Consider the following 57671-nt stretch of genomic DNA (forward strand, 5'->3'; position numbering starts at 1 on the left):
CCAGATACGTATCAAGTTGAAGTGGTTTCAGATAGAGGTTGTACAGATCGTTCTGGCAATATCTTAATCAATGAACCAACACTATTGGAGGTAAATGCCATCAATACGGAGTTTAGTTGTAACCCTTCCAGCAATCAATTTAGTACTGCTACCATTACCATTTTTACCGATACTAACGGAGATGGTACAGGAACCGCAACAGGAACAGGTCCGTATACCTATAGTATGAATGATGGTACTCCACAGTTTGATGGTACCAACTTCCAAACTAGCAATACTTTTGAAGTTATTGATAACGGTTCCAATCAAAGTATCATTCTAACCGCACGAGATCAGAATGGTTGTGAAGAGACATCCACAGTAAATATAAATACACCTACAGATATTACCTTTAGCTATAGTGTTAGTCAAATAACCTGTGATGCTTCAGGTGCAGGAGTAAGTCCTGGTTCTATATCAATTATTGTAAACGAAGGTGCCGGAAACTACGAGGTAGAGATTTTACCTTTAGGTTCAGAACCGGCTAGAAATTCTGGTGGTACCGATCGCGTGGTTTGGCCAATTTCAACGCCTGGTGATTACATCTTTGCGGTTACCGATGTTGGTAATGGAGGCTGTTCGTATCTGACCGCAACGGTCAATATGCCCGAATACAATACTATTGAAGCTGTAATTGCTGAGGTAAGACCTGTCACCTGTTTTAATGGTAATGATGGGGAAATCAGCTTGGCGATTAATAATTATAGTGGAATGTACAATTATGAAGTGTTCTCAAGGGACAATTTGGGTGCTGAAACCACAACAGGTGTAACAGGAAGTTTTGATACCAACGCACCAATTAATAGCCCAGAAATTATTACAGGACTTCCAGCAGGGAACCTAATTGTTTATGTTGAAGCTTTAGATACACCTTTCTGTGATGTGGCAAGTAATGTTGTTACGGTAAGATCTCCAGATAGGGCCTTATCGGTTGCCGCAATTCAAACTTCAGAAGTCACCTGTAATGTACCCGGTCTTGGTGAGATTACAGCCACAGGAGATGGTGGTTGGGGAACTTATGAATACCAGTTGATTGCACCAGATGGCACTACAGTTTTGGTGGATTACCCCAATACAAATCCAATATTTCAAGATTTGTCCACAGGAAATTATACTGTGAATATTAGAGATTTTAGAGGTTGTGAAGAAACTACTTCTATAAACCTTCCCCCGCCCACGCCTATAACTGCTGACATTCGAGTAGTAAGTCCGTTGGCATGTAATAATGATAATGATGGTATTATAGAGGCGCACAATATGGCAGGAGGTCAAGGACCTGGAAATTATCTGTATCAATTGAATCGAATCACAGATGGTACGAATAGTGGACTTCAAACCACCCCGACATTTGCAAATTTGTCGGCAGGACAATATACCATTACCATTTTTGATGGATGGAACTGTAGTTTTACAACAATTCCAATTACGATTCAAGATCCTGAAATAATAATTGCAGAATTGGTAGAGCTTCAACCTCCAGGTTGTGGAGATTTAGGACGAATGGGACTTACCGTTACGAATCCAGAAGTAGGAGTGGACTATTTTTATCGAAGAGCTGGAAGCGCAGGCCCATTCACGCCATTTGGAGCTGGTTTATCCAGTATAGAAATCACTGTCGATATCACAGTAGATGCGGGACCATTCCAGTATGAAGTTCAAAACTCAAATGGATGTCCGTTTGAGAGTTCCAACCAGATTTCACTAGATCCAGCAGCACCTTTGGTAATAGCATTGGACTTAACAAATGCAACCATCAATTGTGCAGGAGAGGCAACAGGAATTATTCGTTCCGAGGCATTTGGAGGAATAGGCAGTTACGTATATACCTTGTTAGATTCCAATACACCGCCTAATCCTACTGCGACCAATACGGTAAGACCTGCACAGAGTTCAGGTATCTTTAGAAACCTGAATCCGGGAACCTACTTTGTTTATGCACAGAGTGGAGGTTGTGAGGCAATATCTACCCCAATTGTTATCGAGCCAAAACCACCATTGGTTCTGGAGTATTTGGAAGCAGTTCCGGTTATTTGTTATGGTGACACCAATGGACAGATCATTATTGAAGCCAGCGGTGGTACAGGAGATATTAGATATTCAATATCCGATACTTTAAGTGAGTTCTTTGAAGGTGATGATCCGGCAAATCCAAACAGAAAAACGTTTAATGATTTATCGCCAAGGACGTATGATGTCATTATTCAGGATGATTTAGGATGTACCATTACAAGAACTGTGGAAATAACCCAGCCTTTAGAATTATTGGCAGGGATAGCCTCAACCACTCCAGAAACGTGTTTGGGAGATGAAGATGGAACACTCACATTATCGGTTACAGGAGGTACGGCACCATACTTTACAAGTGTGAACTCAGCTGATGATGCGGATTTTGTGCAGAATGATTCCTTGTTTTTTGATAATCTGCAAGGAGGAGAAACCTATGCAGTTTTTATTAGGGATTCCAATGGTTGCCAGACAAGCGTTATCGCTGATATAGGAGTCGGAATAGAATTGATGGCAGAACCCATAGTGGAGTATGGTTGTGACGGTATTTTCCCCAATAGTACTGCAACTGTATCAATCGCGGACGGCTCGTTATTGCCCAATCTCCTTTTTTCTTTGGATGTAGATGATGTATTATCAGCTACTGAACAAAGAACGTTCGGAGACTTGCCTCCTGGGGAGCATACCGTTTATATTTATCATCAGAATGGATGTGTAACTTTTGTGGAGTTTAAAATTGATGCTTATGAACCTTTGACGTTGCAAGCAGAAAAAATTAGCGCGAACCAAATTAAGGCAATCGCCACAGGTGGATTTGGAGGATATGAGTACTTCTTCCAAGGAGAATCCTTTGGTGAAACCAATATCTTTACGACGAATCAAGATGCAAACGTTACTATTATGGTACGAGATCAAAATGGTTGTGTTGCCAATTTGGTAATGCCATTTGATTTTGATGGAATGCCAGATATTCCAAATTTCTTTACTCCAGATGGAGACAATTTGAATGATTATTGGAGAATTGGTAATAGTAGCTTCTTTCCAGATTTAGAAGTGAAAATCTATGATCGTTACGGTAGAGTTGTGGCTATATTAGATCAAGTTAAAGGTTGGGACGGTACATACGAAGGAAGCGAACTGCCGACAGGGGATTATTGGTATGTTGTAAATGCCAACGACAGAGATAAGCAACAATATGTAGGACATTTTACACTATACAGATAGGAATAAACGTTTTTTGAGTATATTTACAAGTATAACTTTGTACTGTAATTTTATTATTTGAATTGGAACAACCTGACCATTGATTCGGATTCTTATATGGAAATATAGTTCAATTATAGAAATGGGAAACCCGCCATTTTGGAGATATCAGGCTACTTTTAATTGCTTTGAGGATTCTAATGGTAGCAAAATATAAACCCATTCTTAAACGAACTAACATAATGAATAAGAATATACCTATTTCAATTCCATCCTTCTTAACAAACGAATCCGAAAATCTTGAATACTCTATCTTCCAACTAAATCTTTATCTAAACGGTTACAGTGAGTTGGAAAAGCCATACAAAATAGACTACAATACCTTGTTGATGAGCTATCATTTATGCAAGGGCAAGGATATTGAGGAATTTTGCTTAGATCAAACTTTAGGTTATTTTCTTTTAAATCCAGCAAATGATTCCGCAGAAGCTAGGGAGGCTTTTTGCATAGAAATACGAGAGTTTTTATTGGGTATTTAGATGATTTGTTTTGGGCGTTATTTCTTTTATTGAATTTCTAAAACTTCAGGTAGTAGTATCATTAAAATTTATATTTTTGCAATCCATTTTCGGGATGTGGCGCAGTCCGGTTAGCGTACACGGCTGGGGGCCGTGTGGTCGCAGGTTCAAATCCTGTCATCCCGACGAACCACTTTTCAGTGGATATCAGAGCACTGTCAACTGACTGATTGACAGTGCTTTTCATTTTTATTGTATTCACCTGATATCATCTAAAACCATATAAAAGGTGTAGAGTTCGGTGAATGAATTGGTACGTTCCTTGTGCATAATTTTGATAGCATATAAGGCTATTTAGGGTCGTCTTTGCAAACAACTAATGTTTCATTTAAAAGACCTGTATCATGCGGAACAACAGTACATTAAAGGTTCTCATTTTTACCAGAGACCACACAAACAATCCAGAAAGGCTTACCATTTATGCGCGGATAACCGTTGACGGGAAGAGGGCAGAGATCAGTTTGAAACGCTACATTTCGGTGAATGATTGGGACGAAACACGGGGTAGGGTCATTGGCTTCTCACAGAAAGCACGACTCCTGAACAGTTATCTGGACGAAGTCTACATACAGATCATGGATGCCCATAAACAGCTCTTGGGGGAGGGAAAAGTAATAACCGCACAAGCTATCAAGGCCCGTTTTTTAGGGCAAGACGACCAAAACAAAACTTTAAAGGAACTTATAGAGTACCATAACAGGACGCAGGTATTGGTGCTTCGACCGGGTACCATGAAGAACTACTATTCAACGGAAAGATATCTGGATAAGTTCTTGGACGAGAAATTGAAGCTCCCCGACATCTATTTGAAACAGTTGAGCTATAGGTTCATCTTGGATTTTGAGCAATATCTCAGGACTTATCAACCTAAAAAAGCAAGAAAGACCTGTTCAAATAATGGGGCCATGAAACATTTGGAAAGGCTCATGAAGATGGTAAACCTTGCGGTAAGACTGGAATGGTTGGCAAAAGACCCGTTTCGGAATTACAAGCTCAATTTTCATAAAACAGAACGAAGCTACCTTACCGAAAGGGAACTTCGACTTATTGAGGAAACGAGCTTTAGGGGTGCCGGCTATGAAAAAGTAAAGGATGTATTTCTGTTTTCATGCTATACGGGACTCTCCTATATCGATGTCAAGGAATTGAAATCACATCAATTAGTGCTGGGTATCGATGGAAACCTTTGGATACATACCAAACGGGAAAAGACCAATGAAACTGTAAAGATTCCATTATTGCCGAAAGCAAAAATGATACTGGAGAAATATAAGAGTGGAGAGGAAAAAGATGTTCTTGGTAAGGTCTTGCCCGTATTTAGCAACCAGAAAATGAACAGTTATCTAAAGTTTATTGTCAAAGCATGTGGCATACACAAACATGTGACCTTTCATACAGCACGGCACACTTTCGCGACCACAGTCACATTGTCAAACGGTGTCCCGATAGAAACGGTCTCGAAGATGCTTGGACATACCAAGCTTACCACTACCCAGATTTATGCAAGGGTTTTGGAGAGAAAAGTAGGAGAGGACATGCAGCACCTTATTGCAAAAATGGAAACCAAAAACAGTACTGAAGAAATACGATATCTGGAAAAATGAAAAGGCATTTGATGTTTTCTGGATTTGATAGTGGAACGGTCAAATTCGGAAAAGCAAGAGGGTAACGCGCTAAAGCGACGTTACGTTATCAAAATTGATGTTAAAATGTTGAAAATCAATATTTTAAAAACAGATTAAAAGGGGTTTGAAATATTGAATTGTAACAATTCGACCCAAGACCTTTATAAATAGGGCTTTAGATTGTCACAATTGGATGAGAAAAATAAGAAAATGGACAGGTTTGGAACCATACGGCTACACCATAGAACCATTAAAAGGTTCAGGCGATTTTCAAGGAAGATGACAAAATCATATTCTGAGACCTTGGAATCGATTATGGACTTTTTTGAATGGCATGGAATCTCTTCTGAAAGCAGGTTTCCAAAGAGGGTGGATGAAGATGGGGAGAAGACACGCAAAAGAATAAATGCTCTTATTGCTATTGTAAGGGACATAGAAAAGACTCAGACATTGCCTACGAACGAAATGCTATTGGCCCTCTTTGGACATCATGAAATCGTTAAAAAAAGCAAAGAACCCATTAGGGAAGAAACCAAGTTCAAAAAATTAACAAGGGAAGAATGGAATAAATTGGAAAAAAAAGTGTCCAAAATTGAATATGAGTTTTTGGAACAGGATTATAAAACGGCTACAAGAACTGCATTGCATTTTTTGGAAAGGGTGGAGTGGGTCAAGCCACGTTTCGGGAGTCCATACTATAAAGTTGATACGGACGCAGGCGAACTGCACGTTCTTAAAAAGAGATTTAGAGATGGATTTTAAAAGAGCCTCGCTCAGCAGTATTAGTCCTGGTAAGATTTGGGAAGCTTGCAGCGCAAAACTTTGTTTCGCTCGCTTTTGATTACCAAAAAATTGTACATTGTATGAGTAGAACCAAAATCATGCCTTTTACCAAAATCAATCTTTTTTACGTATTGTTCCTAGGTGCATGGATGGCCGCAATAGCTCAAGAAGGAAGATTTGGACAGGAATTATATGCATTAAGTGGGGAAAAGTACTTTAGTACGGCCAATGCGCTAATAGAGGATAATTTGGACAATTCCTTAAAAGATGGTAATGCCTTGGTAGTGGAAATTCTCGCGAACCCTGCCATATCCAATTATCCTGCAGAACATGCCACGGCCTATTACCTAAGGGGTAAAATCTTATACATTCAAGGGAGTTATGATGAAGCGTATGATCCTTTGGATAAGGCCATTACCCTTTATGGGGAAAATAACGATGAAGCCGGACTGGCGAAATCTTATCTGGCCAAAGGGGTGGCCTATACCTATCAAGGCCAAAAAGATAATGCCAAAATCACTTTAGATAAAAGTTTAGAACTATATACCGACGTGGACGATGAATCTGGAGTCGGCCAAACTTTGCATGAACTTGGTCATTTTTACTACATATTTGCTGATGATACCAAGGCTTTGGAGTATTATGAAAAAGCATTGGATGTTCAAAAAAAAATAGATGACAAAAAAGGTATTTCCCAAAGTTATTTTAGAATGGGATTGGCGTACCTTTCAAGTGATAAGGGAGAGTCATTAAGACTCTTAGACCAAAGTAAAAGGCTTAAAGAAGAAATTGGTGATTTAAGAGGATTGGCAAAAGTTGGAATTTCTTTGGGCGTACTTCATGAAGAGAATGGAAACTATCAAAATGCTCTGGATTATTATAAGCAAAGTTTAGAAGCAAATGAAAAATTTGATGATAAGCGAGTCGCTTCCATTATCTATAACAATTTGGGAATTGTCTATTTGGATTTAATGGAACTTGATAGTGCTATTGTGTACCATAACAAAGCCTTAGAGTTTAGAAAGATATTGGGAAATGAGCGCGGTGTCGTACAATCACTTCTCAATATTGGTGAGGTATATCAAAAAAAGAAAGATTTTTATAGAGGATTGACTTTTTTCCATAAAGCAAAAGCAATTAGTGAAGCGAGTAGCAGAAAACCGTTCATGCCCAATATTGTTGAAAAATTGGGAGAGGTCCATTTAAGCCTAAACGCATTGGATAGTGCAGATATATATTTTACTATGGCATTGATCCAAAAACAAGAAGCTGGTAATTTTAATAGTTTAAGTAGCACTTACAGGAATTTATCCAAATTATTCGAAAAGCGAAGGGATTATAAAAAATCTCTAGAATACTTTAAACAGTTTAAAACGGTTCAGGATAGTGTCACTATTAATAAGAAGAACCGTGAACTTGCCGAAGTTCAAGCTAAATACGATACCGCAAAGCAAGAAAGGGAAATCAATGAACTGCAACAAGAAAATAAATCCAGAAAACTGTGGCAAAATATTTATGCAGTTGGGGGCTTATTGGCATTAATATTAACAGTTATACTTTTTCAATTCTTTAGATTCCGAAATAAAAAGAATCAAGAGCTATTGGCCATAAAGGAATCACAAAGACAACAATTAGAAGAGGTCAACCAATTAAAAACACGATTTTTCCATAACATCTCACACGAATTCAGAACACCTCTTACCCTTATCTTGGGGCCATTAGAGCAACTAAAAAGTACAGTTGATTCAAGCATACAACCAACGTTGGATATGATTGAAAGAAATGGAAAACGTTTGCTGAAGCTTATCAATCAACTACTCGATTTATCAAAGATTGAAGAAGGGAAAATTAGCCTAAAAGCATCTCATATTGATATTGTGCCACTAATAAAAGGTTGGGCAACCTCCTTTCAATCCATGGCAGAAATAAAAGGGGTAGGCCTATCCCTTAACTTAAAAAAAGAATCCCATTTTCTTTATGTGGATAAGGAAAAATTAGAAGAGATTATTATCAATTTATTATCAAATGCCCTTAAATATACGCCTTCGGGCGGGAGTGTCTCTTTAGATGTGGATGAAAGCGAAAATCAGTTATATATTACGGTTTCAGATACTGGCGATGGTATTCCAAAAGAAGAGCTTGAGTATATCTTTAACCGATTTTATCAAGCATCCAATGCAAATACGGAGAGCCAGATTGGAACGGGTATTGGGCTGGCATTGGTGAAGGAACTGGTAGAATTACATAAAGGAACTATAACAGTCGATAGTGAAGTTGATAAAGGGAGTGTCTTTAAAGTAGCGTTGCCATTGGGAAAAGAACATTTATCTCCAAATGAAATTGTAACAATCTCTTCAACTATTGCAACTACGATTGAAAGGCAGCAGTCGGACCTTCCAACTGAGTGTGAAACGATAGGAAGTGAAAATGAGGAATTACCAATATTATTATTGATTGAAGACAATGCTGATTTAAGAACATACATAAAAAGTGTATTAAAGAACCATTACTGCATCAGGGAAGCATTTGATGGGGAAGAAGGCATATCGCAAGCCGTTGAATTAATACCGGACATTATTATTAGCGATTTAATGATGCCCAAAGTGGATGGCTTAGAGGTCTGTAAAACATTGAAAGAAGATGTGCGTACCAGCCATATTCCTATTATCCTACTTACTGCTCGCTCATCCAAAGAAGACAAGATAGAAGGCTTGAAAAGTTTAGCCGATGATTACTTGACCAAACCCTTTAACAATGAAGAGCTGTTGGTAAGAATAGAAAATCTGGTGGAAGTGAGAAGCAAAATGCAACAGCACTTTTCAACTGGTGAGATATTAAAGCCAAAGAAAGTAACCCTCAATTCAATTGACCAGGACTTTATCAAAAAAGTTACTGATGTGTTGGAAGTTGAAATTGCCAATGAGAATTTTGGTGTTGTAGAATTGGCCGATGCCGTTGCGTTGAGCAGGTCGCAGCTGTTCAGAAAAATTAAGGCCATTACCAATCTTACCCCAAACGAATTTATTAGGTCATTTCGTTTGCATCGTGCCATGGATATGCTCAAACAGCAAAGTGGTACCATAGCAGAAATTGCATATAGTGTTGGATTCCAAAATCCATCCTATTTTTCAAAGTGTTTCCATGAACAATTTGGAGAATTGCCCAGCGATATTTCGCAAACCAATTAATATTTCTTAAAACCTTGGAATAGGCCAAATGCAACATGCTTTGTATGTATTGCAACATCTTTTGCATTCCATATACATTTCTAAAAAACAATAAGTTACCATGCAACAAATCTGCGCTATAATGACACTTTTCAGGTTGAAGCTATAGGCGGTCCGGTAATATGTTTGCGGTGTTAATCTTAAAAACAAATTATTATGATAACGCCATTAGAAATTTTATCAGATCCAGTATCTATTACTGTATTGGCAATGTATGCTTTATTAATGTTTTGGGAAGCCGTTTACCCGGCACAAGTGTTGCCAAAAGTCAAATTTTGGAAATTAAGAGGATTATCGGCATTTGCATTTTTCTTCTTTTTATCATCTTATTTACCATTGTTTATAGACCCTTATTTAGAACCCTATCGTTTATTGGACCTTACTAATTTAACAACAGTTATTGGTGGATTGGTAGGTGTGTTTTTATATGAGTTTGGCGTGTATGTGTGGCATCGTTCATTACATAAATCTAACTTCTTATGGAGAACATTCCATCAAATGCACCACAGTGCAGAAAGATTAGACACATTCGGGGCATTTTATTTCAGTCCATTAGATATGATAGGATGGACGGTTTTAGGAAGCGTTTGTTTTACCTTATTAATAGGCTTGTCACCACAAGCAATAACGGTCATGCTTTTAGTAACAAACTTTTTGGGCATGTTTCAGCACGCCAATATCAAAACAGCACCATGGTTGGGTTACATTATTCAACGACCAGAAAGTCATACAGTTCATCACGCAAAAGGAATCCACAAACATAACTATTCCGATTTACCAATTTTCGATATCCTTTTTGGCACATTTAAAAACCCTAAAACGTATGAGCATGAAACGGGGTTTTTCCATGGTGCTTCAGCAAAAGTTTTACAAATGCTAATGTTTAAGGATTTGAATAAAATTAATGGGAAAAAAAGTAAAACTGCCAAAACAATTGCCAAAGCAACGGTTGTTTTAATTATAACATTTATGGTATTTAGTTGCAGTAACGACGATTCAGAATCTATAATTGAAACACCAGAACCAATCCAAATAGTAACCGTAAGTACGCTTGCTGGCAATGGAGAAGATGGTTTAGTTAACGGAACGGTTAACGAGGCACAATTTGACTACCCCCAAGATATTGCTATTGATAATGAAGGAACTATTTACGTTGCAGATAGTCGTAATCACGTCATTAGAAAAATAACTCAAGATGGTATGGTATCTACTTATGCAGGTAGTATGCAAGGTGATGGAGACGGTACACTATTAAATGCCAAATTCAATATTCCTAGAGGAGTTGCGGTTGATAACTCTGGTAATGTATATGTTGCCGATACTAATAATAACAAAATCAAAAAAATCACACCTATGGGTGTTGTGGTTACTCTTGCTGGTAAAAGTGAAGATGGATATGAAGATGGTCCAGGTAGCGAGGCTCAATTTAATTATCCAAGTGATATCGACATAGATAGTGAGGGAAATCTATTTGTTGCCGATTATTATAACCATAAAATCCGCAAAATAACACCAGAAGGCATTGTAAGTACAGTAGCTGGTGGTGATATAGGTTTTGCAGATGGCCCTGCGATGAGCGCTCAATTTGACCATCCTACAAGTGTAACTGTAGATGCTTTGGGTAACCTATTTGTTGCTGATAATGAAAACCACAAAATTCGTAAAATAAGTACAGATGGCATGGTAAGCACTCTAGCTGGAAGTATTGATGGATATGCAGATGGTAATGGTGCTAATGCAAAATTTAATTATCCAGAATATGTTGCTGTAGATGGAAATGGGTATCTGTATGTCACAGATACCTATAATTATCGAGTTAGAAAAATAAGCCCTAATGGAGATGTTACCACATTAGCGGGAAGCACAGAAGGATTTTCTGATGGAATAGGTAATATCGCCCAATTTAATCAGCCTAGAGGCATAGCAATAGGCGCAGATAATATTATTTATGCTGCCGATGAAAGAAACCATAGCATCAGAAAAATAACTATTGAGGAATCAAATTAAAAACCATGAAACATATAATAAAAATAAGTTTACTACTAGCATTAACATTAGTAATAATTGGCTGTAGCAAAGACAATTCAGAGCCTATAATCGAAACTCCTGAACCAACACCAACTCAAATTATAACAGTAAGTACAATTGCGGGTAATGGGGATATTGGCTCTAATAATGGTTCAGCTAACATAGCAACTTTCAGTTTGCCTACAGGTATAGTAAGAGATGCGTATGGAAATATATATGTAGCTGATACCGATAGTCATAGAATAAGAAAAATAGATTTGAACGGAACTGTTAGCACTTTTTCAGGAAGCGATAAAGGCTTTGCAGATGGTTCATTGACAGAAGCAAAGTTTAATAAACCAACGGGATTGGTCATTGATTCTAATGGCAATATATATGTAACCGATAAAGATAATAACAGAATAAGAATAATTACTCTAGATGGAAAAGTGAACACTTTGGCAGGTGCATCCAGAGGAGATAAGGATGGTTTAGGTGCTGATGCAAACTTTAATTCACCTACAGGAATTGATGTTGATGTTGATGGTAACCTTATTGTTAGTGATAATGGTAACCATAAAATAAAGATGGTGACTCCATTTGGTATGGTAACCACAATTGCTGGAAGCGATGAAGGGTTTGCAGATGGTATCGGAAATGAAGCCCAATTCAATTTTCCTTTTAATCTGGCTGTCAATAAAGATGGAAATATCTATGTAACTGACGCTAAAAACCACCGTATTAGAAAAGTTACTCCAGAAGGCAATGTAACAACCTTAACGGGAAGTAGAGAAGGTTTAAATAATGGAGTATTGTCTGAAGCACTTTTTAGCCATCCTTTGTCAATTGCATCTGATGATTTAGGAAACTTATATGTGGCAGGAAGTAATTACCAAATAAGAAAGATATCATCTGAAGGTGTAGTGAGCACTATCGCAGGAAGTACTTCAGGATATGATGATGGTTTAGGCATTGTGGCAAAATTTGAAAGAATCCATGACATATGTATAGATGAAAGTAATAATCTACTTATGGCTGATTCCGAGAATTATAGAATCAGAAAAATCACCATAGAAGAGTCAAATTAAATAAGAAGGGACTAAAGTTTCAGAAACATCAATAAAAAATATAGACAATGAAAAATTCAATAATAAAAATAAGTTCGCTACTACTTATGGTAATAGTAATGTATAGTTGTAGCAAAGACAGTGATTCAGAAATTGAGGCCATAGAACCTCCCATAGAAGTATCTACAGACCCCAGTTTAGGAGTGATATCACCCTTAACAGGGCCACAGAAAACAGAAGTAACTATCAATGGTTCCAATTTTGGTACAGATATATCAAAAGTGACTGTATTTTTTAATGAAAAGGAAGCTATTGTTGAAAGTGTTACAGATACAAAAATTGTAACAGAAGTACCTACAAGAGCTTTTACAGGAACTATCAAAGTATTTATAGATGATACAGAATTAATAGGTCCAGAATTCACCTATGTCATTTCTGGCAGAAGGGTAAGCACATTTGCTGGTGGCCTTGAAGGAATGAATGATGGTGTAGGATTAAGCGCAAAATTCAGACGCCCAAAGCATGGTGTTTTTGATGATGAGGGCAACCTATATGTCACCGATAGTGAAAATTACAGAATAAGAAAAATTACCCCTCACAAAGTGGTAAGTACATTTTCTGGTGGTACTAGAGGTTTTGAAGACGGTGATGCCACTACTGCAAAATATGAGTACCCAACAGGGATTACCATAGATAATGATGGCAACTTATACGTAACAGATGCATCTAAACATGCCATACGTAAAATTACCCCAGAAGGTATAGTTACAACTTTGGCTGGAAATGGTTCTGAAGGAGATGCAGACGGTACAGGTGAAGATGCCCAATTTTATTGGCCTCAAGATATTGCATTTAGAAATGGACTTTTATATGTGGCAGATATGAATAATAACAGTATAAGAAAGGTAACTCTTAATGGAGAGGTTACTACCCTTGCGGGTGGAAATCAAGGGGATTCAGACGGTCAAGGAATAAATGCCCAGTTTAAGGTTCCTCATGGTATAGCTACAGATGCTCAAGGAAATATTTATGTTGCCGATACAGGTAACGATAAAATAAAAAAGGTTACCCCACAAGGTTTGGTAACCACAATTGCAGGAACTATTGCGGGCTATGAAGATGGAGTGTCAACACAAGCAAGATTTAATAATCCAACAGATATAATCATTGACGACATGGGCACATTATTTATAGTGGATAGGTATAACTACAAAATTCGAAGTATGTCTTCAGATGGTACAGTTACTACAATTGCAGGTTTAGGTATAGGAGACGTAGATGGTTTGACAACTCAAGCAAAATTTAGATATCCAAACGGGATAGTTCAAGACACAGAAGGAATAATATATGTAATGGATTCTGAAAATCATAAGATAAAAACCATAAAGGAAGAATAAAACTTGAAAAGATAAAACAATGAAAAAGTTAATTATAAAATTGAATATGCTATTCCTAGTATTACTATCAATAAGCAGCTGTAGTAGCGACAATGATACTGTAGCAACGCCAATGGCAACACTATCATCCATAAGTCCAACAAGTGGACCTAAAGATACAGTAGTTACTATTATTGGAGATAACTTTGGAGCAGACTTAAATAAAATTCAAGTATTTTTTAATGATGTTGAAGCAGAGGTGCAATCGGTAGCCAATACAAAAATAGTCACAAAAGTTCCAGTTAGAGCCTATTCTGGTACTGTTAAAATAATAGTTAGAGATGCCGAATTAGGGGGTTCTGAATTCACATACTTACTTAGTGAAACTGTTGTTACAACTTTTGCTGGTGACATTCAAGGAGATACTGATGGCACGTTAGAAAATGCCCAATTTTCAGGACCGGTTGACGGTGTTTTTGATTCTAATGGAAATTTATTTGTTGTAGACAATAGTACTCATAAAGTTAGAAAAATAACACCAGATGGTGTGGTTTCAACTTTTGCAGGTAGTACTATAGGTTATGAAGATGGAATTGGTACAGAAGCTAAATTTAGAACACCATTTGGTATTGCAATAGATGCCAATAGCAATATCTATGTAGCAGATGCAGGTAATAGTAGAATAAGAAAAATTACCCCAGAAGGTGCGGTAAGTACATTTGCAGGAGGCGATTCTGGAAATGAAGATGGAAACGCATTGGATGCTAAGTTTAGCACGCCTCACGCAATAGATACAGACGGACAAGGGAATCTTTATGTGACTGATGTTCTAAACCATAGTATTAGAAAAATCACCCCAGATGGAACGGTTAGCACCTTTGCGGGTAGCACTGTTGGAGATGAAGATGGAATTGGAAGCAATGCTAAATTAAACAGACCTAGAGGGCTTAAAGTGGATGCACAGGGCAATATTTTTATCACCGATTCTTTTAACAATAAAATTAAAAAAATAACACCTCAAGCACAAGTTACCACAATTGCAGGAGACGTAGGTGGCAATAGAGATGGTAATGGCACTTTTGCGCTATTCAATATTTCATTAGGGATTGATGTAGATACAGAAGGCATTTTATACGTTGCAGACACCAATAACCATAGTATTAGAAAAATTAATACGAGTGGTGATGTAATTACTTATGCAGGTAATGGTGATGGCTATGAAGATGGAATTGGTGCGGAAGCAAAATTCGACAGACCCTTCAACATAATTCTTGAAGATGAGTACACATCATACGTAATGGATTTAAACAATAACCGAATCCGAAAAATCACTCAAGAGTAATAGTTAATTAATAGCAGTTTCCCATATCAGTAAAGCTGTTTGCCATAAGCAAGCTTTAATGACAGTAAAAACCTGCCTTTAGGTTGGCAGGTTTATGGGAACATCACAAATCGAAATATTAAAAAAAAAAGTAATCATGAAATCAATTTATAAAACAGTTTTAGTAGCACTATGCATTTTGGTATTTAGTTGTAGCAAAAATGATGATGCTAATATAATAGTTGAAACACCTATTCCAATAGTATCAGCAATAGGTCCCGAGAGTGGAACAAAAAATACAGTTGTAACCATTAATGGTAACAATTTTGGCACAGATGCCAGTAAGGTACAAGTGTTTTTTAACGGCAAAGAAGCAAATGTTAGCCAAGTTAGAAATACTAAAATCGGCACTATCGTTCCGGCAGGAGCATATACGGGAGAAGTAAAAGTAATAATTGATGGTACCGTGTTAATAGGTCCCGAGTTTGAGTATATCCTATCTGGGGCAGTTGTAACCACTTTGGCAGGATCAAGAGAGGGGTTTGTAGATGGTAATGGTATAGATGCCAGGTTTAACAGGCCTACAGGGTTGGCTGTAGATTCAAATGGTAACATATTTGTTGCAGACCCTGGAAACCATCGCATTAGAAAAATTACTCCAGATGGCATGGTAACAACCTTTTCTGGAGGAGAGAAAGGCGATAGAGATGGATTTGGTTCAGCCGCCCAATTTAATGCTCCCTGGGATGTTGATATTGATGCAGATGGCAATGTATATGTAGCTGATTCAGGAAATCATAGAATTCGTAAAATAGCCCCAAATGGAAATGTAATAACCCTGGCAGGGCTCACTCAAGGAAACGCTGATGGAAGAGGGACGGACGCACAGTTTGATACACCAACAGGAATTGCAGTTACGCCAGCTGGAATAGTATACGTAGCGGACTCTAGAAGTGGAATGATTCGAAAAATAGACCTAGAAGGTAATGTAACTTCATTTTCTAGCGGTTTTGGAGTTGTAGTAGGAATTACTATAGATGAAGAAGAGAATGTATTCTTTACGGAGCCTAATGGACATTATATTTGGAAAATTAATTTTGAAAATAATGAGATAGCACTTATCGCGGGTGATGGAGAAGGTGATGTTGATGGACACATTGAAGGAGCACAGTTTCGATATCCAAGAGGTCTAGATATAGATGCGGAGGGTAATATCTATGTGGTCGACGAGCAGAATCAAAAAATTAAAAAGATTAGTGGTGACCAGGTAATCACTTATGCAGGTAGTATTGAAGGAGAGGCGGATGGGTCTGGACTAGATGCTCAATTTAACCATCCGTTTGGGGTGACAGTAGACACCAGCGGTAATGTATATGTTGCCGATACTTCCAATCATAGAATTCGTAAAATAATCCAAGAATAATATGGAACGTTTTAGATTGCAGAATACATTCACGCTTTTATGCATAATTTTTATTGATATCGTAGCTTATTTGTTAATGGCTTTTTTAGTCATGGATGATGACTGGCAATTTGCCAATTCTAAAACCTTCTTATCCATGACCATATATCTTTGGTATGGAGTGAATTCCATTTTTATTGGATACTTACTCTTTTTAGGGATCAAGATTCTCAAAAAAGAAAGAGTAGATCTTAAAGTGGGCAAAGGCAATTAAAAATGATTTATCTATTAATAGGACAAAAAGGAAGTGGTAAAACATTCATAGGTGAATTGTTTGAAAAGCATTTCAACATCAAATTTGTTCGTGTTGAAGATTGGGCCAAACCAATAAAAAAAGACAGAAAGGTAGATGATGAAAACTATCTAAAAGAAGTGTTTGCCGCAGTTGAGAACGGAATTAGAGGCTCATTGCAAAAACGCGAATCATTGGTTTTTGAATCTACCGGACTGACAAAATACTTTGATGCCATGTTGCTCAATCTTCAGTCGGATTTTAAAGTGGTTACCATTGGTGTTAAAGCCACGTCAGAACTGTGTTTGGATAGAGTAAAGTCCAGAGACCAATCCATTCATATCAACGTGTCCGATGAGCAAGTAAACAAAATAAATGATGCTGTAATTAAGCGTAACAGGCAAACAGATTTTGTCATTAACAACAATAACAAAAGTGAACCAAGTTTAGTAGATGAAATAGCCAATATCATCAATAAAAATGTTCAACTAAAAAATAGAAAAACATGAAAAAAATAAATAATATAATATTAACGGACGGAGGTTTAGAAACTGATTTAATCTTTAACCATAATATAGAACTAGAACATTTTGCAGCGTTTCCTTTGGTAGAAGATCATATCCACAAAAACACCCTAAAAAATTACTACAAGGATTATCTTGAAGTTGCAAAGGATAGCAAGACTGGTTTTATATTAGAGAGCCCAACCTGGAGAGCAAATTTAGATTGGGGTTTAAAATTAGGGTACACAAAAGAACGGCTAATAGCAGTAAATAAATTGGCTATAGCGCAACTTGCTGATTTAAGGGAAACATACAGCAAGGATATTCAAAATATCTTTGTAAGCGGCCAAATTGGCCCAAGAGGAGATGGTTATCAAGTAAATACAAGTATGTCCTATTTAGAAGCTTCTGATTATCATAATCTGCAGGTTCAGGCATTTAAAGAAGCTAATGTTGATTTGGTTACTGCAATTACCATGACTTATTCAGAGGAAGCTTTGGGTATTGTGAAATCTACTGAATATCATAATATTCCAGTGGTCATTTCATTTACGGTAGAATTGGATGGTAAACTACCCAGCGGTGAAAGCTTAAAAGAAGCTATTAAAAAAATAGATAACGAGACAGGAGAATATCCATTGTACTATATGATTAACTGTGCACACCCTACACATTTCATAGCTGAGTTGGAGACTGATGAAGCTTGGAAAAATAGAATTCAAGGAATCAGGGCAAACGCATCCTGTAAAAGTCATGCCGAGCTGGATGAAGCCCTTGAATTGGATAAAGGAGATAAAGGTGAACTGGGAGTATTACATAAAAAACTGCAGCTACTACTGCCCGAGTTAAAAGTGTACGGGGGCTGCTGTGGAACGGATGTATCCCATGTAACGACAATTTGTAATGCAATAAGAATGGATAGTGAATCTCTTTTTACAGAATCCGAAGTTCTAGTTCCAATAAACGACACTTTAATTGTTCAGTCGGAGATGGACCCAAAAAGTAATAAGGAGGGATTACTAATTTTAACAAAGAATCTATTAACATCGAATTAATTCGTATTTTCATGGTGCGAAACACCCATAAATTTTGTACAAAAATGTACTGATTTGAACACAGTTTAGAGTTCGGTGAATCAGTTTAGGGAATCAGTGTAAGATATTGATATATAGGATATTGTGATGACTATTTTGATTCAGTCATCCCGACCTTTATCTCGAAACCCTTATTAGTAGGGATCACTTGGAAGTTATCTACTACGGATTTTCTGTATTTCAATACAAAATACTGGTCGAATTTTTTGTCATTGTCGGCATCCACTGCAATCAGTTTAGTGACCTTGGCTGCCGTGGTTTCCCTGTCTTGATTGACGTCTCCCTCATCTTTACTGTCAAACTGCATGGGATAGTCCCGATGTTCCAAGACCTTTATGTTACATGTGGTCTCGGTTCCATCTACATCAATAGTAAAGGTTTTATAAAGTGTTGCATTTAGGGTTCCCGAATTTTGATTCTAGGCCTGCATGCCGAATAAGGTGATTAGGGATAGACTTAATATGTTGAAAATATTTTTCATGTGCATAATTTTTAAGGATTAACAATTTTTTGAAAATGGGGCTCAACATTATTTGAGGTAGGAGGTGAACATCCAATTTCTTTTTTCCAATGCCCTTAAGAAGTCTGTGAGTATCTGTTCGGTGGCAATGTCTCCGATGTCAAGGGATGCTCCAAGAGCGGACATCATGTTTTCATGAAGAATTTCAAAATCCTTTAATATTTCCCTTACCATTTCAATAGCTGATACATTTCGTTCTGTTTCCTTAATTTCGGAAAGTTCCAAAGTCTTTTTTAAGGTAAAGTTGGGCTTGATTCCGAAAACCCGAATGCGCTCGGCGACTATATCGATATTCTCTTTTACCGTGTTGTATTCGTTCTCAAACTCTTCGTGTAGTTCAAAAAACTCTGGACCTTCGACGTTCCAGTGAAAATTTCTGAGCTTATTGTAATGCACCTGATAGTTGGCCAATAAGGTGTTTAGGTGTACCACAATTTCTGCAGTTTCCAAATAGGTAAATCCCAATTTCTTGAATTCTTTGTTTTTTTTGATTTTATCTTGTGTTTTTATAGTTTCCATTTTTATGTATTTAGATTAATAATTCATTGTTGTGTAATCAAAATATATTTGCAACCCAATAGAATTGTATATTGTTTTTGATTAAAAAGATAATTCCGAATAACGTGCGGGATTGAAACTCCCTGTGAAGAATAAATAGTCGATCACTCGACTTAAAACACTAAAGACTTATAAAGTGATTGTGAATGATTCATGTACTTAATATACAGTTATACATGAAAATTTCAAGTATTTAACAGGGTTTAACACAATTAACAAACCTTTAAGGTTCTGTTTTAAAAGCTTTCCAGATGAGATTATATAAATCATAACAAATGTAAATGGCTGACGAATTTATAGGCTCTACTTCCTTTTACAGTGGACTCCTCACAAGTATATCGGGGTTATCAAATACAGAAGCTTTTCAATATTCTTAAAAAACCCTCCAAAAATGACTTGGTCCTTATTAAAGTAGGGTAGTTTATTGTGGGATTAGAATCGAGGTTAATTGTTCCCGATTAATACCCAATTAAATTATCAAGAGTAATTATTATTCCGTTTTACTGCGTTCAAGTAAGCTTTAAAACAGTGATTGCCAATAGAATCACAAAAGCAATCCAGACCAAGGTTTTCACTAAAACAAAGGACTTTGATGTTCCTGTCCTTTTTTTATTTTTTCATTATCCCAGAAATACACAAATGCAAGTGCAATAGAGGCCATTAAATATAACAATATGAGCTTGCCTATTATTATAAAAGCAAGGTATGAAATAACGTGGTACTTTGGTTCACTTGGGCTATTCAGGGCTGTAAAGATTCAATAGTATTACTATTATATTATGAAAGTTTAACTATTAATTATAAATAGTAATAGTATTAATATAGATATTACCATCTATATTTGAACTGAATTTTAAAACTATCAATATGAAAAAGCAGTTTATCACTATCGCAGGCCTATGTTTACTATCGTTTACCATGACTGGTCAAAAATCCGAAAGCGTTACCATTGAAATCGATAAGAGTCAAATTCTTGTGGAGTCCGTCTTGACCAAAGAAGAACAAGAGGCACTTACCCCTAACAAAGTGTTTGAAATTCTAAGGGCTGGCAACGAACGGTTTGTACGTAGTGATCTTACGGCTAGAGACCATTCAGTACAGATTCGAGAAAGTGTCAGGGCACAATATCCAAAGGCAATAGTATTGTCTTGCGTAGATAGCAGGGTTCCGGTAGAAGATGTCTTCGATAAGGGTATTGGTGATATTTTTGTTGCTAGGGTAGCAGGGAATTTCATCAACGATGATATCTTAGGTAGTATGGAATTCGCGACCAAGGTGGCAGGGGCCAAGTTGATTCTGGTAATGGGACATGAGAACTGTGGTGCTATTCATGCTGCAATAGACGGTGCACAATTGGGCAATATAACAGATATGCTCGATAACATAAAGCCCGCTGTGGCCATGTCAACTGTCGCGGAAGGCCCTAGAACATCAGGCAATAGGCTTTTTGTGCACGAGGTCAGTGAGAACAATGTGCGCAATGCACTTAAAAAAATTGTAACGGACAGCCCTATTATTAAGGAACTATTGGACCAGGGGGAGATCGACATCAAGGGAGCAGTATACGACATGGATACTGGAGTTGTCAATTTTTTATAAATACAACATGTATGGAAAGGCCCGCCCCACTACGGGTGGGCCTTTTAATTTTTCCTACCAGATCAAAAATAATCCACCGTAACTGCCTTTGTGATTATCTATACAAAAGGTTCCTGGTCAAGGGCAAAACAAAGCTAAATATCTTATGGTCAATTAAAAAACGCTGTAAAAAGGCTTGACTCTTCCCGGTCATAGTTTTGTGGACAATTGCAAATTGGTTTCATTCCCATGTTTTGATTCAGTCAAATTTCTTAATCTGATTTGAACTTGCTGAATCAGCAGAAATCACTTGAACTCCCTTTGTGACAATTTGATACTCTAACCCCATGGGTAGCTCTAAATTTTCTATAGCTATATCCTGGACGTGATGAAAAACAAAGGCTGGCCTATAATCAGAATCCTCCAATCGTAGCTTTATGTTATTGAATGTTATGCCCTCTACATAACGAACGTAAAACGCCCAGGAGGGTAGTTCTCCAAACATGGTATATTCAGGATAATGGTCAATGTTTTCTGGGACGTCGTCCAAACGCCATAGAGGTATATATGCCATTCCTTTTGATGCCCGTCCAGGATAACTAATTTCAACATTTTCCAAAACAACCCCCGAAATATTGGCTCCTTGGATGCCCACAATGGAAGCTGGGTGACGATTATGAAAATACCCTGTTGCAGGCCCCCTCAAGTCATAATTGAGATCTGGACGGCCGAATGGTATCTGTACTTTGATATTTTTAAAAGTTACGTTTTTTAGTTTGCCTGGCTTTTTGCCACTTCTATAGCCCAATCGCACAAATATGGCATTGCCCGTGTTTATTGCGTTTATATTTGAAACATGCACATTTTCAATGAACCCACCATCAACGGTTTCAATTGCAATTGCCGAGCGAAAGGTATCATAAACCGAAATACTATCAATGGTTATGTTCTTGAACCCACCAATGGAAGCCGTTCCAAATTTAATTGCACTTGCACTGCTTCTTACCCTACAGTTTGAAATAATTACATCATCGTTATATTCATCCTCAAAGTAAGACTTTAGAGTAATGCCGTCATCCGCCGCATTCACATCACAATTACGGATTCGCACATGACGACTGTCAGTAATATTTATACCATCATTGTTCCAATATGCGGTACTGTTCACCTTGATATTTTCTATGGTGACGAATTTGCAAAGGTCATAGGTCTGTACCCAACTGGCAGAATTTTTTATTGTAATCCCAGATACGGCGACCTTTTCACATTTTAAAAAATTGATGATTTTTGGCCGTAATGTTTCACTTGGCCTACCGCTGTAGTTGGGATCAACTATCACCCCTTTATGATGCAAACTGTCAATGGCAAGGGCTAGAGGTCTACCTTGCCCATCAATAATTCCCTTTCCTGTAATTGAAATGTTATTGGCCTTATAGCCCCATATCAAAGCCAATTTGGAATTGTCATCTGTTTTGGATGATACCCTTTCATTTTTCAAGTCTAATTTTGGATAATCTCCAGGGTTTTTGCTCCCTAATAAAAAAGATCCTTCTTCAAACAGAAAATGTATATTGGATTTAATGATCAAAGTCCCCGATACAAACTTTCCTTTTGGAAAAACAACTACGCCACCGTTCTCCTCATGTGCTGCATTTATGGCTTTTTGTATGAACTTGGTATTGATGGTCTTCCCGTCATCGACAGCACCGAAATCCTTTATATTGAATCTTGATAGAGTAGCTTTATAGCTATTGGCGTAACTAATGGTAATGAACAGGTTTAATAATAAAAGGATGTTTCTTTTCTTCATTTTAAGCAGTTGTTTAAATGGTTATACTTATTGGAAAGGTCACAGCGTAATCGCAATGGGTACAAGAGCACTGTAAGAGTCAATAATAAACTTAAATGATAAGGTAAAAAGAGGTTGCAAAACCTCTTTTTACGATTATAAATTTAGTTTATTTCCGATTAATGAAAGGTATTGGTCGGCTCAACCTTCAATGTATGGACTATGCTTTCAAAAGATTTTGGTAAGCTGGTCGTTATTTCATGTTTTATCGCGAAGCCTATCTCTCATTATGTAATGAAAGGTTGGTTGTAAAACTATCCTTATCAGATCACTATGGGATGGTGGACTTTTTAAATGGCTATTGTGGGAACACTGGTGACTACCATTCTTCCGGTAAGTTTTCAGACAATCAAGGCCGCGAGACAAATACCATAAAAGTTTGCATACGGAATGAAGAAAACCTAGTGAAGGCTTTGAAAGAGTAATAACTTCTTTCAGGCAACCAATTCAGTAGTTTCATAAGACGGCAGATTAAACGAACCAAATTGGAGAAAGAATTAAATCCCGAAAACGTACATTACATAGAACTAATCCAAAAATTGATTTTTCAACTTTTACCATCTATCTGTACTATTTGAATTTGTCATTCACAATTTTCTCATGTCTTTTTCAAGCTTAATTCAGATTTGATTTTTATAAGTTCTCCCAATAAGTTGGTTTCTTTAATCTCATTTTTCATTCCTAGTTCCAAAGCAATTCTTGAGAATTCAAGGTTTAGGGTATCAATCTCCGTTTTTCTTCCATTTTTTATATCCTGCAAGGTTGATATCTGTTGCCCATCGGATTTTTTGCTTATTTGGAGAACTCGTTTCTCAATATCCTTTAGGTTCAGTGTTACCCCTTTTAGGGTTGCTATTTGATGGCATTCGGCAATTACTCTTTGCGCTATTTTAAAAACGGGCTTCTGTCTATAAAATATGCCGTTGTCGGCTTCCAACAATGGACAGATCGAATTGAACACGCTATTGGCTATGGCTTTCTCCCAGATAATTTTTTGAATATCGTTTTCCGCCTTAAATTCAAAGTGGATACTGTTTAGGCTTTCGACTATAGCTGTCAAATCACTATTGGTACTTTTAATAGTTCCTATCGGTGAAACAGCCACAGGTTTATAGCTTATTTCGTTATCTGAGTTCATTTGTCCAGTCATAAATAGAACGCACCTATACATCTCAGAAAAGCCCTCATCAATAAAAGGTTGTTCGATATTTATACCATTCTGAAGAATTACCAGTGGTGTATCCTTTGATTTACCTACTAGCTTTTTTGCTAAGCTTTCATTTCCGTAAGACTTATTGGTCAAGACCACTATACCATTCAGGTTTTCAAAATTTGAAATCGTATTGATATTTACAAAAGTCTCAAGTCTGGTTTTATCGTTATAGACAACATTTATCTTTTTATCAAAACTTGATCCGTCATCAACGTTTCCTCTTAGGAGGACAACGTCTTTACCTTCCAGACTCAGGGAAACCGCCAGGACTTTGCCCACAGCACCCGCACCGATTATATAAATTGTTTTGTTCATCGTTTTTCGTTTTTAAACATTCCAATCAATTCAATAGAACTAAATGATTCATTGGCTATTTCAGAATTAATTCCATTTCATATTGGTCAATGGTGTTTTTAAGACCGATATGGTTAAGAAAATTGATTTTATCGTTTCGTGAGGTATCAACATTGTTGATTCTGATGGTATTGGAAATTTGCCCAATAGCTGTAAATAATCGTTCCCAACCATCCTTTGCATCCGTAAAAACATCAAATTGGCCCAAATAGGCGTTCGAGTGGTCTATTACAAAATAGGATTCAAGAGCTGATTCCCTGAAAACCGCATAAAACTCAAAAGCACCGTTCTTCAGTGTTTCCATTTGATTGTCCCATGAGTATTGTTTTTGGTCGATTTTCTTCCAATCAAAAAAATCAAAAGCTACCTTCTTTAAAATGAAAGATGCGCTATCGATTCCATTGTTAATCTTGCCGTTGTAACACTTATAATTTTTAATTACCTCAAAACCGATACGCTTATAGACCTTTAGGGCTGGTATGTTTTTAGTGATGACCTCCAAGGTACATCTTTGGATGCCCTTTTCTCTCAACAAAGGTAGGGCATGGTCATACAAGGCATCGACCAGATGCTTTCCCCTAGAGGAAGGTAGCACCCCCGTGCCCGTATTGTGGGCAACTAGTTTATTATTTCTTTGGTCGATAGCATTGATGATAAAACCTATGAGCTTATCGTCATCGAACATTCCAAAAGACAAACCATAATCAACCTTTCCCGCATGCCATCGCTTCCTGTAATAATCGGGAGCTGTGGGCATTTCCACAAAATACCCTTTAAAGGCATTTAAGAAGCATTCTATTATTAGTTCAAACTTTACGTTTTCAAGACTTCTGATTTCCATGAATTTTGTTTTGATGCCCAATCATGTTGGTGAGTGTTTCCAATAAAATATCATTATTTTTTTTCAAATTTATCTTTGATGGTTTTTTTATGCTGAATTGCCATTCGTTTTAAGAGTCCCACGGTCCGCTTTGCATTCTTCCAATCAACAAGAATATGATCGTGGTAATAGCCAGCTACCACATTACAGCTGATACCACATTCCGCCAATTCAGTTGAGAAGGCTGCAGTCAATCCTATAGCTTCCAAAGAAGAATGCACGTTCAATGTAATCCAAGAGGCCACAAAGTGGGTGTTGAACCCAAGCCGTTTAGCGCTATCTTTTTTGAGGACCAATGTGGTTCCCTCTTCTTCTTTAAACGTTGCAATGGTATCACTTCTATTGATATTGGACGAATCGGAAACCGGCACAAAAAGATACTCTCCGTTGTTTAGTTGAGGCTCCATATTCGCAATAAGTTCGGATAAATCGGTTTCTCCTATTGCTGCACTTTTCCGGGATGTTGGATTAAACTTATAAACGAAATGATGCACCATATCGCCTCAAGAAGCATAAATGGCCAAAAGCGCAATACATAGGAAGCAATGAAGGCCATTAAAGCACCCGAAAAATTAAGGGCCTTGAACAAAAGGTCTTTGGTGCCAACCCTTCCTGAAACATTCAGAAAATAGGCCAAAAGAATCTGTAAAACACCCCAAAACCCTATCCAATCTGCTAGGTTCATACTGTAGTTCTCAATAATATCAAGTGATCTCATAGGTATTGCTATCGGTGAAATCGGTACGTAAGCTTGATCAAAAAAGTGCTCCCAAGGTTTTGTGAAAAAATCTGTTCTCTCAATGAAGATACCAAACCATTTTCTGGTAAGGCAGTATCATTAAAGTTTTGGGACCAAACGAGAAAGAGTTCTGAACCTGGTCGGTACTCCCATCGATACACCAAGTTGGAGCGAAATTGCGCGAAGGAAAAATCTGAATTCCGTATAAATGCGTCACCAACGCCGTCGGAATCCATATCTACTTCGAGCTTGGTTCCGCTAGATGCTGTGTTGATTATATCCAATGGATTCAATTGCTCCTCTGTAAAGGATTGGAGTGGATTTTCCACTAGAGCGAATCGGTTGTACTTGCCTTGCGAGATAAAGGGCTCCGCATAATATTGCAGGGATATATTCGGACCTATGGTTACATCTGCCCGAACCACAAGACTCAAGGTATTTTGGTCCAGTAGTGATACAACGTATTGATTATCCATGCCGTTGATTAGTGTCTCGTTGTATTGAAGCCTATGTTTTATCTGTGTAAGCTTAGGAGTGACCGAAATGCGAAGCCTATCTAACGGCTGGTAGTTGATTCCCAACGTATTTTCAAGAAGGTAGTAGCTACCTTCACCACCGGTTTTGGTCCATCCGGAATAAGTGATAAAGAACTTTCGTCTTGAATCAGTATTCAAGGCCCACCAAAACCCGTGTTGATCGGTCAGTTTAATTCGAGGTCCGCCCTGTAGCAATGACTTGGAAAAAATATGGGGTTGGGAAAAATATCCAAATGCGGACGACCAATTGTTTTGGAAAGTAGCCTCTGCAGAAACGTCCCAATCCACATAGTTCAGCTTACCCTCGAAGTCCCAGTTCAACCAATGTTGATAAGTAGCCTTGGCATTTCTGAAGATGCCAAAGGAGTTGATTGAACGGTAAGAAATACCCGTGTAATGCTGGAACAGGTCTGCTTCACGCAAGAATCCAATATCATTCAGATCAAGTTCAGGGGAACGCCAAGTGACCCCTAGTTCCCCTTGGATATTACCGCTACCTGCTTTGCCCAGTTTGATGTCCCCTCCGGTACCCGTCAATGAGGTTCTGGTGGAGTCCAGGGCTATATGGCCTGCCCCTCTTTGAAATAAGTGCGGAATTGAAAGCTGTGTCCTACGTATGGCTTCTTTTGAACCGTTTACATGGCTCATGACCAAGTTTGCCCCAACGTACCAATTTCGGTCTTGCCATTGATGGAGAAAATCAAGACCCCCGGTTTTGGCCGATTTATGCAAAAAGCTGGTCTCGGGCTGCTCTGCCCGTATCACCGATGTGAATATCCCCCCTATAAATGTTTTTCGGTTATTCAGGTCTTGCAATACGCGGGCCATAAAATAATTGGTCTGTGGTTCAGTGAGTTGTGAGCTTCCATCACTGATTTCTGCAGTCACCTTCGGTGTGAAACTTTCCAGAACTCCAAAAGACAATCCCTTTCTTGTTTTCCCGCTCAGCTTTATCGCACCAAGAATGGCCGTTCTTTGGGGAATATCCGCAAATTCACCTTCATTGAGGGAAACACTGCCTTGAGGTTGCCTCCCTATCCTTCTGGAATAAAAAAGATTGTCAGAACTGTATGGTCCACCTATGATGGGGGAAGAAAACCGATAATCAAATATATTTTTGTTTTCTATAAAAAAAGGCCGCTGTTCTTGAAAGAAAAGTTGAAAACCATCGAGAGCAATCGCTGAGGGATCCGCCTCTACCTGCCCAAAATCCGGATTTATGGTAAAGTCCAAGGTAATGTCATTGGTGATACCAACTTTTCCATCAAGACCAAAGTTAAGGGCCTGCTTGTTACTGTTTTGAAATGGATTATCCGGAATTTTTTCAAAGGTTTCCAATGTACCTACTATAAAGGGTTGTAGTTCCAATTGTTTTTGTGGTTTGATGCCGTTAATGCCCTTTACTATTCCAAATTCGCTTACCCATCCTGGGGCATCTTGGGGAACCCGCTGCCATAACGAAAGCTCCTCGTTCCGTAAAATCCTTCTTTGCACCTGTAATCTCCATGTCTGTATTTCCTCCTTGCTGAACCTGAGCTGGCTCAGGGGGATTTTCATTTCGGCCGTCCAACCCTCGGCATATAGAGCACTTTGGGCATACCAAATAGGATTCCAGGCCATATCTTCTTCGGCTCCGTTCAAGGTGATGTATTTATCGCTTTTGACCCCGGCCGAGCTTAGGGTAAAGGAGAAAGCTGTTCGTTTGTCGTGATAGGTATCAAGAATGATTTCAACCCAATCGCCATTGTAACCATCCCTTCTTGACATCCACCGATTGATGTTTTCAACCTCATCCTTGCATTGAACCCCAACATAGAGAAAGGTATCATCATACAGGATTTTGAAATAGGTCTGTTTTGAAGGTTGGGCACCCTCATTGGGCAATCTTTGGACAAAATCTGAACTCCAGTTTCCATCAGCATCTGACCAGGCTTTATCAGTAAGCCTTCCATCTATAGTGGGTTCATCGCTCGTTCTTGTTGCCCAATGATTCCTTAAAACCTCTTGGGAATTTCCGAAGAAGCTTAAAAGAATAAAACAATATAAGATCAAATTTTTGTTTTCCATGCTCTTTGAATTTGAGGAGCCAAAGGACGGAAGCTTGTTTTCCAAACCATAGCATCGTAGTTGAAATATGCCTGGGTAGGAAGATGAAATTTTTTCAATTAGATATCGGTGGTCATTTAGTGACACCTTTCTAAAGCCTAAAAGAGGAATGATAAACCACTTGCCAGTTTACACAAAGTGGTCTAGACCAGTCAACGGAAAATTGGATGCTGCAGGATACTGAACTCAACCCAAGTTCAAGAAATCTTCCTCGAAATTGGAAATGAAGTCGTGGATATATTTCTTGTTCCGATTGGATTTTTGAACCACCAGATAGTGGTCGCGTTTGAGACCGTTCTTACTAATACGCTTGAACACAATTTCATCTGAACGCTTAAAGGATTTTAGCTGCCATTTTGGAGCACACATGATTCCCATATTGGCCTCTATCATGGAGAGGGTAATTTCGGTAAAAGGAATAGCGGAAATCTTGGCTGGATTGATTCTGTTGGGTTTTAAAAAATGCTCGTAGACCGAGACCCCGTCCAACGGAAACGAATTGATCAGTAGATGCACCTTACCAAAATGACTGGCTTCTAAATATCCTATATCATTTAGGGGGTTTTCCCGGTGCATTACTGCAAATATCTCGTCCTCATGCACTTTAATGCTCACCAACTCCTCTGAAGCAGGTTTTGTGGTGACAATGGCAATGTCTATGTCATTGGACAAAACCTGTGAAATGGTCTGGTGGGTAGCGCCCAAGGTCAGGTCAATATCTATTTCGGGGTATAAAATTCCCATTTTTTGAATAAAATTGGGGATAGTATGAAAGAAAGATTGGCATTCGGCACTCAATTTTATGGCACCTCTGGAGCCCTCTTTTATATGCTCAATGTTACTAAACCCTTCATCTATGGACCGGAACAGTTTGTTGGCAAGCTTATAGAGCTCATTGCCCTCTTCGGTAGGTTCCCATTTGTTACGCGTTCTATGAAAAACCTTAAATCCGAGACGTTCCTCAAGATCTCGAAGCTGGTGGCTCAAAGCGGATTGCGTTAAAAACAAACGCTCTGAGGAATTCGCAAGACTGCCCTCTTCCTTTATCGTCTTAATAAGCCTGAAGTACTTGAGTTCCATGAAGTAAAGATACGATAACACTCATTTGGTCGTAGTTGAATTTTTTTCAACGATGGCCCTTGTACCATTCAATCACCAAACTTCCTGTGGACCATACCTCACTCTATTTTTGGTCATTCATTTTAAAAAAAAGGAAATGAAAGTAACAAGAAAATTCACAAAACTCTTTTTAGTCGCTTTAACCATGACTTTGGTACACTCCTGAGGCAAAGATGATTCTCCAAGCCCAGAGCTTGAGCCGGATTTTGAAATAATGCAACAGGCATTGACCATTACAGAAAATGAAATAGCATCGACAATAAAGAATGATTTGTCCATCGCTTAGGAATATAACATTCTTGTTTCTGTTGATGCTGCCTTCGAAAATATGTTTGAATAAATCAATGTTAATATGGGCGTAGAAATAAATAATATTGGTGAACTAGCGCGAACATTGTGGAGGATATTATTGAAGTTCATACCATTCCTTTTGTAGGATAACTAAATATCCTTTTCTTTCAGCCAATCCTTAAATTCCTCCTTAATTTTCTCATTGGTAAGGGGATAAAGACCAATTATTGCTGTTCCTCCTTTGACTTTTTCCATGACAAATTCTTCATATAACGTCATTTGCAGACATTCTTTTGCTACTTCTTCGGCTAGGTGAGAGGGTACCACCATGATCCCGTCGTCATCGCCAATAATATAATCACCAGGAAACACGGCAACATCGCCACAACCTATTGGCTCATTTATGGCAATAGCCTGATGCAAGGTTAGATTGGTTGGTGCGGATGGACTTTGATGAAAGGAAGGGAAATCTAACTCAGCAATTTCCGCCGAATCTCGAAAACCTCCATCAGTTACAATTCCACTGGCGCCTCGTTTCATGAGTCTGGTAACCAGAATGGAGCCTGCGGAAGCCGCTCTTGAGTCTTTGCGACTATCAATAACCAATACATGACCTTTTGGGCATTCTTCTACAGCTACACGCTGAAGGTGTTTGGGATCTCTAAACACTTCGATTGGGTTTAAATCTTCTCTAGCGGGAATATATCGCAAGGTATAAGCTTGTCCTACCAACGTAGTAGTCATTTTTTTTAAGGGACGAACATTTTGAATGAACTGGTTTCTTAACCCTTTTTTAAAGAGACACGTAGCTACTGTTGCTGTACTTACTTTTTTTAGCTGTTCTATTATATGACTGTTGTCTTTTACCATAGGAAGTATAATAGTGATTTAAATTAAGGTGCTTGTCTCCAAGTTTCACGTAAAAATTTTAAATCATTTTTCATACGTTTGAAAACTTCTTCTTTTGAGATAGTAATTTTTCTGTTTCCGTGTTCGGCACCTCCTAGGTCATATTCAAGATGTAGCGACATGGGCACATTGATACCATACTTTTTTAATAGTGAAAAGTAATATGGAAAATCAATTACTCCCTGACCTAAAGGGACATTTACCGGTTTCCAAGCCCCATTATTTTTACCCCATAAAAAATCTTTGATCACAATAGATTTAATGAACGGTTTTATTTGTCTTAAACCAAGTTCCCAACTACTTCCTCCTTCAACAACGGCATGCCTAATATCGTACTGTACTCCGAAATACTCATTATTGGTGGCTTCCAAAATGGAAGGAAGGTCCCAAATGGGAGCACCAACATGATTGCCAGCGTGATTTTGATAACAACCTATTAAACCTAAGTCTTGATTCAATTGCCCCAGATCTTTTGCTTGCTGTGCATAAATAGCCTGACTTTGGGGTATTGTTCTATCTTCAGGATAAGATAGCCAACCTGTGCGGTAAAAGGTAAAACCTAATTTTGAAGCTGTTTCTAATACCATCTTATTTGTTAAGTCTTTTATATCCCAAACGTTAGTAGTCATCATTTTGGGCTTCATGCCATATTTTTTAATGGACTCCACAGCTTTTGGCAAATCATCCGCCACTCTCTCTGGTAAAACATGACCCTTGGGTCTTACTGTTAAATCTAATCCGTCAAATCCTATTTCCGCTGCTGCTGATGCCATTCCTGAATAATCAAGAAATTGCAAGTGTTTTGAGAATATGCTTACTTCGATTTCATTTTTTAATTTCGGAGCAGTAGGGTAAAGGGTATTCCCTAATCCCATTAATGGAATACTCGCAACGGCTTTAGTAGATAACTTAGTAAAGCTTCTTCTGGAAATCACTTTTTTAGTTTTTTGCATAATCAGGTTCTAATTAATACCGAATAGAGGGAATTAATGTTAAAAATTTGCTCGTCTTACAAATATATGTATTTTTGGTAAACCAAACTGGTTAACCAATTTTAAGAAATAAGCTTTTTACACCGTTATGGGAATTTCCTTTACGAATTACAAGATGCTAAAACCACCATATAGAAAGGTTTGTTTTGAATGTCGAAGAATGCATTGCAACCGTTGAAATTTAACTGAGTACCTAATCACTTTAACAATAACCCACACATTATAGAATATGAACTTTAAAATATTCAAATCGGATTTTACCTCTTATACAGCAGCAGCAGTTGTCATTTTGTTACTGAGTTGTTGCGGAAATGGTAATAAAAAAAAGAACACAACAAGTAATGTTGGGGATGCAACTGAAGTGACCTATGCAAACGACATCATACCCTTTTTCCAACAATGGAATTTAATTTTGGGAGATGGTTCCAACGTGGGTCAGGCGACACACTTTGAGAACAAGAATTTCTTTTATGCCACAAGTGACGACAAGGCGGATTGGGTAGTATTTAAATCACCTAATGCTGGCAATACACATGGCACTTCAAACAATACCAGAACCGAACTTGCTCAATTAAAAAAGTGGTTGCCAAAAACTGAAGCCAATATGAAGGCAACCCTTAAAGTAATGAATGTGGCCACTACTGGGGATTCCCGTGTTGCAGCAACGTATTCTGTAGTTGTTGGTCAGATACATAGTGCGGATGGTCATGAAAATGAACCATTAAAAATATTTTACAAAAAATTTCCAGGTCATACTAAAGGCTCTGTTTTTTGGAATTATGAAATCAATACAGTAGGGGATGATAATTCTAAACGATGGGATTATTCATATCCTATTTGGGGCTATAACTTCTCCATGGTCGGCATAGATGAAAACACTTACCCTCCGGAGCCAGAAGATGGAATAGCTTTGGGTGAAGAGTTCAGCTATGAAGTGGAAATTAAGGATGGCATCATGAACCTAACGTTCACCAGTGAAGGGCATGAGACTAAAACATTCACTAAGAACTTAATAACTTCCGAGTATTCGAAACGGGAGGACATCCCTCAACAGGTTCAAAATTTGTTTGTGCCCATAGGGCAAGATGGGATTGAACGTGAAAATGCATACGCCAACGAAGGACTCTTTTTTAAGCTGGGGTGCTACAATCAAACGAACGGGAAAGACCCTAAGATAAATAAGGTATGGTGTTCCGGAGCGGAAACCTATGGTGGCGATTTACAAAAACAATATGAAAGCGGAAATTACGCTGAAGTCTGGTTTAAATCCGCAAGTATCACTATTCCGGAAGATGCCATATCCAATGCGGGGTATTTTGAAGCAAATGATGGCCTAAGTGCAAAATCGGTATACCCCAGTGAGGTAATTCCTTTTATGGACAAGTTTAAAATTCTGATGGGGGATGGAACGCATGTGGAAAACCTTATCGATTTCGAACACAAGGATTTTTTCTATACTGCAATTGATGGTACCCGGAGATGGGTGGTCTACAAAACACCAAATTCAGGTGTTACCTCAAAAAACTCCAGTAATACAAGAACCGAGTTGCATGAAAAAAGAGAATGGACACCTGAAGAAGGAGGTAATCTGACAGGTACATGCAAGGTTATGCAGGTCTCTGTTTCAGGTGATGCAACGGTTGCAGCTTCTTACTCTGTAGTTGTTGGGCAAATTCATGGTGGTGAAGGCCATGAAAATGAACCCCTAAAAATATTTTACAAAAAATTCCCTGGCCATACAAAAGGCTCCGTCTTTTGGAATTATGAGATAAACACAGCAGGTGACGATAATTCTAAAAGATGGGATTTCTCAACCGCCGTATGGGGCCATGATATGTCCGTCATTGGAAAAGATAAAAATGACTATCCAGAGGAGCCATCGGATGGTATTGAACTGGGAGAAGAATTTAGCTACGAGGTAAATGTATATAAAGGCATCATGTACCTGACTTTCAAAAGTGATAACCACAAAACAAAAACGTTCACAAAAAATCTTATCGTATCGGATTATGTTAATCAATCCGATCTTCCGGAACAGGTGCAGCGACTCTTTGTACCTATTGGGCAAGATGGAACAGAACGGGCAACTGCCTATAAAGGTGAGTTAGGTTATTTCAAACAAGGGGCTTATAATCAAACCAACGGAAAAGATCCTGAAACAAACAAGGTTTGGTGCGCAGGGGCGGAGACCTATGGAGGTGATATTGCTAAGCAATATGAGAATGGCTGTTACACCGAAGTATGGTTTAGAGAAGGAACCGTGGGTCCAGGCATACTACCAAATTGAATCGAAATAAAGCAATCAAGAGAATTATATTTTGAATTTTATAAGAACACTATTATATGAAAACATTTGGAGCAAGTAAAGAATTTATAAAAGGAGAAGATCTTGACTGGGAGGTTGTGGGTGAAGGCCTAAAACGGAAGATTATGGGCTATGATGATAAGATTATGTTGGTCAAGGTTCATTTTGAAGTAGGAGCCGTTGGTCAAATGCACGAACATTACCATTCCCAGGTGACCTATGTTGAAAGTGGAAGTTTTGATGTTACTATTGATGGGAATACACAAACCTTGAAAGGAGGCGATTCATTTTATATTCCTCCACACGCCATGCATGGAGCGATTTGCACTGAAGCAGGGGTTTTAATTGATGTTTTCAGTCCCATTCGTGAGGATTTCATGGAGTAAAAGTGTTAAAATCAACATTTTACTTTTTTTAACGAAAAAATAACATATATTTGGTAAACCAAATTGGTTAACCAGTTTGGAATACCAATAAAAACAACAAAATATGAAAACATAACCCAACAAAAAAGGATAGGTGCACGCCTATCCTTTTGTAGATATCACTTCTTTGGAGGGAAGTAATACTTAAACAAATACACTTTACTGTTACTTGTCAACACAAAACTACGGAATTCATTTGATTTTTGGTGGTCAGTGATGTTTATCAGTAAGTGAAGACGAAAATCACAATGCACAATGTGAATTGAATTTTACTAATCAACATGAATTATTGAAACTAACTAAACAAATGAATTTAAAAACTAAACTATTATTAATTGCAATATTGCTTTCCAATATTCAATTATTTGCTCAGGACAACATCAGTCTTGCTGGCACAGTGAAGGACACAGACAACGTTCCAATTCCTGGGGCGAATGTTGTTGTTTTAAATACAACAAGAGGAACTCAGACCGATTTTGATGGTAATTATTCCATTCAGGTTTCTAATGGAGATGTATTACAGTTTTCATACATTGGTTATGCGACACAAACTGTAATTATTAATGGACAGACATCTATTAATATAATACTTCAAGAAGATACGAGCGAACTGGATGAAGTCGTCGTTATTGGTTATGGTACGCAGAGGAAATCGACATTAACCGGTTCTATTTCCAAAGTAGTTAATGATGATTTGGACCAAATTGCGGTGTCAAGGGTAGATGAAGCCCTTATTGGTCAAGTATCCGGGGTCAATATTCAAGCAACCAATGCGGAAGCAGGTGGCGCTCCTACAATTACCATTCGTGGTTTTGGATCGATAACTGCGGACTCTGGCCCTGCATTAGTGGTCGATGGAATAGTTGTAAGCTCTGAATTTTTGGCAAATATTGATATGAACGATGTGGAATCGTTCGAAGTATTAAAGGATGCAGCATCGGCGGCTATTTACGGTAGTGAAGGCTCTAACGGTGTTATCCTTATTACCACAAAAACTGGTAAGGCTGGTAAAACACAATTCAGCTATCAAACCTACTTAGGTTTTAAGGAAGCTCATGGAAGTGATGATTATAGGAAGAGTGTTGCAGATTGGTCAAGAATAGAGCAAGCCGCTACCGGTACACTTTCTGGCGAAACCTTATACGCGCAGGATCTTGTTAGGATTACTGGAATTGACAGAGATTGGCAAGATGTTTTCTTTGATGGAGGAAACGTTATAAGTCATTCTTTTTCTGCAAGAGGAGGTTCTGAAAATACCAAGTTCAGTGCATCTTTAAGGTCACTACATGATGAGGGTGTTGTTATCACAGATGACTATACATCATACATCGTAAATTTGAAATTGGATACAAAATTGACTGACAAATTAAGATTTGGACTTAGAGCTTCACCATCTTTCACAGAGCAAAGAAGGCTGCCTACATCAATACATAACCCAACACGTCAGTCGCCATGGTTGCCTATCTATCATACTGAGGAAACGCTTGAATTTATAAATAGAAGCAATTACCCAGATGTAGGTGTTGGAGATTATTTCTTTGAAAACCATTTGGAAAACAGGGATTATGATAATGATGGCAATACAGAAAGACCTCGAACTTCTGGTGATTCAAATCCATTCGCACAATACGTTGAGCGTGAACATTTCGAGGATAATACCAAGTTGTTCGGCTCTACATATTTTAGTTACGAAATTTTGGATGGGCTTACAGCTAAAACATCTTTAGGGGTCACTTTAGAACAAAGAACACGAAGAAGATGGGACGGTACAAGGCACCATGCAGCTGGTAATAGCAGGGCTCAATATAATTTACAGAATAGATTCCGTACAAGACTGATTTCCGATAATACGTTGAACTACAGCAGAACATTTGGCGATCACGATCTTGGTTTTCTTGCAGGGATGACAGTGCAGCAGCGGAAATCCGAAGAAAGTATTACTACTGGAAACGGATATTCCAACGATTTACTTAAAAATTTACAAGGAGCAACGGCAATCGCAAGTTTTTCAGAGGTCAATACCGAACTTAGAAAGGTAGGCTACTTTGCCAGGGTTAATTACGCCTACAAGGACAAGTACTTATTTAATGCCTCTTTTAGACGCGATGGTAGTTCTGTTTTTGGTGTAAATTCCAAATATGGTAATTTCCCCGCGGTATCCGCAGGTTGGAACGTAGCCAAAGAAGACTTCTTAATTAACAGTGACCTTGTAACCAATTTAAAGCTTAGGGCCAGTTATGGTCTTACTGGTTCAGAGAATTTTAATGTAGGAGACCAAACTGTAAACACTTGGCCATACTTGGCCTTGTTGCAAAATTCCAACGCCATTGTTGATGGTAGTGTAGCTCCTGGTGTTTCGCCACTTAATATTGCAAATGCATTGTTACAATGGGAAGCTTCTGAAGAATTCACAGTTGGTTTGGATTACGGTTTTTTAAACAATAGAATTTCAGGTTCCATAGATTATTACCAAAGAAATAGTGACGAATTGCTATTAAATAATCCAGTTTCATATATCACAGGCTTTAATAATGGTATCGTGAATTTGGGAGAAGTGCAAAACCGAGGGTTGGAACTTGAACTTAGAACGAGAAATATTGTTAACGAGAAGTTTCGATGGAGTTCTACTTTAATTGCTTCTACCAACCAAAATGAATTGTTGAGTTTTGGTGATTCGAACAATGCACTTATAGAGGATACATACGGTAGAAATTCTCAATGGATCAATCGAATAGGGGAGCCAATATCATCTTATTGGGGTTATGTTGTAGATACTGATGTGTATGATGATACCCAGTTTAGAACAACCTATGTCGACAATCCATGGAATCGAATTAACGGCCAAGCCGATGACACTATCGTTAAAGATCTCAATGGTGACGGAATTATTACCGAAGAGGACAAAACTATTTTAGGAGACCCTTATCCAGATTTGTTGTACAGTTTCACCAATGACTTTCAATTAGGTGCCTTTGATTTATCATTTCAGGTTCAAGGAAGCCTAGGGGCACAAGTAAATAACATTGGAGATCAATACTTCTATAATTGGTTTGGAAATAGGACCAGAAGTGGTGGTGAATTACAAGCAGTAGCCGATGGCCTCGTTCCACATCCATCTTTCATTCAAGAAAAAGTATTGACAAGTGAAGTTATTGCAAGCGCAGATTACTTTTCGCTACGTAATGTAAACCTTGGTTATAATTTTTCAGATGATGTACTATCCAAATTAGGTTTAAGCGCTTTAAGAATTTATGTCACCGGTCAGAATCTGATTTATGTCACTGCTGATGATTATCACGGTTTCAATCCAGAACATGATGATAATGGTAATCCAAGAGCCTATGGCTCCCAAAGAGCAGGAACACCGATATTCAGAACCATGACATTAGGGTTGAACATTGATTTTTAATTACTAAAAAATAAACTATGAAACATATAAAATATTTAATCTTAGCTATCACAGGATTTGTTCTCACTTCCTGTAGTGATGAGTTTTTAAATCCATTACCAGATACCTCAGTTGCGGTAGATGCATTTTTTCAGTCCGATGCAGATGTATTAGCTGGAGTTATTGGAATCTATGATGCCCTTCAAGGGGTCAATGAAAATACCGTAACAAATATTGGTAATGCGAACAGAGGGATACAATTTGAACATCTTTTAACGGAGCATCGTACCGATAATACGAGAAATGCCACACTTGAAGGTTCAAAATCTGATTTTCATAGATACGTGGTAAATGCCAACAACGTAGAATCTGAAGATTATTATGCTTCCATGTATGAGGTGATTTTTAGAGCCAATAATATCTTGAATTTTATTGATGTTGCAGACGCAAGTAATCAAGCAAGTTATACGGCAGAAGCCAAATTCTTAAGAGCTTATGCATACTTTAAATTGGTTAGGTTGTTCAGCGATGTCCCCTTGGTAACCGAAGTGGTCGGGCCTACAGATGAAGAAGCCCTTTTTACAAGAATACCTGAAGCTCAAATTTATACCCAAATAGTAGCCGATTTACAAGAAGCGGTGGCTGTATTGGATAATACCTATAAATCTAGAGCCTCTAGGGCAGCGGCACAAGCCTTGTTAGCAAAGGTATATTTAACACAAGCAAGTCCCAATTATACAGGTGCAGAACAATTATGTGAAGCGATTATCAATAGTGGGGATTTTGATTTAGAGCCTAACTATCATGATGTATTTTATTCAGAATTGAATGATGAAATAATTTTTGCAATTCAATATGAATCAGGAAATGCTCAGGAAAGTCAAAGTTTTTCATCTGAGTTTACTTCTTCAGTTCGCGCAGGTAGAGAAGATGGACAAAACATTGTCAATGATAACCTTAGAATAGCTTTTGTTTCCAATGGAGGAATTAGAACAGCAACATCTATTACCGATTTTGATGGGACACTTGCACCTGATGAAAATGAAGTGGCAAAGTTTTTCCCGGATGGATTTGATGTGAATGCGGATCCTGATCCTTATGGTCCAAATGCCCGAAATGCTGGGAATGATTATATCGCAATACGTTTTGCCGATGTGCTATTGATGCATGTTGAAGCGATACTGGCAGGAGGTTCATCAACGAGTGTCCCAGCTGCCGTAACTTCTTTTCAAAGGGTAAGAGATAGGGCGTTTCCAGATACTGCACCAAACCCAATATCAAGTATATCAAAAGATGAACTTTTACTTGAAAGGCGCGTGGAGTTGGCATTTGAGAATCAGCGCTGGTTTGATTTGTTAAGATTTGGTGTTGCAGATGATATATTGACAGCCCATGCAGCTGAAATGGGATATATCTATAATTCAAGAGCCCTATTGTTACCAATTCCGGCTAGAGAAATAAACATAAGCAAAGGCCTTTTGACACAAAACCCAGGGTATTAATATTTATATAAAAACACTATGAAATATAAAGTAAAAATATTTAGTAATACAAAATGGCTGCTCTTGAGTTTGGTTGTAGCCAGTTTTGTCGTTAGCTGTGTAGGTGATGAACTATTTCGAGATGAGTTACCTGATGCAAATTCTAAAGCGGACACCGTATTTCCAGAAGCTAACTTTGCTTATGCATCATCTTCTGATGATTTTAGAATGATTAATTTCAGTAATCTTTCTTCTGAGGCGACATCATTCGAATGGGATTTTGGAGGAGGAAATACGTCAACCGATTTAGATCCAACATTTACATTCGAAGGTGGTGAAGGCACCTACCCGGTAACATTGACTGCTAGTGATGCAAATGGTATTACGGGTGCTATAACCATTGACGTTATGGTTGTGGAAGGACCATTTCAACCAATTATTCTTGAGGCAGGTTTTGAGGATGACACCTTACCAGAAGGTGGTGGTGATGGCCGAGACTCATGGAGAAATAATGACTTAGGCGGTGTTATTCAGATAACAGGTGATCCGGTAACTTTTGGAGATCAAGGTGCTAAGTTACCCGTTCCTGCTGGGGATCGTATTGGTTACCAAGAGATTACTGTAGAGCCTGATACAAATTATGACTTGAGATTCTGGTATACCATGTTAAGCGGTTCGTCAGACCCCTCACTAACCGTTGCTGTATTGGGTGTTACAGAGTTTGGTCCATTTGGCACCAAAGAAGAAGCTTTAGATGGTGTTATTGCTTCTGTAACCGTTACCGATGATTCAGAGCCCGATGTTTATGTGCAACAGAAGTTGTCCTTTAATTCTGGAATCAATAATACTGTTGCTATCTTTTTTACGAATGGCGAAGTGGAATGTAGATTGGATGATTTCACCATAGATGTTGGGGCTGCCGGTGCAGTACCTCCCTCTGCCGGATTTAGTTCTGCGCAAAGTGAAATCAATTTTTTAGAGTATACATTCACTAACTCATCAACAGGAGCCACTAGCTACGAATGGGATTTTGGAGATGAAAATACTTCCACAGAGGAATCTCCAACCCATATTTATACGGAAGCTGATACTTATACTGTAACGCTTATAGCTACAAATGACTCTGGTTTGTCAACTACTTTAGAACAAACCATCGATATACAGGCACCGGTCACAGCAGATTTCACCTTTGAAGTTGATGCTATGGACTACAAGACCTATATTTTTACGGATGCTTCAGAAGATGCCGTATCTCTATTATGGGAATTTGGAGATGGGTTCCAATTTACTGGAATGAATCCTTCACATACCTACGCAGAAGATGGGACTTACACGGTAACTTTGACAGCATCTAGTATTACAGGTGCCACATCTATAGCCACTGCGCAGTTTACAGTTGCTGCAGGATTTGTGGTACAGGTTCTTAACGGTACTTTTGATGATCATGGAGTTATAGGTAGTGGTAGTACAGGTGATAATGCAGATGCTTGGGACATGACACCTAATCCTACTATTTTAGACGAGAGTGGTGCTGAAATTCCTAGTCCATATACTTGGAGAAATGAGGATTTAAACGATTATATTGATGGAGCATATTGTACCAATGAGCAAATTGGTTCTACCAGTGATGGAAATAATGGAACAAGAGGTGGAAAAATAAGCAATAGTTGTCGACGCTTATATCAACCTGTTCAAGTAGAGCAAGGAGTTGAGTATACTTTCTCAATTGATACACGTTCGGAAGCCATGGGAGTTAATACTGAAGTATTTATTTTAAATACAGAAATCACTACGGAGACGGGTATTGATGCTTCTACTTCTGACCCTGCTATTGATGCGTATTTTGACATTACCAACGATTTCAATGCAGATAAGACTGTGTTTACTACAAGCACCTTTACATTCACTCCATCTACAAATCAAATAGTTATTTATGTAAGGGCTTTACTTGCTGTAGATGGCAGTACTGAGGTCTTTCTTGATAATGTAGAAATAACAGAGAATTAGTATAGAAATCAAGCGATTGTAAAACCACCCAGGCTTTAAATTCGGGACTGGGTGGTATTATAACGCAAGAGCTGAATAAATAAAAATAGATATAGTAACGATTACACCTAATAAGAATTGATAAAATGAACATTTTCCGAAAGAAATCTCTAACAATTTTTTTAATGATATTTCTAGCTGTTGGTGCTACTTCTCAAAACAAGAAAAGTAGTGGTACAGAATCGGATAGCAAAATTGAAAAACGAAATAAAAAGAAGAAAAAGGTAAAACTACCAAATATAGATTTAAGCCATTGGAAGGTTACTATACCCGAGGGTGAAGGAAAAGGAGGTGCAATTAGTGTTTCACCACCTGAGATATTGGACTACGCAAATAATGAGGTTTTAGCACCTTTTATGTACAATGATTCAGTGTCTGGCGCATTGGTTTTTCATGCGTATCCAACTAATGCCACTACGGCCAATACAAAATATTCGCGATCAGAACTTAGGGAACAGATGGAACCTGGTAATGATAAAGTAAATTGGACATTTGCACAAGGCGGTACGTTGAAAGCTAAAATGGCGATGGGCGATGTTTCAAGAACTGATGATGGAAAGTATCACAAGGTAATTATTGCTCAAATACATGGCCGGTTAACAAATGAACAACGAGAATTGATTGGACAGAAAGATAATAATGCTCCACCTATTTTAAAGATTTATTGGCAAAATGGTAAAATCCGAGTGAAAACCAAGGTTTTAAAATATGCAGGGGTGGACCAAAAAGCAATTTTGTACAAAGAAGCGTGGACCGATGATAAAGGCAAAAATTTTGAACAAGAAGTTGGTTTTAGAAAATTTACCATTGAAGTTAAAGTCAGCGATGGTAAAATGGTAGTTTCCTTAAATAAAAATGAGTTTTTTGTTTACGATAATGCCAGTATAAAACGATGGGGAGTATTTGAAAACTATTTTAAGGTTGGAAATTACTTTCAAACTAGAGATGAAGGAGCATTTGCGAACGTGAAAGTTTACGAATTGTCTGTTGAACATTAACCGTTTCAAAACCACAAATAAAAAAATAACTGTTTAATCCAAATACACCATGTTTAAAAGCCTACTCAATCTTATTTGTCTTTTTTTGATTCTTGGTTCATGTCAAAAAAGCAGTTCAGTTTCTCAAGAAAAAGAAGATGAAATAGCTGGTGAGGAGCCTACAAATGATGTTGTAGAGATTCCAGAGCCAGATACTGAGGATACTTCTTTTATACTACCGGAAATTGATTTGAGCAATTGGAAAGTAACCCTGCCAATAGGCCGCCCAGATGAAGTAAAACCCCCGGAAATATTGGAATATGCTACCAACGAAAAGCTAAAACCGTTCATGTATAATGACTCTATTGAAGGTGCTTTGGTTTTCTACACCTATCCTGGAGCCACTACGGCAAACTCCTCTAGATCAAGAACAGAGCTTAGGGAACAGATGGAACCTGGCAGCAATTCGGTTAATTGGACGTTTTCCCAAGGAGGAAGGCTTAAAGGAACATTGGCAATGGACGATATTTCCAAAGATTCAGATGACAAATACCATAGAACCATCATTATGCAGATTCATGGGCGTTTGACAAATGAACAAAGGGATTTGATTGGCCAAAAGGACAATAATGCGCCACCAATGCTTAAGATTTATTGGCAAAATGGTGAGGTAAGGGTAAAGACAAAGGTTTTAAAAGACCCAGATGTTTCCAATGCTGACATCTTGCGCACTGATTCGTGGACAGATGATGAGGGCTTTAATTTTAATGAAGAAGTGGGGTTCGATAAGTTTTCACTAGAGGTCTTGGTTTCCGATGGAAGAATGGAAGTGATTTTAAATGATACAGAGTCAGTTGTATATGAAGGTGATGATATAAAAAAATGGGGCATTTTTGAGAACTATTTTAAGGCAGGGAATTATTTGCAAACGTCTGATGAAGGTTCATATGCTCGGGTAAAATATTATGATTTACTGGTTGAACATTAAGAGTATTTTTTTTGAGTTAGTTTAGTTAAATACCAAAAACTATCGGACAAAATTTTTGACCGATAGTTTTTCATCCAGACACGGAAATTATAGTGAATAAGAATAAAAATAATGCTTTACGGGTTAAAGTAATTTGCTTAAATTTAACAAACCAATCTGGTTAACCAATTTTAGATTGAGATAATTTATGAGAGTTGATATACTTACAAAGAGTGAAAACCGAGAGGTGCAAAAGGAGGTAATTTCCAAGTTGCGAGATTTGATAACTTATAAAAATCTAGAACCTGGAGACAAATTACCTTCAGAAAGAATGCTTTCCGAAAAATTCGGTGTGAGTAGAAGCAATGTCAGGGAAGTTATTCAAAAATTGGAATTTTTTGGCATTCTAAAATCCAGGCCCCAAAGTGGGACTTTTATAGCGGATATAGGACAAATTGCCATGAGCGGTATGATGGATGATATCTTAAGGTTGGAAGACCCCGACTTTAAGTCTTTGGTAGAAACACGAATCCTCTTAGAGCTTAAAACGGTACGTTTGGCTTCTTTAAGAAGGACAGATGAAGATTTAGCAAAAATGAGGCATGCTTTGGATGCATACAAGGAAAAGGTCTTGAATGGGCGAGATGCTGTAGAAGAAGATTTATTGTTTCACTTGGCCATAGCACAAGCAAGCAAAAATAGCACCATGAACACGTTCATGTTGATTATTACCCCGGAGATTATTACAAATTTTGAAAAATACCATGTCTGTGATGCCAATCTCTCGTTAAAGGGAATTCAAGAACACGAAGATATTTATGAAGCTATAAAAGAACAAGATCCAAAAAAGGCCAAAGAAAAAATGAAGGCGCATTTTAAAATCTTGTATCAGTATTGCTATAACATTTAAAGATTAATATTAGAGGTAAAACAAAATTGCACGCTTTTGTTTTTACTGTTTTGAAATATTTGGAGGGAAGAAGAATTGAACAAAATACGATGGCAACTCCTTTTAATGAATAGGGTTTACATATCAAGTTTAAGTTCCAAAAGTGTTTTGCGAAAAGGATGGGTTTCAATATGAACCATTTTGCCTTTAAGAAAAACCCTTGTCAATACTTCCTTAAAACTTAAAAAAATGAAATTAAAAGGCTTAAGGTGGTGGGTAATAGCATTGATTTGCATTGCCACCGTAATCAATTACATTGATAGAACCGCATTTGGCGTAATGTGGCCGGAAATGGGTAAAGACCTAGGTATGGATGAGTCAGATTATGCGGTCATGCTGAATGTTTTTATGGTAACCTATGCCTTAGGCAAGTTTTTATCAGGTAAACTCTACGATAAAATTGGCACGCGATTAGGTTTTGTGTTTTCAATTACACTTTGGTCTGCAGCAGCGGTACTGCATGCTTTTGCAAGAGGCTTGGTATCACTCTCGGTGGTTAGGGCCATGCTTGGTTTAGGTGAGGCCGGAAATTGGCCAGGTGCAGTGAAGAGTAATGGCGAATGGTTTCCGATAAAAGAACGAGCCATTGCACAGGGAATTTTTAATGCCGGTGCTTCATTAGGCAGCGTCATTGCCCCAGCATTAATTGCATTTCTGTATGCTCAATTTGGGTGGCGAAGTACTTTTATCATTTTAGGTTTGATTGGCTTTGTTTGGATTTTTCCTTGGATGTTCATCAATAAGGCAAAACCAGAAAAACATCCATGGATTACAGAAGAAGAGCGCAATCTGATACTTTCAGATCGCATAGCGCCAGTTGACGAAACCAAAAAGGAAAAAGGGCTTCCTTTAGCCAAGATTTTAAGTTATAAAGAATCCTGGGGTGTTTTGGTTTCGCGTTTTTTCATTGAACCCATTTGGTGGCTGTTTGTTGGATGGATGCCCTTGTACCTGAATTCAAAATTTGGCTTTAGTATCGAGGAAATAGGGTCCACCATCTGGATTTCCTACTTGGGTGGAATGGCCGGAAGCATTTTAGGTGGATGGTTTTGTGGTAAACTGATGGAAAAACATTCCGTAGACTATTCCAGAAAGATTTCGATTCTAATAGGAGGTGTTTTGATTTTCATGGGGCTCATGGGCATTATATTCTTTGTGAAAGGCAACAACCCTATGACTTTCATCTATATAGTGGCAGTGGTGTTATTCGGCTTTCAATTTGCTATTGGGAATATACAGACGCTTTCGAGTGATTTACTCAAAGGACCTTCTGTAGGAACATTAGCAGGTTTGGCAGGAACCGTCGCCGCTGTTTCCGTGATTATCATGAATTGGCTCATCCCAAAAATAACCACGGTTTCATACACTCCGGCATTTATTATTATTGCAGTATTGGCCCCTTTGGCCGTACTATCGATATATATCTTAATTAGAAAAATTAAACCAGTCGAACTTGATTCGATATAACGAACATCAAATAAAAGAATAACAAATGATATCAAAAGAAAAGGTTGCAATTATTACAGGAGCAACAGGAGGTATAGGTTTCGAAGTTGCAAAAAGATTGGGGCAAGATGGTTATACAGTGATTTTAAACGGAATTGAGGATGATGCGGGAGCGGAAAGAGTGAAAGAACTTTCAGCACAAGGAATAAAAGCGGAATATTATGGTTTTGATGTTACAAGCGAAGAAGCAGTAACTTCTAACATCACCAAAATTGGTGAAAAATATGGTAAAATAGACGTGTTGGTTAATAACGCCGGCGGATTAGGTGGAAGATCTAGGTTCGAAGAAATGACAACAGATTTTTACAGATTTGTAATGGCACTTAACCTCGATTCTGTGTTTTTTGCTTCAAGAGCTGCGATTCCCTTTCTCAAAAAAGGAGAACACCCTTCCATAATTAACTATACATCAAATGCTGGATGGACCGCTGGTGGGCCTGGAGCCGGAGTTTATGGAACATCCAAAGCTGGTGTCCATGCAATAACTAGAGCTTTGGCAAAAGACTTGGCTGAATATGGTATTAGAGCAAACGCAGTATCTCCAGGTACTATTGATACACCATTTCATGCTCAAATTAAAGCGACGAAACCAGAAGTTTTTGCTTCTTGGGCAAATAATATTATGCTAGGAAGATTGGGTCAACCAGAAGATGTTGCTGGTGTTATTTCTTTCTTAGCAAGTAAGGACGCATCGTTTATAACAGCAGAAACTATCCAAATAGGTGGTGGACAGGCTTTAGGTATTTAATTTCTATAAATAATGAGTAAGTTAAAAGGTAAGGTGGCTATAGTTACGGGTGGTTCTAGAGACATAGGCCGTGCCATTTCCATCAAGCTCGCTAAAGAGGGCGCCAAGGTGGTCGTGAACTATTTCAATTCTGAATCAGGTGCTAAGAAAACAGTGGAAGAAATAAAATCTTTGGGTCAAGAGGCAATTGCAATTAAGGTAGATGTGTCAAATCTTGGGGATATTGCAAATTTAAAAGCAAAAATTGTTGCTGCCTTTGGGGATAAAATTGATATTCTTGTGAACAATGCAGGAGGTCTTTTTGCCAGAAAAACATTGGAAGAATTTGATGAAGCCTTTTACAACTTGGTGATGGATGTAAATTTTAAATCAACAGTGTTCGTAACCCAGGCTTTTGAACCATTAATGGGTAAAGGAGCTTCAATAATTAACCTTTCCTCTCAAGCCGCAAGGGATGGTGGCGGAGGCGGCTCTGCCTTGTACAGCTCTTCTAAAGGTGCGGTTAGCACATTCACTAGAGCTATGGCCAAAGAACTTGGGCCAAAAGGAATTCGCGTAAACGCCCTTTGCCCTGGTTTGATAGGAACCAAATTCCATGACGATTTTACCAAAGATGAGGTAAGGGAAAAAGTGGCCGCGGGTACCCCTCTAAGGAGAGAAGGTAATGCAAACGAAGTAGCAGATTTAGTTGCGTATTTAGCTTCTGACGACGCCTCCTTTATAACAGGAAATAATATCGATATAAACGGCGGATTGGCTTTTAGCTGAGCAAATCAATTAGCAATCAAAAATTGGATTTAAGATGAAGAAAGTAGTGACTTTCGGAGAGATTATGCTAAGATTAGCACCTCCAGGATTTTTAAGGTTTTCCCAGGCAAACAATTTCGATGTTGTTTATGGGGGAGGAGAGTCCAACGTAGCAGTCTCTTTGGCAAATTATGGAGTGCCGGTGGATTTTGTCACCAGACTTCCTAATAATGACATAGGACAATGTGCTTTAATGGAAATGCGTAAACGAGGTGTTGGCACCGATAAAATTATTTTTGGCGGGAATCGTTTGGGTATCTATTTCTTGGAAACAGGTGCTGTTAGTAGAGGAAGTAAGGTAGTATATGACCGAGCACATTCCGCAATGGCGGAAATTGAAGAAGGAATGATTGACTGGAAATCAGCCTTCGAAGGTGTGGAATGGTTCCATTGGACCGGAATTACACCAGCAATTTCGCAAGGCGCGGCAGATGCATGTTTAGAGGCAGTGAAGGCCGCTAACGACATGGGCGTAACCATTTCTACAGATTTAAACTACCGGGCAAAACTCTGGAAATATTGCGATGATGCAAAAAGAGAAGAAATCATGTCCGAATTGACATCCTATTGTGATGTAGTTTTGGGTAACGAAGAAGATGCTGAAAAACATTTTGGCATAAAACCAGAAGGGCTCGACATCACTACTCAAGGCGAGCATGTTAAAGCTGAAGCTTTTCTTTCAGTTTGCGAACAAATGATGAAACGTTTTCCAAAAGCCAAAAAGGTGATTACAACATTAAGAGGTTCATTATCTGCCTCACATAACACCTGGGCAGGAGTACTTTATGATGGGAAGACCATGTATACGTCTCCTGAATATCAAATAACCCATATTGTTGACCGTGTGGGTGGTGGCGATTCGTTTATGGGAGGTCTGATTTACGGATTGCTTAAATATCCGGAGGATGATCAAAACGCATTGAATTTCGCTGTTGCTGCTTCTTGCCTCAAGCACACCATAAAAGGTGATGCAAATTTGGTTACTGTGGATGAAGTTGAAAAACTAATGGGTGGAGATGCATCCGGCCGGGTAGCTAGATAATTAGATCATGGCACAATTTTCAAGAATTGAAGTAGCAAATACAATGAAGAGTACCGGCATGGTACCCCTTTTTTATCATCCAGATGTGGAATTGGGGAAGAACGTGCTCGAAGCCTGTTATAAGGGAGGCGCAAGATTGATGGAATTTACCGCCCGAGGGGATTTTGCCTTTGAGGTATTTTCTGAATTAAACAAATTCGCCATTCAAAAACTCCCTGGTATGATCATGGGAGTAGGCTCCATAACCGATGCAGGTGCTGCCTCAACGTTCATGCAAATGGGTGCCAATTTCATAGTCACTCCATCCCTGCGGGAAGATATTGCTATTGTCTGTAACCGAAGAAAGGTGCTTTGGTCACCAGGTTGCGGCTCTTTGACGGAAATTAATAGGGCGGAGGAACTGGGCTGCGAGATTGTCAAGTTGTTCCCTGGCGCTACATATGGCCCTGGCTTTGTGAAAGCAATTAAGGGCCCACAACCATGGACGAGCATTATGCCTACGGGAGGAGTAAGTACTGAAGAAGATAATTTAAGGGCTTGGTTTGAAGCAGGCGTGACTTGTGTCGGCATGGGATCAAAGTTGATAGGAAAGGAAATATTGGCCAATAAGGATTTTGAAGCCCTCGAGAATCTGGTGAAAAAGACACTAAATACCATTATCAAGATAAGAAACTGATTCCGTGAAAAACCAACAACCCATAAAGAGAACATTTCTAAAAAAACTGCTCGGATTGGTGTTGGCATTCGGCCCAGGAATTTTTGCCATTGGTTATACCGTCGGAACAGGAAGTGTTACCTCAATGATTGTGGCCGGTAGTACTTATGGAATGCAATTGCTGTGGGTACTGTTGTTGAGTTGTTTTTTTTCGGGTATTCTAATATATGTCTACGGTAATTACACCTTGATTACGGGAGAAACAGCCTTATTCGCATTCAAAAAACACTTAAGATGGGGCAAGGTCATTGCCATTCTCATTATTATTGGAATCGCTTTTGGACAGTGGAATTCTTTGATGGGAATTATGGGTATTTCAGCAAACATCATCTATGAGATATTTGCGATTTATTTTCCGCAGATTGTGCAGTATAAATATGAGACGGTCATAGTCATTGCCATAGCGGTAACGGCTATTTTTTATGCCCTTCTTTTGGTAGGTAAATATACTTTCTTCGAAAAGATTCTAGTCATTTTTGTTACCATAATGGGGCTCTCCTTTCTAATATCCCTTTTTATGGTTTACCCATTACCTTCAGATGTATTACATGGACTTGTCCCTAGTATTCCTGAGGTGCAAGGTGGTAAAATGTTGGTGGCCGCATTTGTTGGTACAACCATGGCTGCTGCAACTTTTTTATCGCGCCCACTTTTTGTAAAAGGCAAAGGTTGGACCATCAAAAACCGAAAAGAACAAAAAAAGGACGCGATTGTGGCCGCAATCTTGGTCTTTGCAATAAGTGCCGCTATTATGGCAGTCGCTACTGGAGCACTCTTTTATTATGGAAAACCAGTAACCCAAGTTTTGGATATGGTAAATACCTTGGAACCTGTTGCCGGAAAATTTGCGTTGACTCTTTTCTTTTTTGGAACCCTAAGTGCCGGGCTTTCCTCAATTTTCCCCATTTTACTGATAGTTCCCATTCTAATAGCGGACTACCAATCTGGGAAGTTGGACACCAGTTCCAAGCAATTTAAGCGAATTACGGCCTTTGCTTGCCTATTTGCGTTAATAGTTCCAATATTTGGATCAAATCCTGTTGAGATGCAGATTCTCTCTCAGATTTTCAATGTGTTTGTGTTGCCATTGGTGATTTTTGGGATACTCATGTTGGTCAACAATAAAAGCTTAATGAAAGAATATAGAACAGGTATAGGAATTAATGTTGGGCTTATAGCTGCTCTATTTTTTTCATTGGTAATATCTTATAACGGAATATTGGCATTAACGAATTATTTCTAGAAAATAGGCTAAACCATTTAGAACATTTTGGATGTAGCTTTTAAATTGTAAGTTCATCAATGTTGCTTTCCCTCTACGACTCGCATCTAAAGTTGATTAAAACCTTTACTTCTCATTCAGTTGGTTGACACACCTAAGTTATGGACCCATAAATGGCATATTCCTTTTCTTTTTCAATGGACCAAACAACATTACCATAATCGAAATGCCAGTACTCTTTTATATCACATACAAAATCTTCTTCTTCAAACAGCCCGATAAGCAAGGCCCTATTTTTTTTTGCTTCAGGACTAATATCTGGATGATAGGGATAACATTTTTTTGAAAGATTGATTTCCAAGCCCTTGTTAGTTCCAAAATCCATTACACAATCTTCAAGTTTGTCATAAATCAAAGCATCTACTGCTCCACCTGTAGCATGCATAGACTTTGTCGGAAGAGCAATAAAATAACTTATGATTTCTTTAATTTCAACATCCGACTTTTCGGGGTGCTTTTTTTGGTAGTAGGTAAATTTAGAATCCCATAAAAGTTTTTGATGTCCAAAGGATCTCCAAGCAGAACGAATGATCAAAATTTTATTTTGCCTATCCAATTGTGTGCTGATTCGGTCTAGCTTTGTAAGGATATCTTCCCTGATGAGATACTGATAGTTTTTCGAGATCGAGGGTTCAAGGATTAAATTAAGATTCGTGTTCATCAAACTCACTAGTGGTGAATGATTTTCTCGTACCCAAATGGAGGGTGCTAAAAGTTTAAGCTGAAGGTCTTTTGCTTCGACCGCTTCACAGTATGCTTGCACATTCATATATATCGATTGTGTTTTTTGTAATATGAGGAGTGCTAAATGCTCTTAATAATGCAATATAGTTCAGATCGAATGCTACGGCGTCCCCCACTTTTAGACTTGCTCTGGTGTTATCTATCACGATATGGTCACTACTTGAACCTAAAATGGCCACATTTTGTTTTGGAACAATTCCAGAAACAATAATGTCTTGTATTCCAATCGCTAGAACGGCCCTATTCATCAAGCCTTTATTCTTAAAATTAGGAACATCACCGTTCGCATTTTGATATACTTCCCCATAGGGTTGTGATGGTTTTATTTTTGCTTCGATAACCTCTGCCATTAATGTAAAAATATCGGTAAAAAGCCCTGGTATGGGTTTTCTACAAAGTGCTTCTCTACCTAAAAAAATAGATTCACCCAATCGTAAGCTATTTATTCTGCCCGCATCTTTTGAAGAGGTGAACCAGTTGTAATTTGCAGAATTTCCACCGGACACCATAGCTAGGGTGATTTTGAATTTTTCTTCTAAACGTTCAACTATTGAAGATAACTCATTCATTTTGTGCGCATCAGGGCTTATTCCGCCAAAGCATGCGAGATTTGTTCCTATACCTACCAAGGCCAGACCTTCCAGGTTTAGTACCTCCTTTACATGGGTATTAATTTCCGATGGCATGATTCCTTCTCGTAAGTCACCAAGTTCCACCATAAGAACAACCTTATGCACAATATGGTTTCTTGAGGCGTATTCTGAGAGCTTTTTTAGAACTGCCAATTCAGAATTTAGACTTATGTGTGTATGAATAATCACTTCTTCCGCTTCGCTGAGTGCGGGTATTCTGAGTAACAGGTATTGTGCTCGTATACCTGCTTTGCGCATTTTTATAATATTCGAAATTCTAGAATCTGCAAGAATTTCAATACCATTTTTGACTAAAACGTCAGCGATTATTGGATTGCCCCCAACCACTTTGGTAACCCCTATTATATTGATGCCCTTAGAACCATACAGTTTTTTTAATTGTTGTACGTTGTGGGCAATCTTTCTTAAATCTATATCTATCCTAGGGAGAATCAAACCAGCACCGGCTCTCTTTTTAACTCTGGAAATGTTTTGATCAACTCATTTACCAGTTTATCGCATCCATGTAGTAGGACATCTGTAACAGGTAGATTATATTCTGACTCATACTGACCTATTACATGGTTCACTTCTGCACCGGTCATGTTTTCATGGTTAATGGTAATTGCTATGACCGTTGATTTGGAGAATATTTCTATCATTTCGATTTCGTCTACCAAGTCCAACAGTGGAATTTTGGGATAGTCACAATAACTTTTTCGTTTCGGAGGATGCTGTATAATAATTGCATCTGGCATTGCCCCACGCAGAATGGCACTTGAAGAAGTAAATGCAGGATGGCTCAGAGCCCCTTGGCCTTCCACAACAATAATGTCTGGTTGTTCTTGCTCATAAGCATTTAGGATGGCGTTTTCAACTTCTCCAGTGGCGAACCCTGATGTTAAAACATCTATGGCTACTCCGTATTTGGAGCCTTGGAGCAAGCCTGTCTGACCGGTGGTCACAAAGACGGCATTAAGGCCTTCATTCCGTAATGCTTCTACTACTAATAATGCGGTAGTTCTTTTGCCAACCGCACAGTCAGTACCCATTATCGCTATTATCGGAACCTTTACATCTTCAATACGTCCAGAAAAATTATGTAGATTTTTACGAGCTGGAGGTTTTCTAACGTCTAGTATGGTTACACCGTATTTGAGCGCGACATTGGTATATTGAATGTTATCGTTAAAAAACTCAGGAAGACCATTAATGATGTTCATCCCACTTTTCATAGCCGTAAAAATGATTTCCCTTTGTTCATTGTTTAAAAATGGAGCGAGCGGGGCAATACCATAGATAAAATATTCAGGAATAGTGCTTAATTCTTCTAAAGCATGCTCCATACTTTCAAAGATGGGGATTCCAATGTCTATGCCATCAAGATATTCGCCGGCATCTTGCCCGGTCTTGGAACTGTCTATAATTCCAACAATAGTGTACCTTTCAGATTGCCGAATAAGTCCATTGGCTACTTTACCGTCTACATTCCCAAATTCGTTCTCGCAATAAACCAATGTATTAGCTTTCATAAATGTTGTTTTCTTAAGTTTTCTGAATTAGTGGGATTCCATCGCAAGATTTCAGTTCCCTATCAAAATAAACCAGTTCATTTGCCAAAGGGTCATTTTGAATGGTGCAGTAGTAAACTTTGCGTGCATACAATCGTACTACAAGTAATACCGAAGGCCTCACTTTGGCACAGACGATATCTCCTATTTTGTATCTACTCTCTACTTTACTCTTTTCCATGAGGTGTTTTTTAGCATTAAAACAGCTGTCTTATTCATTTTTTATGGTAGTGCAGATCATTTTGAATTTAAGATTCGCCTCAATTGAACTGGTAGAATGACCTGGTATAAGTATGGAATCTCCTTTTTGCATGAAGGTGGAGTTATTATTGATAACAACTTCCGCTTTGCCCTCGATGATGTAAATAAACCTCAATAAAGGAGATTTTTCAAATGATTGCACTTTGCCATAATCAAATGCAAAGGCCTGTATGACACAGTTGTTTTCAACTTTTATATTTTTTACCGCTATCTCATTAGAACTGTATTCCAGTACATCCACCAAGTTAAACTTCTTGGATTCTTCAAATTCCCCTTTCTCCATAGTTAAGTGCCTAAGGTTGAGGATGTTTTTCTTGATCCTCTTATTCTGTTCTATTTTTGGCATTCCGTTTTGCCCTTTTGGCGGCTTTCTTCTCTTTAGGGGTACTTGAGGGCGCAGTTTTTCCCGATTTCTGTTTTCCTTCTTTTTCTTTGGACATAGTGTATATTCTGGATTAGATTTTGATTATTTTAATAAAACAGACAATAGCAACATTGCCACTAGCAGTATAAACGAGAGAGCACATTTTCTCATAGTTTTATTTTTTGTGGGCCATTAACTTGTAGAAAATAGAAATACAAAAGCAGTTACGGAAAAGTACTATTATCCACTACTTGTATTTGAATAAAAAAAGAGCAGTGTTTTTGGTTCCTGCTCTTTTTATGGCTTCTAAATATTTAAAAGCCCTTATCAACAAACAAAATTAGATTTTCTTTCTCTTAGAACGGTTCGGGCAATGTTTTTACCATTACCTCAAATTATTTTTTTATTCTGATTAAAACTGGATTTAGATTTTTTTCCAATTCATTTTCTCTTGAGGTTTGAGGATTTCCCATATCAAATATTGATCTAAAGACATTTTTTAATTTTTTGAGAATACTATAAACTAAATTGTTTCTTTCAAATATGTCCATATGTTCCGTGTTTTTTGAATAGTGTTGATTAAAATCATAACAATAGGTAAAGGTGCGACAGAATCATGGGAATTTTGCTATATAAATCTTTGCAAACTTTACATATATCACAGGTTCTCCAGGTTTTGTTGTCTTTTTTTCTTCATTTTTTTATAAAAAGAAGGTGTGAGGCCAGTAACTTTTTTAAACTGATTCGATAAATGGGATGGGCTGCTATAGTGAAGTTTATGGGCAATCTCCGTGAGATTGAGCTCATCATATAATAATAATTCTTTCACCCTTTCAATTTTGTGTTTAATGATATAATGCTGTATGGTGATTCCTTTCACTTCAGAAAATGTATTCGATAAATACGTGTAGTCGTACCCCAATTTTTTGGTTAAATAACCGGAATAATTTGTTTTTGGAATTTCATCGGTGTAATGGATCATTTCTATGATCGCGGTCTTTATTCGTTCAATTAAGATGCTCCTCGCGTCATCAAGCAATTCGAGTCCGGATTTAAGGAGGTTTTGCGCAAACAGAATTCGTTTATCTTTTGGAATGTCCCCTAGGATTTCTACCATTCCGAGATCTAAAATTACGTGTTCCAAGTCTAACTTTATCAATTCCTCCCTTACCAGTATTTTGCAGCGTTGACTGACCATATATTTAATGTATAATTTCATGTTTTTGGTTTAATGGTCAAGTAAAAAGCAAAGGTGATTGTCAAGCTAGTTTTCACAAAAAGCAATGAACTTTAATATCTTAAATCCTAGATAGGTAATAAGCTTTTCCAGTTTAATTAACGGGTTCTAAGATTTTTTAAAACCAGTGATTAGTAGTTGAAATTGTATATTTTAAAGGTAATCAATAAATGGTGTCTTGTTGTATGAACACAATAATCTTTTTATTGTTAAAACGGTTATTTTCAATACTCTGAAGCCGTTGTTTGTGAAAACTGAGTTGTTTAGGCTTAATCCTGTCGAATCCAAGTGGGAAAGTAGCAGTTTAAACCACAAATTAAGTGTAAAAACTAGTATTGATGTTGGCACTTCGGGAGTCTTTAAGAATATTGAAGTTACTCTAATAACAACCTTAATTTCTGAAAAGGTTTAAAAATGTGCCTTTTTTAAGGCTAATTGAGCTCAGATTTAAGAATTTGGTAAGATTTGATTTTGATAAACAGGTCTTTTATTTTATAGGATAAAGAATTGCAAGCGGATTAGAGTTCCATAAGCAGGTTAGAATGTTGTTTTACAACTTGTTATGATCTGTCGGTTCTTTCGTCTAGTTGATAGCGTTGTCAATTAAATATTAAGCCAGTATTTGTAGTAATTTATTCAGATATAAACTGCACTTCGAAAAAAGTATTGATCCAAACGGGTTATCCATTAGCAGATATACCCCATTGATTAATTAAAGGAGTATCGCAAGGCAATTCGGTACTAAGTTTACCAGAGTTAGCAACAAAAACCTCAAAACCTCAAAGGCATAATCTAAACCTCCAAGAATGTAAGATAGTTAATACTAAAACGCTTTTGCGGTGTTTTTATCTTAATGTATCATTTGGAAGAGGTTCCGTTGCGCCAAGGGGTTTTGAGGTTGATCTCCTTGGCCGTAACGGTTTTTAAAATTTCGGTTTTTAAAATCTTAACCTACTTGTTAAGGAAAAAAGAGTCATAGCCCATGACTCTTTTTTTATTCAAACACATTGATAGTATAAAAAATCACGCATTAAGGAAACTTCAGAAGAATGAATCAACTATCCATTGGAAAATCAGGAATAATCATTCTGTAAGTTTCTGTACAAAAAACCTACTTTTGTAAAACAACTTATTTAGAGGAAGCATTTTTGTTATGTCAGAACAAGTAGAAAGAATTAAAACATTGATTATAGGATCGGGTCCTGCCGGATATACGGCTGCAATTTATGCTGCTAGGGCAGATTTAAAACCTGTTATGTATACAGGAATGGAACCAGGGGGCCAATTAACCACAACGACAGAAGTAGATAATTTTCCGGGATATCCAGAAGGAATTGATGGTCCTACTATGATGGTACAATTGCAACAACAGGCAGAACGCTTTGGAACAGAGGTTCGAATTGGAATGGTTACTGCTGTTGATTTTAGTGATGAACCTGGGGGAATCCACAAAATAACCGTTGATGATAGCAAACAGATTGAAGCTGAAACGGTGATTATCTCAACTGGAGCATCAGCTAAATATCTGAACATACCTAGTGAGCAACGCTTAAGAGGGGGAGGAGTCTCTGCATGTGCAGTTTGTGATGGGTTCTTTTATAAAGGACAAGAAGTAGCAATAGTTGGGGCAGGGGATACAGCAGCAGAGGAAGCTTCTTATTTGGCTAATATCTGCAAAAAGGTAACCATGTTGGTTCGTAAAGACTATATGAGAGCCTCCAAAGCAATGCAGCATAGGGTTAACAGTTTGGATAACATTGACATCCGATACAACACTGAAGTGGATGAGGTTCTTGGGGAGCAGGTAGTTGAAGGACTCAGAATGGTCAACAATGAAACTGGAGAGAAAGAAGATATTGTGATTACTGGACTTTTCATTGCAATTGGGCACAAGCCTAATACGGATATCTTTAAAGGTCAATTGGATATGGATGAAACGGGGTATGTAATTACTGAAGGCAAATCCACAAAAACCAACAAGCCTGGAGTTTTTGCCAGTGGAGATGTACAAGATAAGGAATACAGACAGGCGGTAACGGCAGCAGGTACTGGTTGTATG

46 protein-coding genes and 1 tRNA gene (2 of these 47 running past the window's edge) are annotated in these 57671 nt (G+C 38.0%); 30 read left to right on the top strand and 17 right to left on the bottom strand.

Annotation, left to right across the window (positions count from 1 at the left end):
• From FVB32_RS11470 to FVB32_RS11535, 14 genes are all read left to right on the top strand, one after another.
• Positions 1-3267: the 3' portion of a T9SS type B sorting domain-containing protein gene (locus FVB32_RS11470; RefSeq protein ID WP_147743937.1), read on the top strand. Its footprint begins 5055 nt before the window's first position; only the last 3267 of its 8322 coding nucleotides appear in the window; the start codon falls outside the window, past its left edge; it ends in the stop codon at positions 3265-3267.
• Between the two features lie 221 nt (positions 3268-3488).
• Positions 3489-3785 (top strand): hypothetical protein, encoded by a 297-nt coding sequence (locus tag FVB32_RS11475; RefSeq protein WP_147743938.1) that lies wholly within the window; start codon positions 3489-3491, stop codon positions 3783-3785.
• Between the two features lie 90 nt (positions 3786-3875).
• Positions 3876-3950, top strand: a tRNA-Pro gene (locus FVB32_RS11480).
• Between the two features lie 218 nt (positions 3951-4168).
• Complete coding sequence (locus tag FVB32_RS11485) at positions 4169-5428, top strand: site-specific integrase (RefSeq protein ID WP_147743939.1); 1260 nt, start codon at positions 4169-4171, stop codon at positions 5426-5428.
• A gap of 231 nt (positions 5429-5659) precedes the next feature.
• Positions 5660-6211 carry a BfmA/BtgA family mobilization protein gene (locus FVB32_RS11490; RefSeq protein ID WP_147743940.1) on the top strand — a complete coding sequence of 184 codons (552 nt, stop codon included), beginning with the start codon at positions 5660-5662 and terminating at the stop codon, positions 6209-6211.
• Between the two features lie 101 nt (positions 6212-6312).
• Positions 6313-9420 (top strand): hybrid sensor histidine kinase/response regulator transcription factor, encoded by a 3108-nt coding sequence (locus tag FVB32_RS11495; RefSeq protein ID WP_147743941.1) that lies wholly within the window; start codon positions 6313-6315, stop codon positions 9418-9420.
• Positions 9421-9615: 195 nt separating this feature from the next.
• Entirely contained in the window at positions 9616-11466 is a 1851-nt protein-coding gene (locus FVB32_RS11500) for a sterol desaturase family protein (protein WP_147743942.1), read from the top strand.
• Between the two features lie 5 nt (positions 11467-11471).
• Positions 11472-12554, top strand: coding sequence for an NHL repeat-containing protein (locus FVB32_RS11505; protein WP_147743943.1), 1083 nt, complete (start codon positions 11472-11474; stop codon positions 12552-12554).
• 47 nt (positions 12555-12601) lie between these two features.
• Complete coding sequence (locus FVB32_RS11510; protein ID WP_147743944.1) at positions 12602-13930, top strand: NHL domain-containing protein; 1329 nt, start codon at positions 12602-12604, stop codon at positions 13928-13930.
• Positions 13931-13949: 19 nt separating this feature from the next.
• Positions 13950-15251: an IPT/TIG domain-containing protein gene (locus FVB32_RS11515; RefSeq protein WP_147743945.1), complete on the top strand. Its 1302-nt coding sequence runs from the start codon at positions 13950-13952 to the stop codon at positions 15249-15251.
• Positions 15252-15387: 136 nt separating this feature from the next.
• The gene (locus tag FVB32_RS11520; protein WP_187269562.1) at positions 15388-16653 is read left to right on the top strand and encodes an IPT/TIG domain-containing protein; all 1266 of its coding nucleotides are present in this window, start codon (positions 15388-15390) and stop codon (positions 16651-16653) included.
• A gap of 1 nt (position 16654) precedes the next feature.
• Entirely contained in the window at positions 16655-16906 is a 252-nt protein-coding gene (locus tag FVB32_RS11525; protein ID WP_147743947.1) for a hypothetical protein, read from the top strand.
• Between the two features lie 2 nt (positions 16907-16908).
• Entirely contained in the window at positions 16909-17433 is a 525-nt protein-coding gene (locus FVB32_RS11530; RefSeq protein WP_147743948.1) for an AAA family ATPase, read from the top strand.
• Positions 17430-18482 carry a homocysteine S-methyltransferase family protein gene (locus tag FVB32_RS11535; RefSeq protein WP_147743949.1) on the top strand — a complete coding sequence of 351 codons (1053 nt, stop codon included), beginning with the start codon at positions 17430-17432 and terminating at the stop codon, positions 18480-18482. Before FVB32_RS11530 ends, FVB32_RS11535 begins: the two co-directional genes overlap by 4 nt.
• 130 nt (positions 18483-18612) lie before the next feature.
• Here the strand turns inward: FVB32_RS11535 and FVB32_RS11540 are convergent, their stop codons facing one another.
• Positions 18613-18849, bottom strand: coding sequence for a hypothetical protein (locus FVB32_RS11540; RefSeq protein ID WP_147743950.1), 237 nt, complete (start codon positions 18847-18849; stop codon positions 18613-18615).
• A gap of 201 nt (positions 18850-19050) precedes the next feature.
• The gene (locus tag FVB32_RS11545; protein WP_147743951.1) at positions 19051-19560 is read right to left on the bottom strand and encodes a Dps family protein; all 510 of its coding nucleotides are present in this window, start codon (positions 19558-19560) and stop codon (positions 19051-19053) included.
• 906 nt (positions 19561-20466) lie between these two features.
• On the opposite strand from FVB32_RS11545, the gene FVB32_RS11550 reads away from it, so the two are divergent.
• Positions 20467-21198, top strand: a complete 732-nt coding sequence (locus FVB32_RS11550) for a carbonic anhydrase family protein (protein WP_147743952.1) — start codon at positions 20467-20469, stop codon at positions 21196-21198.
• Positions 21199-21436: 238 nt separating this feature from the next.
• Here the strand turns inward: FVB32_RS11550 and FVB32_RS11555 are convergent, their stop codons facing one another.
• The 9 genes from FVB32_RS11555 to FVB32_RS11595 all read right to left on the bottom strand — a co-directional run bounded on the left by FVB32_RS11555 (position 21437) and on the right by FVB32_RS11595 (position 32126).
• Positions 21437-22987, bottom strand: a complete 1551-nt coding sequence (locus FVB32_RS11555) for a glycoside hydrolase family 28 protein (RefSeq protein ID WP_147743953.1) — start codon at positions 22985-22987, stop codon at positions 21437-21439.
• A 637-nt stretch (positions 22988-23624) separates the two neighbouring features.
• A complete protein-coding gene (locus tag FVB32_RS11560; RefSeq protein WP_147743954.1) occupies positions 23625-24554 on the bottom strand; it encodes a ketopantoate reductase family protein in 930 nt (309 codons plus the stop codon).
• A gap of 55 nt (positions 24555-24609) precedes the next feature.
• Positions 24610-25434, bottom strand: a complete 825-nt coding sequence (locus FVB32_RS11565) for a GNAT family N-acetyltransferase (RefSeq protein WP_147743955.1) — start codon at positions 25432-25434, stop codon at positions 24610-24612.
• Positions 25435-25487: 53 nt separating this feature from the next.
• Positions 25488-25970, bottom strand: coding sequence for an ACT domain-containing protein (locus FVB32_RS11570; protein ID WP_147743956.1), 483 nt, complete (start codon positions 25968-25970; stop codon positions 25488-25490).
• On the bottom strand, positions 25913-26191 hold the full coding sequence (locus tag FVB32_RS11575; protein ID WP_246139877.1) for a CBU_0592 family membrane protein: 279 nt from the start codon (positions 26189-26191) through the stop codon (positions 25913-25915). The genes FVB32_RS11570 and FVB32_RS11575 overlap by 58 nt, the downstream gene beginning before the upstream one ends.
• Before the next feature lie 8 nt (positions 26192-26199).
• Complete coding sequence (locus FVB32_RS11580) at positions 26200-28815, bottom strand: DUF5916 domain-containing protein (protein WP_147743957.1); 2616 nt, start codon at positions 28813-28815, stop codon at positions 26200-26202.
• A 225-nt stretch (positions 28816-29040) separates the two neighbouring features.
• Positions 29041-29934, bottom strand: coding sequence for a LysR family transcriptional regulator (locus FVB32_RS11585; RefSeq protein WP_147743958.1), 894 nt, complete (start codon positions 29932-29934; stop codon positions 29041-29043).
• 480 nt (positions 29935-30414) lie between these two features.
• Entirely contained in the window at positions 30415-31134 is a 720-nt protein-coding gene (locus FVB32_RS11590) for a ribonuclease activity regulator RraA (protein WP_147743959.1), read from the bottom strand.
• A gap of 23 nt (positions 31135-31157) precedes the next feature.
• Positions 31158-32126, bottom strand: coding sequence for a sugar phosphate isomerase/epimerase family protein (locus tag FVB32_RS11595; RefSeq protein ID WP_147743960.1), 969 nt, complete (start codon positions 32124-32126; stop codon positions 31158-31160).
• Positions 32127-32394: 268 nt separating this feature from the next.
• On the opposite strand from FVB32_RS11595, the gene FVB32_RS18020 reads away from it, so the two are divergent.
• The 14 genes from FVB32_RS18020 to FVB32_RS11665 all read left to right on the top strand — a co-directional run bounded on the left by FVB32_RS18020 (position 32395) and on the right by FVB32_RS11665 (position 50764).
• Positions 32395-34452, top strand: coding sequence for a polysaccharide lyase family 7 protein (locus FVB32_RS18020; protein ID WP_147743961.1), 2058 nt, complete (start codon positions 32395-32397; stop codon positions 34450-34452).
• A gap of 56 nt (positions 34453-34508) precedes the next feature.
• A complete protein-coding gene (locus FVB32_RS11605; protein ID WP_147743962.1) occupies positions 34509-34856 on the top strand; it encodes a cupin domain-containing protein in 348 nt (115 codons plus the stop codon).
• 346 nt (positions 34857-35202) lie between these two features.
• Entirely contained in the window at positions 35203-38304 is a 3102-nt protein-coding gene (locus tag FVB32_RS11610; RefSeq protein ID WP_147743963.1) for a SusC/RagA family TonB-linked outer membrane protein, read from the top strand.
• A gap of 17 nt (positions 38305-38321) precedes the next feature.
• A complete protein-coding gene (locus FVB32_RS11615) occupies positions 38322-39785 on the top strand; it encodes a RagB/SusD family nutrient uptake outer membrane protein (protein WP_147743964.1) in 1464 nt (487 codons plus the stop codon).
• An 18-nt stretch (positions 39786-39803) separates the two neighbouring features.
• Positions 39804-41771: a PKD domain-containing protein gene (locus tag FVB32_RS18025; protein WP_147743965.1), complete on the top strand. Its 1968-nt coding sequence runs from the start codon at positions 39804-39806 to the stop codon at positions 41769-41771.
• Between the two features lie 164 nt (positions 41772-41935).
• Complete coding sequence (locus FVB32_RS11625) at positions 41936-42808, top strand: polysaccharide lyase family 7 protein (protein WP_246139878.1); 873 nt, start codon at positions 41936-41938, stop codon at positions 42806-42808.
• A 49-nt stretch (positions 42809-42857) separates the two neighbouring features.
• Positions 42858-43775 carry a polysaccharide lyase family 7 protein gene (locus FVB32_RS11630; RefSeq protein ID WP_147743967.1) on the top strand — a complete coding sequence of 306 codons (918 nt, stop codon included), beginning with the start codon at positions 42858-42860 and terminating at the stop codon, positions 43773-43775.
• Between the two features lie 187 nt (positions 43776-43962).
• Positions 43963-44664, top strand: a complete 702-nt coding sequence (locus tag FVB32_RS11635; protein WP_147743968.1) for a FadR/GntR family transcriptional regulator — start codon at positions 43963-43965, stop codon at positions 44662-44664.
• A gap of 228 nt (positions 44665-44892) precedes the next feature.
• A complete protein-coding gene (locus FVB32_RS11640) occupies positions 44893-46170 on the top strand; it encodes an MFS transporter (RefSeq protein ID WP_147743969.1) in 1278 nt (425 codons plus the stop codon).
• Between the two features lie 25 nt (positions 46171-46195).
• Entirely contained in the window at positions 46196-46957 is a 762-nt protein-coding gene (locus FVB32_RS11645) for an SDR family NAD(P)-dependent oxidoreductase (RefSeq protein ID WP_147743970.1), read from the top strand.
• 12 nt (positions 46958-46969) lie between these two features.
• Complete coding sequence (locus FVB32_RS11650) at positions 46970-47725, top strand: SDR family NAD(P)-dependent oxidoreductase (RefSeq protein ID WP_147743971.1); 756 nt, start codon at positions 46970-46972, stop codon at positions 47723-47725.
• Between the two features lie 34 nt (positions 47726-47759).
• A complete protein-coding gene (locus FVB32_RS11655) occupies positions 47760-48806 on the top strand; it encodes a sugar kinase (RefSeq protein WP_147743972.1) in 1047 nt (348 codons plus the stop codon).
• Between the two features lie 7 nt (positions 48807-48813).
• On the top strand, positions 48814-49482 hold the full coding sequence (locus FVB32_RS11660) for a bifunctional 4-hydroxy-2-oxoglutarate aldolase/2-dehydro-3-deoxy-phosphogluconate aldolase (protein ID WP_147743973.1): 669 nt from the start codon (positions 48814-48816) through the stop codon (positions 49480-49482).
• Between the two features lie 4 nt (positions 49483-49486).
• Positions 49487-50764, top strand: a complete 1278-nt coding sequence (locus tag FVB32_RS11665; RefSeq protein WP_187269563.1) for an Nramp family divalent metal transporter — start codon at positions 49487-49489, stop codon at positions 50762-50764.
• Between the two features lie 133 nt (positions 50765-50897).
• Here FVB32_RS11665 and FVB32_RS11670 read toward each other — a convergent pair whose 3' ends face one another.
• The 6 genes from FVB32_RS11670 to FVB32_RS11695 all read right to left on the bottom strand — a co-directional run bounded on the left by FVB32_RS11670 (position 50898) and on the right by FVB32_RS11695 (position 55594).
• Positions 50898-51572: a M15 family metallopeptidase gene (locus FVB32_RS11670; RefSeq protein WP_147743974.1), complete on the bottom strand. Its 675-nt coding sequence runs from the start codon at positions 51570-51572 to the stop codon at positions 50898-50900.
• Positions 51550-52635 carry an alanine/ornithine racemase family PLP-dependent enzyme gene (locus tag FVB32_RS11675; RefSeq protein ID WP_147743975.1) on the bottom strand — a complete coding sequence of 362 codons (1086 nt, stop codon included), beginning with the start codon at positions 52633-52635 and terminating at the stop codon, positions 51550-51552. The genes FVB32_RS11670 and FVB32_RS11675 overlap by 23 nt, the downstream gene beginning before the upstream one ends.
• Positions 52632-53711: a DUF1611 domain-containing protein gene (locus FVB32_RS11680; protein ID WP_147743976.1), complete on the bottom strand. Its 1080-nt coding sequence runs from the start codon at positions 53709-53711 to the stop codon at positions 52632-52634. Before FVB32_RS11680 ends, FVB32_RS11675 begins: the two co-directional genes overlap by 4 nt.
• 13 nt (positions 53712-53724) lie before the next feature.
• Positions 53725-53931, bottom strand: coding sequence for a hypothetical protein (locus FVB32_RS11685; RefSeq protein WP_147743977.1), 207 nt, complete (start codon positions 53929-53931; stop codon positions 53725-53727).
• Between the two features lie 30 nt (positions 53932-53961).
• On the bottom strand, positions 53962-54294 hold the full coding sequence (locus FVB32_RS11690; RefSeq protein WP_147743978.1) for a cupin domain-containing protein: 333 nt from the start codon (positions 54292-54294) through the stop codon (positions 53962-53964).
• A 739-nt stretch (positions 54295-55033) separates the two neighbouring features.
• Positions 55034-55594 carry a helix-turn-helix domain-containing protein gene (locus tag FVB32_RS11695; RefSeq protein ID WP_147743979.1) on the bottom strand — a complete coding sequence of 187 codons (561 nt, stop codon included), beginning with the start codon at positions 55592-55594 and terminating at the stop codon, positions 55034-55036.
• Between the two features lie 1171 nt (positions 55595-56765).
• On the opposite strand from FVB32_RS11695, the gene trxB reads away from it, so the two are divergent.
• Positions 56766-57671, top strand: the 5' portion of a protein-coding gene (gene trxB, locus FVB32_RS11700) for a thioredoxin-disulfide reductase (protein ID WP_147743980.1). 63 nt of this gene lie beyond the right edge of the window; only the first 906 of its 969 coding nucleotides appear in the window; its start codon is at positions 56766-56768; the stop codon falls past the right edge of the window.

This window comes from Flagellimonas hymeniacidonis, assembly GCF_008040165.1.
In the GTDB taxonomy this organism is placed as follows: Bacteria; Bacteroidota; Bacteroidia; order Flavobacteriales; family Flavobacteriaceae; genus Flagellimonas; species Flagellimonas hymeniacidonis.

Coding starts and splice junctions, on each gene's coding strand:
- FVB32_RS11475 (WP_147743938.1), top strand. CDS start 3,489: ATGAATAAGAATATACCTATTTCAATTCCATCCTTCTTAACAAACGAA.
- FVB32_RS11485 (WP_147743939.1), top strand. CDS start 4,169: ATGCGGAACAACAGTACATTAAAGGTTCTCATTTTTACCAGAGACCAC.
- FVB32_RS11490 (WP_147743940.1), top strand. CDS start 5,660: ATGGACAGGTTTGGAACCATACGGCTACACCATAGAACCATTAAAAGG.
- FVB32_RS11495 (WP_147743941.1), top strand. CDS start 6,313: ATGAGTAGAACCAAAATCATGCCTTTTACCAAAATCAATCTTTTTTAC.
- FVB32_RS11500 (WP_147743942.1), top strand. CDS start 9,616: ATGATAACGCCATTAGAAATTTTATCAGATCCAGTATCTATTACTGTA.
- FVB32_RS11505 (WP_147743943.1), top strand. CDS start 11,472: ATGAAACATATAATAAAAATAAGTTTACTACTAGCATTAACATTAGTA.
- FVB32_RS11510 (WP_147743944.1), top strand. CDS start 12,602: ATGAAAAATTCAATAATAAAAATAAGTTCGCTACTACTTATGGTAATA.
- FVB32_RS11515 (WP_147743945.1), top strand. CDS start 13,950: ATGAAAAAGTTAATTATAAAATTGAATATGCTATTCCTAGTATTACTA.
- FVB32_RS11520 (WP_187269562.1), top strand. CDS start 15,388: ATGAAATCAATTTATAAAACAGTTTTAGTAGCACTATGCATTTTGGTA.
- FVB32_RS11525 (WP_147743947.1), top strand. CDS start 16,655: ATGGAACGTTTTAGATTGCAGAATACATTCACGCTTTTATGCATAATT.
- FVB32_RS11530 (WP_147743948.1), top strand. CDS start 16,909: ATGATTTATCTATTAATAGGACAAAAAGGAAGTGGTAAAACATTCATA.
- FVB32_RS11535 (WP_147743949.1), top strand. CDS start 17,430: ATGAAAAAAATAAATAATATAATATTAACGGACGGAGGTTTAGAAACT.
- FVB32_RS11545 (WP_147743951.1), bottom strand. CDS start 19,560: ATGGAAACTATAAAAACACAAGATAAAATCAAAAAAAACAAAGAATTC.
- FVB32_RS11550 (WP_147743952.1), top strand. CDS start 20,467: ATGAAAAAGCAGTTTATCACTATCGCAGGCCTATGTTTACTATCGTTT.
- FVB32_RS11555 (WP_147743953.1), bottom strand. CDS start 22,987: ATGAAGAAAAGAAACATCCTTTTATTATTAAACCTGTTCATTACCATT.
- FVB32_RS11560 (WP_147743954.1), bottom strand. CDS start 24,554: ATGAACAAAACAATTTATATAATCGGTGCGGGTGCTGTGGGCAAAGTC.
- FVB32_RS11565 (WP_147743955.1), bottom strand. CDS start 25,434: ATGGAAATCAGAAGTCTTGAAAACGTAAAGTTTGAACTAATAATAGAA.
- FVB32_RS11570 (WP_147743956.1), bottom strand. CDS start 25,970: ATGGTGCATCATTTCGTTTATAAGTTTAATCCAACATCCCGGAAAAGT.
- FVB32_RS11575 (WP_246139877.1), bottom strand. CDS start 26,191: ATGAGATCACTTGATATTATTGAGAACTACAGTATGAACCTAGCAGAT.
- FVB32_RS11580 (WP_147743957.1), bottom strand. CDS start 28,815: ATGGAAAACAAAAATTTGATCTTATATTGTTTTATTCTTTTAAGCTTC.
- FVB32_RS11585 (WP_147743958.1), bottom strand. CDS start 29,934: ATGGAACTCAAGTACTTCAGGCTTATTAAGACGATAAAGGAAGAGGGC.
- FVB32_RS11590 (WP_147743959.1), bottom strand. CDS start 31,134: ATGGTAAAAGACAACAGTCATATAATAGAACAGCTAAAAAAAGTAAGT.
- FVB32_RS11595 (WP_147743960.1), bottom strand. CDS start 32,126: ATGCAAAAAACTAAAAAAGTGATTTCCAGAAGAAGCTTTACTAAGTTA.
- FVB32_RS18020 (WP_147743961.1), top strand. CDS start 32,395: ATGAACTTTAAAATATTCAAATCGGATTTTACCTCTTATACAGCAGCA.
- FVB32_RS11605 (WP_147743962.1), top strand. CDS start 34,509: ATGAAAACATTTGGAGCAAGTAAAGAATTTATAAAAGGAGAAGATCTT.
- FVB32_RS11610 (WP_147743963.1), top strand. CDS start 35,203: ATGAATTTAAAAACTAAACTATTATTAATTGCAATATTGCTTTCCAAT.
- FVB32_RS11615 (WP_147743964.1), top strand. CDS start 38,322: ATGAAACATATAAAATATTTAATCTTAGCTATCACAGGATTTGTTCTC.
- FVB32_RS18025 (WP_147743965.1), top strand. CDS start 39,804: ATGAAATATAAAGTAAAAATATTTAGTAATACAAAATGGCTGCTCTTG.
- FVB32_RS11625 (WP_246139878.1), top strand. CDS start 41,936: ATGATATTTCTAGCTGTTGGTGCTACTTCTCAAAACAAGAAAAGTAGT.
- FVB32_RS11630 (WP_147743967.1), top strand. CDS start 42,858: ATGTTTAAAAGCCTACTCAATCTTATTTGTCTTTTTTTGATTCTTGGT.
- FVB32_RS11635 (WP_147743968.1), top strand. CDS start 43,963: ATGAGAGTTGATATACTTACAAAGAGTGAAAACCGAGAGGTGCAAAAG.
- FVB32_RS11640 (WP_147743969.1), top strand. CDS start 44,893: ATGAAATTAAAAGGCTTAAGGTGGTGGGTAATAGCATTGATTTGCATT.
- FVB32_RS11645 (WP_147743970.1), top strand. CDS start 46,196: ATGATATCAAAAGAAAAGGTTGCAATTATTACAGGAGCAACAGGAGGT.
- FVB32_RS11650 (WP_147743971.1), top strand. CDS start 46,970: ATGAGTAAGTTAAAAGGTAAGGTGGCTATAGTTACGGGTGGTTCTAGA.
- FVB32_RS11655 (WP_147743972.1), top strand. CDS start 47,760: ATGAAGAAAGTAGTGACTTTCGGAGAGATTATGCTAAGATTAGCACCT.
- FVB32_RS11660 (WP_147743973.1), top strand. CDS start 48,814: ATGGCACAATTTTCAAGAATTGAAGTAGCAAATACAATGAAGAGTACC.
- FVB32_RS11670 (WP_147743974.1), bottom strand. CDS start 51,572: ATGAATGTGCAAGCATACTGTGAAGCGGTCGAAGCAAAAGACCTTCAG.
- FVB32_RS11680 (WP_147743976.1), bottom strand. CDS start 53,711: ATGAAAGCTAATACATTGGTTTATTGCGAGAACGAATTTGGGAATGTA.
- FVB32_RS11685 (WP_147743977.1), bottom strand. CDS start 53,931: ATGGAAAAGAGTAAAGTAGAGAGTAGATACAAAATAGGAGATATCGTC.
- FVB32_RS11690 (WP_147743978.1), bottom strand. CDS start 54,294: ATGGAGAAAGGGGAATTTGAAGAATCCAAGAAGTTTAACTTGGTGGAT.
- FVB32_RS11695 (WP_147743979.1), bottom strand. CDS start 55,594: ATGAAATTATACATTAAATATATGGTCAGTCAACGCTGCAAAATACTG.